The sequence below is a fragment of the Streptomyces sp. IMTB 2501 genome (genome assembly GCF_001953885.1).
In the GTDB taxonomy this organism is placed as follows: Bacteria; Actinomycetota; Actinomycetes; order Streptomycetales; family Streptomycetaceae; genus Streptomyces.
Map to the genome: position 1 here is coordinate 1 of NZ_MQUS01000038.1, position 56328 is coordinate 56328.

General features: G+C 72.1%; 51 protein-coding genes and 4 pseudogenes (1 of these 55 only partly in view). 29 read left to right on the plus strand and 26 right to left on the minus strand.

Going from position 1 to position 56328, the window contains the following annotated elements:
* The 12 genes and pseudogenes from AV521_RS50175 to AV521_RS40050 all read left to right on the plus strand — a co-directional run.
* A pseudogene (locus AV521_RS50175) lies at positions 1–286 on the plus strand (hypothetical protein); the annotation flags it as partial.
* A 368-nt stretch (positions 287–654) separates the two neighbouring features.
* Complete coding sequence (locus AV521_RS40000) at positions 655–1182, plus strand: hypothetical protein (RefSeq protein WP_076096085.1); 528 nt, start codon at positions 655–657, stop codon at positions 1180–1182.
* Positions 1183–1580: 398 nt separating this feature from the next.
* Positions 1581–3710 carry a hypothetical protein gene (locus tag AV521_RS40005; protein ID WP_076096087.1) on the plus strand — a complete coding sequence of 710 codons (2130 nt, stop codon included), beginning with the start codon at positions 1581–1583 and terminating at the stop codon, positions 3708–3710.
* Positions 3711–3824: 114 nt separating this feature from the next.
* Positions 3825–5321 carry a GT4 family glycosyltransferase PelF gene (gene pelF, locus AV521_RS40010; RefSeq protein WP_076096089.1) on the plus strand — a complete coding sequence of 499 codons (1497 nt, stop codon included), beginning with the start codon at positions 3825–3827 and terminating at the stop codon, positions 5319–5321.
* Entirely contained in the window at positions 5318–6688 is a 1371-nt protein-coding gene (locus AV521_RS40015) for a hypothetical protein (protein WP_076096091.1), read from the plus strand. The genes pelF and AV521_RS40015 overlap by 4 nt, the downstream gene beginning before the upstream one ends.
* 30 nt (positions 6689–6718) lie before the next feature.
* A complete protein-coding gene (locus AV521_RS40020; protein WP_076096093.1) occupies positions 6719–7720 on the plus strand; it encodes a GDP-mannose 4,6-dehydratase in 1002 nt (333 codons plus the stop codon).
* A gap of 39 nt (positions 7721–7759) precedes the next feature.
* The gene (locus AV521_RS40025) at positions 7760–8473 is read left to right on the plus strand and encodes a sugar phosphate nucleotidyltransferase (protein WP_076096095.1); all 714 of its coding nucleotides are present in this window, start codon (positions 7760–7762) and stop codon (positions 8471–8473) included.
* Between the two features lie 7 nt (positions 8474–8480).
* The gene (locus tag AV521_RS40030) at positions 8481–9380 is read left to right on the plus strand and encodes an NAD(P)-dependent oxidoreductase (protein ID WP_076096097.1); all 900 of its coding nucleotides are present in this window, start codon (positions 8481–8483) and stop codon (positions 9378–9380) included.
* Entirely contained in the window at positions 9377–10039 is a 663-nt protein-coding gene (locus AV521_RS40035; protein WP_076096198.1) for a spherulation-specific family 4 protein, read from the plus strand. Before AV521_RS40030 ends, AV521_RS40035 begins: the two co-directional genes overlap by 4 nt.
* Before the next feature lie 64 nt (positions 10040–10103).
* Positions 10104–10760, plus strand: a complete 657-nt coding sequence (locus AV521_RS40040) for a 1,4-alpha-glucan branching protein (RefSeq protein ID WP_076096099.1) — start codon at positions 10104–10106, stop codon at positions 10758–10760.
* Between the two features lie 261 nt (positions 10761–11021).
* The gene (locus tag AV521_RS40045) at positions 11022–12878 is read left to right on the plus strand and encodes a M1 family aminopeptidase (protein ID WP_076096101.1); all 1857 of its coding nucleotides are present in this window, start codon (positions 11022–11024) and stop codon (positions 12876–12878) included.
* Positions 12879–13034: 156 nt separating this feature from the next.
* Complete coding sequence (locus AV521_RS40050) at positions 13035–13871, plus strand: lysozyme (RefSeq protein WP_076096103.1); 837 nt, start codon at positions 13035–13037, stop codon at positions 13869–13871.
* Positions 13872–13892: 21 nt separating this feature from the next.
* On the opposite strand, the gene AV521_RS40055 is transcribed toward AV521_RS40050, so the two are convergent.
* Both AV521_RS40055 and AV521_RS40060 read right to left on the minus strand, forming a co-directional pair.
* Positions 13893–14321, minus strand: a complete 429-nt coding sequence (locus tag AV521_RS40055; RefSeq protein WP_076096104.1) for a DUF6234 family protein — start codon at positions 14319–14321, stop codon at positions 13893–13895.
* A 137-nt stretch (positions 14322–14458) separates the two neighbouring features.
* Entirely contained in the window at positions 14459–15718 is a 1260-nt protein-coding gene (locus AV521_RS40060) for an MFS transporter (protein WP_076096106.1), read from the minus strand.
* A 204-nt stretch (positions 15719–15922) separates the two neighbouring features.
* On the opposite strand from AV521_RS40060, the gene AV521_RS40065 reads away from it, so the two are divergent.
* Complete coding sequence (locus AV521_RS40065) at positions 15923–16924, plus strand: LacI family DNA-binding transcriptional regulator (RefSeq protein ID WP_076096201.1); 1002 nt, start codon at positions 15923–15925, stop codon at positions 16922–16924.
* A 28-nt stretch (positions 16925–16952) separates the two neighbouring features.
* Here AV521_RS40065 and AV521_RS40070 read toward each other — a convergent pair whose 3' ends face one another.
* Positions 16953–17888: an alpha/beta hydrolase gene (locus tag AV521_RS40070; protein ID WP_076096109.1), complete on the minus strand. Its 936-nt coding sequence runs from the start codon at positions 17886–17888 to the stop codon at positions 16953–16955.
* 165 nt (positions 17889–18053) lie between these two features.
* Here AV521_RS40070 and AV521_RS40075 point away from each other — a divergent pair.
* Positions 18054–18371, plus strand: a pseudogene (locus AV521_RS40075) (membrane-associated oxidoreductase); the annotation flags it as partial.
* Positions 18372–18423: 52 nt separating this feature from the next.
* Here AV521_RS40075 and AV521_RS48890 read toward each other — a convergent pair.
* The 7 genes and pseudogenes from AV521_RS48890 to AV521_RS52420 all read right to left on the minus strand — a co-directional run.
* Positions 18424–18684 carry a hypothetical protein gene (locus AV521_RS48890; protein WP_143658732.1) on the minus strand — a complete coding sequence of 87 codons (261 nt, stop codon included), beginning with the start codon at positions 18682–18684 and terminating at the stop codon, positions 18424–18426.
* A 69-nt stretch (positions 18685–18753) separates the two neighbouring features.
* Positions 18754–19866 (minus strand): glycosyltransferase family 2 protein, encoded by a 1113-nt coding sequence (locus AV521_RS40080; RefSeq protein ID WP_079249641.1) that lies wholly within the window; start codon positions 19864–19866, stop codon positions 18754–18756.
* 128 nt (positions 19867–19994) lie between these two features.
* The gene (locus tag AV521_RS40085; protein WP_076096111.1) at positions 19995–21347 is read right to left on the minus strand and encodes a hypothetical protein; all 1353 of its coding nucleotides are present in this window, start codon (positions 21345–21347) and stop codon (positions 19995–19997) included.
* Positions 21348–21435: 88 nt separating this feature from the next.
* Positions 21436–23739, minus strand: a complete 2304-nt coding sequence (locus tag AV521_RS40090) for an NHL repeat-containing protein (protein WP_256725887.1) — start codon at positions 23737–23739, stop codon at positions 21436–21438.
* A 648-nt stretch (positions 23740–24387) separates the two neighbouring features.
* Entirely contained in the window at positions 24388–25128 is a 741-nt protein-coding gene (locus AV521_RS40115) for an SDR family NAD(P)-dependent oxidoreductase (protein WP_076096208.1), read from the minus strand.
* 159 nt (positions 25129–25287) lie between these two features.
* A pseudogene (locus AV521_RS51735) lies at positions 25288–25464 on the minus strand (LysE family transporter); the annotation flags it as partial.
* A 109-nt stretch (positions 25465–25573) separates the two neighbouring features.
* Positions 25574–25939, minus strand: a pseudogene (locus AV521_RS52420) (LysE family translocator); the annotation flags it as partial.
* Between AV521_RS52420 and AV521_RS40125 the strand changes: the two are divergent.
* The 3 genes from AV521_RS40125 to AV521_RS40135 all read left to right on the plus strand — a co-directional run bounded on the left by AV521_RS40125 (position 25890) and on the right by AV521_RS40135 (position 28796).
* Positions 25890–26420, plus strand: a complete 531-nt coding sequence (locus AV521_RS40125) for a PadR family transcriptional regulator (RefSeq protein WP_076096113.1) — start codon at positions 25890–25892, stop codon at positions 26418–26420. The pseudogene AV521_RS52420 and the gene AV521_RS40125 sit on opposite strands and share 50 nt — an antisense overlap.
* A 94-nt stretch (positions 26421–26514) precedes the next feature.
* The gene (locus AV521_RS40130; RefSeq protein WP_076096115.1) at positions 26515–27693 is read left to right on the plus strand and encodes a DUF2306 domain-containing protein; all 1179 of its coding nucleotides are present in this window, start codon (positions 26515–26517) and stop codon (positions 27691–27693) included.
* Between the two features lie 131 nt (positions 27694–27824).
* Positions 27825–28796 carry a hypothetical protein gene (locus tag AV521_RS40135; RefSeq protein WP_143658733.1) on the plus strand — a complete coding sequence of 324 codons (972 nt, stop codon included), beginning with the start codon at positions 27825–27827 and terminating at the stop codon, positions 28794–28796.
* A 15-nt stretch (positions 28797–28811) separates the two neighbouring features.
* Here AV521_RS40135 and AV521_RS49780 read toward each other — a convergent pair whose 3' ends face one another.
* Positions 28812–28955 carry a hypothetical protein gene (locus AV521_RS49780; protein WP_179023748.1) on the minus strand — a complete coding sequence of 48 codons (144 nt, stop codon included), beginning with the start codon at positions 28953–28955 and terminating at the stop codon, positions 28812–28814.
* A gap of 836 nt (positions 28956–29791) precedes the next feature.
* Positions 29792–30949, minus strand: a complete 1158-nt coding sequence (locus tag AV521_RS40145) for an FAD-dependent monooxygenase (RefSeq protein WP_076096121.1) — start codon at positions 30947–30949, stop codon at positions 29792–29794.
* Positions 30950–31082: 133 nt separating this feature from the next.
* Between AV521_RS40145 and AV521_RS40150 the strand changes: the two genes are divergently transcribed.
* Complete coding sequence (locus tag AV521_RS40150; protein WP_076096124.1) at positions 31083–31640, plus strand: TetR/AcrR family transcriptional regulator; 558 nt, start codon at positions 31083–31085, stop codon at positions 31638–31640.
* 364 nt (positions 31641–32004) lie between these two features.
* Here the strand turns inward: AV521_RS40150 and AV521_RS40155 are convergent, their stop codons facing one another.
* The 3 genes from AV521_RS40155 to AV521_RS40165 form a co-directional block, all read right to left on the minus strand.
* Positions 32005–33171: an AI-2E family transporter gene (locus AV521_RS40155; protein ID WP_371917103.1), complete on the minus strand. Its 1167-nt coding sequence runs from the start codon at positions 33169–33171 to the stop codon at positions 32005–32007.
* A gap of 138 nt (positions 33172–33309) precedes the next feature.
* The gene (locus AV521_RS40160; protein WP_076096210.1) at positions 33310–34011 is read right to left on the minus strand and encodes a nitroreductase; all 702 of its coding nucleotides are present in this window, start codon (positions 34009–34011) and stop codon (positions 33310–33312) included.
* A 243-nt stretch (positions 34012–34254) separates the two neighbouring features.
* Complete coding sequence (locus tag AV521_RS40165; RefSeq protein ID WP_076096128.1) at positions 34255–34623, minus strand: ANTAR domain-containing protein; 369 nt, start codon at positions 34621–34623, stop codon at positions 34255–34257.
* A 184-nt stretch (positions 34624–34807) separates the two neighbouring features.
* Here AV521_RS40165 and AV521_RS40170 point away from each other — a divergent pair, with 184 nt between their 5' ends.
* The 8 genes from AV521_RS40170 (at position 34808) to hypE (ending at position 43718) form a co-directional block, all read left to right on the plus strand.
* Complete coding sequence (locus AV521_RS40170; RefSeq protein WP_076096130.1) at positions 34808–35545, plus strand: MgtC/SapB family protein; 738 nt, start codon at positions 34808–34810, stop codon at positions 35543–35545.
* Between the two features lie 66 nt (positions 35546–35611).
* The gene (locus AV521_RS40175) at positions 35612–37321 is read left to right on the plus strand and encodes a hydrogenase maturation protein (protein ID WP_076096132.1); all 1710 of its coding nucleotides are present in this window, start codon (positions 35612–35614) and stop codon (positions 37319–37321) included.
* Positions 37318–37884 (plus strand): hydrogenase maturation protease, encoded by a 567-nt coding sequence (locus tag AV521_RS40180; RefSeq protein ID WP_076096135.1) that lies wholly within the window; start codon positions 37318–37320, stop codon positions 37882–37884. The genes AV521_RS40175 and AV521_RS40180 overlap by 4 nt, the downstream gene beginning before the upstream one ends.
* Before the next feature lie 270 nt (positions 37885–38154).
* Positions 38155–38877, plus strand: coding sequence for a hydrogenase nickel incorporation protein HypB (hypB, locus tag AV521_RS40185; RefSeq protein WP_076096137.1), 723 nt, complete (start codon positions 38155–38157; stop codon positions 38875–38877).
* A complete protein-coding gene (gene hypF, locus AV521_RS40190; RefSeq protein ID WP_076096139.1) occupies positions 38874–41216 on the plus strand; it encodes a carbamoyltransferase HypF in 2343 nt (780 codons plus the stop codon). The genes hypB and hypF overlap by 4 nt, the downstream gene beginning before the upstream one ends.
* A gap of 3 nt (positions 41217–41219) precedes the next feature.
* Positions 41220–41510, plus strand: coding sequence for a HypC/HybG/HupF family hydrogenase formation chaperone (locus AV521_RS40195; RefSeq protein WP_076096141.1), 291 nt, complete (start codon positions 41220–41222; stop codon positions 41508–41510).
* Entirely contained in the window at positions 41507–42652 is a 1146-nt protein-coding gene (gene hypD / locus AV521_RS40200) for a hydrogenase formation protein HypD (RefSeq protein WP_076096143.1), read from the plus strand. Before AV521_RS40195 ends, hypD begins: the two co-directional genes overlap by 4 nt.
* On the plus strand, positions 42645–43718 hold the full coding sequence (gene hypE / locus AV521_RS40205) for a hydrogenase expression/formation protein HypE (RefSeq protein WP_076096145.1): 1074 nt from the start codon (positions 42645–42647) through the stop codon (positions 43716–43718). The genes hypD and hypE overlap by 8 nt, the downstream gene beginning before the upstream one ends.
* 41 nt (positions 43719–43759) lie before the next feature.
* Here hypE and hypA read toward each other — a convergent pair whose 3' ends face one another.
* The 8 genes from hypA to AV521_RS40245 all read right to left on the minus strand — a co-directional run bounded on the left by hypA (position 43760) and on the right by AV521_RS40245 (position 50096).
* On the minus strand, positions 43760–44101 hold the full coding sequence (gene hypA / locus AV521_RS40210; protein ID WP_076096147.1) for a hydrogenase maturation nickel metallochaperone HypA: 342 nt from the start codon (positions 44099–44101) through the stop codon (positions 43760–43762).
* Between the two features lie 7 nt (positions 44102–44108).
* Complete coding sequence (locus AV521_RS40215; protein ID WP_256725888.1) at positions 44109–44258, minus strand: hypothetical protein; 150 nt, start codon at positions 44256–44258, stop codon at positions 44109–44111.
* Positions 44259–44317: 59 nt separating this feature from the next.
* Positions 44318–44524 (minus strand): hypothetical protein, encoded by a 207-nt coding sequence (locus tag AV521_RS40220; protein WP_076096148.1) that lies wholly within the window; start codon positions 44522–44524, stop codon positions 44318–44320.
* A 20-nt stretch (positions 44525–44544) separates the two neighbouring features.
* Complete coding sequence (locus AV521_RS40225; protein WP_076096150.1) at positions 44545–45135, minus strand: DUF5947 family protein; 591 nt, start codon at positions 45133–45135, stop codon at positions 44545–44547.
* Positions 45132–45683, minus strand: a complete 552-nt coding sequence (locus AV521_RS40230) for a NifU family protein (protein WP_076096151.1) — start codon at positions 45681–45683, stop codon at positions 45132–45134. The genes AV521_RS40225 and AV521_RS40230 overlap by 4 nt, the downstream gene beginning before the upstream one ends.
* Positions 45676–47469 (minus strand): nickel-dependent hydrogenase large subunit, encoded by a 1794-nt coding sequence (locus AV521_RS40235; protein WP_076096152.1) that lies wholly within the window; start codon positions 47467–47469, stop codon positions 45676–45678. The genes AV521_RS40230 and AV521_RS40235 overlap by 8 nt, the downstream gene beginning before the upstream one ends.
* Positions 47470–47532: 63 nt before the next feature.
* Positions 47533–48600: a hydrogenase expression protein HypE gene (locus tag AV521_RS40240; RefSeq protein ID WP_076096153.1), complete on the minus strand. Its 1068-nt coding sequence runs from the start codon at positions 48598–48600 to the stop codon at positions 47533–47535.
* Complete coding sequence (locus AV521_RS40245; protein WP_256725889.1) at positions 48597–50096, minus strand: hypothetical protein; 1500 nt, start codon at positions 50094–50096, stop codon at positions 48597–48599. The genes AV521_RS40240 and AV521_RS40245 overlap by 4 nt, the downstream gene beginning before the upstream one ends.
* A 239-nt stretch (positions 50097–50335) precedes the next feature.
* Here AV521_RS40245 and AV521_RS40250 point away from each other — a divergent pair, with 239 nt between their 5' ends.
* Positions 50336–50539: an antitoxin gene (locus tag AV521_RS40250; protein ID WP_076096154.1), complete on the plus strand. Its 204-nt coding sequence runs from the start codon at positions 50336–50338 to the stop codon at positions 50537–50539.
* A 19-nt stretch (positions 50540–50558) separates the two neighbouring features.
* On the opposite strand, the gene AV521_RS40255 is transcribed toward AV521_RS40250, so the two are convergent.
* A complete protein-coding gene (locus AV521_RS40255; RefSeq protein WP_076096156.1) occupies positions 50559–51458 on the minus strand; it encodes a LysR family transcriptional regulator in 900 nt (299 codons plus the stop codon).
* Between the two features lie 112 nt (positions 51459–51570).
* Between AV521_RS40255 and AV521_RS40260 the strand changes: the two genes are divergently transcribed.
* Positions 51571–51921, plus strand: a complete 351-nt coding sequence (locus tag AV521_RS40260) for a DoxX family protein (protein WP_076096158.1) — start codon at positions 51571–51573, stop codon at positions 51919–51921.
* An 83-nt stretch (positions 51922–52004) separates the two neighbouring features.
* Here the strand turns inward: AV521_RS40260 and AV521_RS40265 are convergent, their stop codons facing one another.
* Both AV521_RS40265 and AV521_RS40270 read right to left on the minus strand, forming a co-directional pair.
* On the minus strand, positions 52005–53210 hold the full coding sequence (locus AV521_RS40265; RefSeq protein WP_079249643.1) for a PP2C family protein-serine/threonine phosphatase: 1206 nt from the start codon (positions 53208–53210) through the stop codon (positions 52005–52007).
* Positions 53207–54307, minus strand: a complete 1101-nt coding sequence (locus tag AV521_RS40270; protein WP_076096160.1) for an aromatic acid exporter family protein — start codon at positions 54305–54307, stop codon at positions 53207–53209. Before AV521_RS40270 ends, AV521_RS40265 begins: the two co-directional genes overlap by 4 nt.
* 375 nt (positions 54308–54682) lie before the next feature.
* Between AV521_RS40270 and AV521_RS40275 the strand changes: the two genes are divergently transcribed.
* Positions 54683–56328, plus strand: partial view of an alkaline phosphatase family protein gene (locus AV521_RS40275; RefSeq protein ID WP_076096162.1) — the 5' portion only. 160 nt of this gene lie beyond the right edge of the window; 1646 of the gene's 1806 nt are visible here — the first part of the coding sequence; the start codon lies at positions 54683–54685; its stop codon lies off the right edge, out of view.

Below are 56328 nucleotides of genomic sequence, written 5' to 3' on the forward strand. Positions count from 1 at the left end.
TATGCCGGTGAAGCCGGAGTATCCGCAGCGTCCGGTGAAGCCGGAGTATCCGCAGCAGCCCGTGAAGCCGGAGTATCCGCAGCATCCGGTCAAGCCCGAGTATCCGCAGCGTCCGGTGAAGCCCGTGAAGCCGGAGTATCCGCAGCGTCCGGTGAAGCCCGTGAAGCCGGAGTACCCGCAGCACCCGGTCAAGCCCTCGAAGCCGCATGTGGAGCACCACGAGGAGCACCACGAGGAGCACCACGACGAGCACCACGAGGGTGGCGGGGAGGAGGGCGGCGACTGAAGGAAGCCGGAAGATCCGTGAGAGATGGCCAGGCCGCCCCGTACAGGGCGGCCTGGCCGCGTTACCGTCGCCCGGCCGGAAAACGGCAGTTGGCCGAGAAGTAGCCCCGTACACAATCGGTAGGCCGCGTTCCGCCAAAGGCGAGACGTCTCGTACCCGCCAATACCCCGACCGTCGCACCGCCCGCCCGACGCGCCCGCTCCGGTTCTCCCGGCACCCGCCCGCGGGGTGCGGGGATGCGGCCCGCGAGCCTTCGTCACGTATCCCTCACGGGACCTTCACGATACGAACGCTTTCGGCCGACCCGTGTGCGGATGCTCTCCCGCGGGGCAGACGGCGTGCCGATCGCGTGCCTAGCCTCCCGGGCCATGCGATCACCCCTGATGAGACGTCTCGGTCTCACCGCCGTCCTCGCTTTCGTCCTGGCCGTCTTCGGATTCGCCCCCGGCGCCGGTGCGGCCGAACCCGCGCCGGCCGCCCTGACCTTCGCCACCGACAGCGCCACCACCACCCCCGGTGGCACCGTGAAGCTGTCGATGACGATCACCAACAACAAGACCTACGACGTCTGGTTCGTGTACCAGACCATCGACCCGACCTGGCTGACCACGCAGCGCCCGGACCTGAAGTACAGCTTCACCGGCTGCAGTCTGGCCACCGCCGCCGGTGCCACGCCCTGTACCGGCACCGGCCCGAGCAACCTCGGCGGCAACTATGGCGCCACCATCCCGCCCGGCCAGAGCCGCACCGTCACGCTGACCCTGCGGATCGCCCCCGACTCCGGCTGCAACGGCAACATCGGCTTCTACTCGTACTACTACGCCGAGTTCAGTGACAGCACCAACACCAGCGGCGGGCCTGTCTATACACCCGAGACGCGTGTGCTCTGCACCTGACGGACGCCCCGGTTCCGCGGCCCGGGGGACGGAATCCGGCCTCCCTGCCCAACGTCTCGTCCGGCGCGGACCATCCCTGCCTCGCCCGGCGGACCGTCATGGTCCGCCGGTGCGTCGTACTGCGGCCATGTCCGCGGAACGGATCCGTCCGCCAGTGGCGCCCCCTCGTGCGGGCGACGGGAAAAGTGCCAACCGGGTTGCTCCCATGGGTCGTTGGATACCTGTGATTTTCCGTCAGGTTTCGTAACACCACCACAAAAGCTACACAGGGACATCACCATGTGACGCGACACATGCGTCGACGACCGGCTTCTGAGGGGGATGCCGGCGTCACGCAAGGGGGTGGGTCCGCTCTGCGGAGCCGTGCTCACCCCTGCCCGGGGAGGGGACTTCACCGCATGAAGCGGACCATCCGTACCACCGCGCTGGCCTTGGGGGCGCTGACCACCGCGCTCGGCCTGCAGGCCGGCCCGGCCCAGGCCGACACCACCGCGCCGCGCATCGACCTCAGAGTCCTGGTGGTGAGCGACGGCGGTCCGGCCACCGACGCCATCGCCGCCGAACTCGACGCCGCCGGAACGCCGTACACCAAGGTCGACCTCACCAGCTCCACGCGGCCCACCATCGACGCCGGCTTTCTCGCCGACACCGTCGACGGCCGGCCGCGGGCCAGGTTCCAGGCCGTCGTCCTGCCCAACGACAACCCGTTCGCCGCCGGCAGCGCCGAGATGGCCGCGCTGGCGTCCTACGAGCAGACGTACGCCATCCCACAGGTCGACGCCTACACCTACGCCCGGCCCCAGGCCGGCCTGCAGGTCCCGACCTCCGGCGGCTACTCCGGCAGCATCGACGGTGTACAGGCCCAGGTCACCGACGCCGGCAAGGCGGGACCCTTCGGCTACCTCAAGGGCACGGTGCCGTTCGAGGACAACTCGCCTTCCGTGGGAGAGAGTTACGCCTACCTGTCCACACCCGCTCCCGGCGCCGACTTCACCCCGTACGTCCAGGCCCCCATCCCCGGCAGCTCCCGGCAGGGCTCGCTGGTCGGCGAATACCGGCACGACGGGCGGCGCGAGCTGGTCGTCACCTTCGTCTACAACCAGTACCAGGAACAGTTCCGGCTGCTGTCCCGCGGCATCGTGGAGTGGATGACCGGCGGGGTGCACCTCGGCGCCTCCCGCAACTACTTCGCCGTGCACGTGGACGACGTGTTCGCCGCCGACGACCGCTGGGACACCGTGCTCAACTGCACGCCCGGCGACGTCGACTGCACCAACAGCTCGGTCACGCCCAGCCCGATCCGGATGACCCCGGACGACGTCGACTACGCCACCGCCTGGCAGAACGGCCATCACTTCACCCTCGACCTCCTCTACAACGGCGCGGGCAGCGTCGACCAGCGCGAGGACAACAACGGCGTCGACCAGCTCGCCGACAAGCTCATCGCCGACCGGAACCAGTTCCGCTGGGTCAACCACACCTACACGCACGCCTTCCTCGGCTGCGAGCAGGACACCACGGTCGTGCCCTGGAAGTGCCAGACGAACGCCGACGGCAGCACCAAGTGGGTCGGCCGCGCCACCATCGACTACGAGATCGCCGCCAACCGCGCCTGGGGCCAGGTCGCCGGACTCCCGCTGGATACAAGCGAGTTGGTCACCGGTGAGCACTCCGGACTGCGGATCCTGCCCCAGCAGCCCGACGACAACCCCAACCTGGCGCCCGCGCTCTCCGACAACGGCATCAAGTGGCTTGGCTCGGACAACTCCCGCGACCCCGAGCAGCGCCAGGTCGGACCGGCGGCCACCGTCTCCCGCTACCCGATGAACGTCTTCTACAACGCGGGCAGGGCGAGCGAGGAGACCGACGAGTACAACTGGCTCTACACCAGCCGCGCCCAGGGCGGCAGCGGCATCTGCGAGGACAACCCCGCGACGACCACCTGCCTCGCGGCGCCGCTGGACACCGCCACCGGGTACCAGGACTACATCGTCCCGCTGGAGACCCGTATCGCCCTCGGCCATGTGCTCTCGGGCGACCCCAAGCCGCACTTCATCCACCAGTCCAACCTCGCCGAGGACCGCATCGCCTACCCGGTCCTGAACGGCGTGATCGACGGCTACGACGCCCTGTTCGCGGCCAGCACCCCGCTGGTCAACCTGCGGATGAAGGACATCGGCGCCGAACTGCAGCGCCGCGCCGCCTGGACGAGCGCCGTGCACGCCGGTCAGATCACCGCCTACCGCATCGGCGACACCGTCACCGTGCAGGCGCCGGGCGGCACCTACGTCACCGCGACCCTTCCCGCCGGCACCACCCTCGACGGCAGTGCCTTCGGCACCGCCTACGCGGGCCGGACGTCCGGCTGGACGTCCTCCTCCGGTACGGCGCTCACCTTCACCCTTCCGTCGTCCGCCGCCGCCCCGGCCGTGACCGCGCACACCGGCACGGCGGCCACCGCTCCGGCTCCGCGCACCAAGGTTCCGGCCGGCGTGAGTCGGCAGGTCCCGTACACCCCGAAGAGCTGAACGGCACACCGCACCGGGGGCCGGTCCGGCTTCAGCCGCCCGACCGGCCCCGGGTCCCGGCCGCCCGCAGGGACCCGCACGACCACCCCACACCGAGGCCGTGGAGCCCCATCGATGCACGTTCAGCACGGCGTGCGCCGCCCCGGCGCGGCGCACGTCACCCTGCTCACCGAAGGCACCTACCCGCACAGCCACGGCGGCGTCAGCGTCTGGTGCGACCAACTCGTCCAGGGCATGCCCGACCTCGACTTCGAGATCGTCGCCGTCACCGGCACCGGACTCGAACCCGTCGTATGGGACCTGCCCGCCCATGTCCAGCACGTGCTCTCCGTGCCCATGTGGGGAGCGCCGCCGGAAGGCCGCCCGCCCAGGGGCCGCGCACTGCGCCGGCTCGCCGCCGCCTACGAACGCTTCCTGACCGCCCTGCTCGACCCGGACGCCGAGGACCAGTTCGCCCCCGGGCTGTACGCCCTGGCCGGGGCGGCGGCCGAGGGCACGCTGAGCCCGTTCCTGCGCGGGGACCGGGCCATCGCCGTCCTGGCCGCGATGTGGAACCGCCCCGGTCTCGCCGTCCGCGAGGCCCGGCCCACCCTGCACGACGCGGTCACCGCCACCGCCCTGCTGGAACACGCCCTGCGCCCGCTCTCCGCGCCACCGCCCCGGCACGGCGTGGCCCACGCGGTCAGCGGCGGCGTCGCCGTCCTGCCCGGACTCGCCGGCCTGGCCCGCCATGACGTCCCGCTGCTGCTCACCGAGCACGGCGTCTATCTGCGCGAGCGCTACCTCGGCTACCGCACCGCCCCCTACCGCTGGCCGGTGAAGGCCGTCGTCCTCGGCTTCTTCCGGCTGCTCGCCGAGGAGAGCTACCGCCGGGCCGCCCTGATCACCCCGGGCAACCGCTACAACCGGCTCTGGGAGGAGCAGGGCGGCGCCGACCCGCAGGCCATCCGCACGGTCTACAACGGGGTCGATCCCGCCGCCTTCCCACCGGCCGGCCCCGAACCCGACGTGCCGACCCTCAGCTGGGCGGGCCGGGTGGACCCCATCAAGGACCTGGAGACCCTGATCCGTGCCTTCGCCCTGGTCCGGGCCGAGATACCCGAGGCCCGGCTGCGGCTGTTCGGCGGCACACCGCGCGGCGGAGAGGCCTACCGGGAGCGCTGCGAGGCACTGGCGGCCGAGCTGGGGCACGCGGACGCCGTCACCTTCGAGGGCCGGGTCGAGGACATCAAGGACGCCTACGCGGCCGGAAACGTCGTGATGCTCTCCAGCATCAGCGAAGGCTTCCCGTTCACCCTCATCGAGGCCATGTCCTGCGGCCGGGCCACCGTCTCCACGGACGTCGGCGGCGTACGCGAGGCCGTCGGTGACACCGGGCTCGTCGTCCCGCCGCGCGACCCCGCCGGCATGGCGGCGGCGGCGATCCAGCTCCTGGGCGACCCCGAGCGCCGCAGGACGATGGGGGAGGCGGCCCGGCTGCGCGTGATCGACCAGTTCACCCTGCGCCAGACCATCGACACCTTCCGCTCCATCTACCTCGAACTACCCACGCTGGCAACGCCGTTGACCACGATGTCGCAGCCCGCCGGTGCGGGGAGCCTGGCCGGATGAGCGGACCCATGGCCCTCGAACCGGGCAGCGCCGAACGGGACACCCTCGCCCTGCGGCTCGCCGTCCCGCCCGCCCGCGCCCACGACGACCACGCGCCCGTGCGGAAGGCCGTCAGCCGGCTCGCCGCCGAACTCGCCGACCACATCGGCCCCGCCGTCCACCCCTACGAGGTGGCCGCCCTGCTGGAGGCCCAGGGCCTGACCGCGGACCAGATCGAGGAACGGTACGGCCATCCGGACCTCTTCTCTCTCGCCACCGCCCTCTACGCACAGGTGCCCCGGACCTTCCCGGAACCCGCACCGGCCGCCGACCCCTGGCGCCCCGACCACGTCCGCTCCCTGCTGCGCGGCGTGCTGTTCGCCCTGCCGGGGCTGGCCTACCCGCTCACCGCACCCCTGTGGCGACCGGGTCGGCACGCCGCCGCGCTGATCGTCGCCGGACTGCTCTCCTGGGCGTGGGGCCAGGCCCTCGGCCACCGCGCGCACGTACGGATGGCGACCGGCCGCCACGAGGCGGCCCGCACCCTCCTGACCGGCGCACCGCTGGGCGCCGCGCTCGCCACGGCCGCCGCCGCCCCGTTCGCCGGCAGCGCCCCGGTGATCGCGGCGGCGGCAGCACAGTCGCTGTACCTCGCGGCGGCGGGCGTCCTGCTGGTCCTGGCCCGGGAACGGCTGCTGCTCGCCGCGCTCACCCCGCTGATCGCGGGCGCCGCCGCCCTGCCCTGGCGGGATCCCGGCCCCCCGCTGCGCCTCGCCCTGCCGCTGCTGGCGCTACTGGCTACGCTCGCCGTCACCGCCCACACCCTGCGCGGCGCCCTCGCCGCCCCCGCCGCGGTCGACAGCAGGCGGCCGCCGCTGCCGGCGTCCCTGCCGTACGGCCTGTTCGGGCTGGCGGCGGGCCTGCTCGTACTGCTGGAAGGCAGGCGCGCACCGTACGCAGTGATCGTGCTGACCGTCAGCATGGGCCCCGCCGAATGGCTGCTGTACCGCTACCGGGGCCTGTCCGTCGCCGCTCTGCGCGCCACCGCCACACCCACCGGATTCCGGCTGCGCTCGGCCGCCGTCCTCGGCCTGTGTCTGCTCGGCTACCTCCTCCCGCTGCTGCCCGCCGCCTTCCTCGCCGGCGCCGCACCGGCCTGCCTGCTGCTGCTCGCGGCCACGCTGTGGACCGCACTGCTGCTCCAGGCGTTCGGCGATGCCTGGCCGCCGGCCGTGATCTGTCTGGCCGCGGCGGCCTTCGCCGGCGCGGCCACGCCGCTGCGCCTGCCACCGGGCCCGGTCGCGCTGCCCCTGTCCTGCGGCGCCGCGGCCCTGTGTCTCGTGGCCCGCGCACTCCGGCTGCTCGGCCGGCCCGCCCGGCACGCCTGAATCGACCAACCCATCGGAAGGACCGACCAGTTGACCCCCGCACCGCTCGCTGCCGTCACCGGAGCCGAGGGATTCATCGGCTCCCACCTCACCGAGGCCCTCGTGGCCTGCGGACACCGGGTCAGAGCCATGGCCCAGTACAACTCCTTCTCCTCCTACGGCTGGCTGGAGACCCTCGCCCCGGACGTCCTCGACCACGTGGAGATCGTGCTCGGTGACGTCCGCGACCCCGGCTCGGTCCGCGGACTGCTCGAAGGCGCCGACGTGGCCTACCACTTGGCGGCCCTCATCGCGATCCCGTACTCCTACCAGGCCCCGCACAGCTACGTGGAGACCAACGTCACCGGCACCCTCAACGTCCTGGAAGCCGTACGCGCGCTCGGCACACCCCGCCTCGTGCACACCTCCACCAGCGAGACCTACGGCACCGCACAGACCGTGCCGATCACCGAGGACCACCCCATCAACACCCAGTCCCCGTACGCCGCTTCGAAGGCCGGCGGGGACCGGCTGGCCGACAGCTACCACGCGAGCTTCGGCACCCCGGTGGTAACGCTCAGGCCGTTCAACACCTTCGGCCCGCGTCAGTCGATGCGCGCGGTCATCCCGACCGTCATCGGCCAGGTCGCGGCGGGGGAGCGCACCCTCACCCTGGGCGATCTGCGGCCCACGCGCGACTTCACCTTCGTCAAGGACACCGCGCAGGCGTTCCTCGCGGCCGGCACCGCGCCCGCCGAGCAGGTCGTCGGACGCACCTTCAACGCCGGTACGGGCGGCGAGATCTCGGTCGGTGACCTCGTGGCGCTGATCGGCAAGGTCATGGACACCGCCCTCGACGTCCGCGCGGACCCGGCCCGCATCCGGCCCGCGAACTCCGAGGTGATGCGGCTCGTCGCCGACGCCACCCGGCTGCACCGGGCCACCGGCTGGCAGCCCGCCCACACCCTGGAGCAGGGCCTCGCGCACACCGTGGAGTTCTTCCGCGACCCGGCCAACCTGGCCCGCTACAAGACCGGCATCTACAACATCTGACCCGTCCGGCACGTCACGTCTTCTTCGAAGGAGAAGCCCATGCACGCAGTGATCCTGGCGGGAGGCAAGGGCGTCCGGCTGCGGCCCTACACCACCGCGCTGCCCAAGCCGCTCGTCCCCATCGGTGACCAGCACGCCATCCTGGAGATAGTGCTGCGCCAGTTGTCGGCGGCCGGCTTCACCCGCTGCACCCTCGCGATAGGCCACCTCGGCGAGATCATCCGCGCGTATGTCGGCGACGGCTCCCAGTGGGGCATGGCGGTCGACTACGCCACCGAGGACAGCCCGCTCGGCACCATGGGTCCGCTGCTGGGCCTCAGAGACCGGCTGCCCGAGACGTTCCTCGTGATGAACGGCGACATCCTCACCGACCTCGACTACGCCGACGTGCTGCGCCGCCACCAGGCGTCGGGCGCGCCGCTGACCATCTGCACCTACGCCCGCAAGGTGCACATAGACTTCGGCGTCCTCACCACGGACGCGAGCAAGGTCGTCGCCTTCACCGAGAAGCCCAGCATGGACTACCGGGTCTCCATGGGGGTCTACGGCCTCGACCGCGCCACCCTCGACGGCTACACGCCGGGCCTGCCGCTCGGCTTCGACGAACTCGTCCTCGACCTGCTGAGGGCCCAGAACCCGCCGTACGCCTACGAGTTCGACGGCTACTGGCTGGACATCGGCCGCCCCGACGACTACGACCGGGCCAACGCCGAGTTCACCAGCCGCAAGTCCCTGCTGCTCAAGGGAGCCTGAGGACCGAATGCGCATTCTCGTCCTGGGCGGCACCGGATATCTGGGCCGCCATGTGGCCGCGCGGCTGCGCGCCCTGCCGGGCGCGCGGATCCTCGCCGCGGGCCGTTCCTCCACCGCCGAGTTCGGCGTCGACCTCGCCGCCGATCCGGTCGAGCGGCTCGCGAAGACCCTGGCGGCGGCCGCGCCCGACGCCGTGGTCAACTGCGCGGGCGCGACCGGCGGCGACCCGGTGACGCTGGCCGAGGCCAACGCCCGCGGCCCCGCCGTGCTCTGCGCCGCGCTCCGCGAGGCGGCTCCCACCGCGCGCCTGGTGCACCTGGGCTCGGCCGCAGAGTACGGCCCCGGAGTACCCGGCAACCCGGTCACCGAGTCGGCGCCCGCCTGCCCGGTCACCCTCTACGGCGCGACCAAGCTCGCCGGCACGGTCGCCATCACCACCTCCGCACTGGACGCGGTGGTGCTCCGCGTCGGCAACCCGGTGGGTCCCGGCGCGCCCGTGGCGAGCCTGCCCGGCCGGGTGGCCTCGCTGCTCCGCTCGGCCGGGCGGAACCCCGAGGCGGTCCTGCGGCTCGGGGGCCTGTCCGCGCACCGCGACTTCGTCGACGTACGCGATGTCGCCCAGGCGGTGGCTCTCGCCGTCACGACGCCCGGACATCTGCCTCCCGTTCTCAACATAGGCAGTGGAACGGTCGTGGCCGTGGGGGAGTTGGTGCAAGGACTGGCCCGACGGGCCGGATTCGGCGGGCGGTTGGAGGAGGGCGCGGGCGGCCCGGCGCGCTCCGCCCCGGTGTCGTGGCAGTGCTCGGACATCTCCGCCGCGGCCCGGGCCCTCGGATGGCGGCCGGCCCACACCCTCGACGACGCGCTCACCGCCCTGTGGTCGGCCACGACGGAGACCGTGCCGTGAACCTGCTCATCCCGCTGTATGTGCACCCGGCTGAGGACCCCGGCGCCTGGCACCGGCTGATCGCGGCGGCCGCCCGCACCCACGCGGTCGTCCTCAACCCGGCGAGCGGGCCCGGCACCGCCCCGGACCCCGCGTTCACCGCGGCCGCCCGGGCCCTGCGCAGTGCCGGGGCCCGGCTGCTCGCCTACGTCGACACGGACTACGGCGTCCGGGACCGGGCCGACATCACCGACGACCTGCGCCGGTACCAGGCCTGGTACCGGACCGACGGCTGCTTCCTGGACCGCGTGACCGCCACCCCGCAGGGCCTGCCGGCCTGCCGGCGGCTGGTCCGGGAGATACGGCGGCTGGGCGCGGCCACGGTCGTGCTCAACCCGGGCGTCCACCCGGCGCCTGGGTACGCCCGACTCGCCGACCTGACCGTCACCTTCGAGGGCCACTGGTCCACCTACGTCTCCGCGTTCACCCGGCCCGCCTGGACGGGCCGCCATCCGCCCGACCGGTTCTGCCATCTCGTCTACGGCGTCCCCGAGGTCCTCGTCCCGCTCGCCGTGCGGACCGCGCACGAGCGCGGCGCGGCGGTGTGCGGCCCGGTGACGGGCGAACCGCCCAATCCCTGGGCCGCGTTGACCCCGGCGCTGGCCGAGGCGGTCGGGTGACCTGCGGGAACGGTGTGCGAAGCTGCGGGGGTCAGCAACCGTGCACCGCAGGGGAACCCTCTCCATGGCCATCATCCATCACACCTGGGTCAAGCCCACGAAGCTGGAACTGCTCACCGACTGGCTGCCCACCCGCCCCTGGTACCGCGGGGGGCCCGCAGCCCCGGTGCTGACCAAGTCCGGCGGCTTCCGGCTGGACGACCCCGAGGGCGAGGTCGGCATCGAGATCATGGTGGTCACCGACACCTCCACCCCCGAACCGACCGCCTACCTCGTCCCGTTGACGTACCGAAGTGCCCCGCTGGAGGGCGCCGAGCACGCGCTCGTCGGCGCCATGGAGCACGGCGTGCTCGGCAAGCGCTGGGCCTACGACGGCTGCCACGACCCGGTGCTGGCCGCCGAGCTGCTGTCGCTGATCGAGGGCCGGGCCCGGGCACAGGCCCAGAGCATCGACGACACCCCCGACCACGAGGTGATCCGCTCCTACACCGGTTGCCCCTTCACCCTGGACGGCTTCACCCCCGAGCCGGCCGACGACCGGGAGGGCACCCGCCTGCCCACGCCCGGCGGCACGATCCTCCAGGTGCACCGGGTCCTGCACCCCGTCCCCGAGCACCCCCCGCTGCGCCCCGAGGGGGCGCTCGGCCATGTGGCCCGCGGCTGGCAGGACCCGCGGGGCAACCCGCTGGCGGCTGTCTTCGCGACACTGCGCACAGCCTGACCGCCACCAGCACCCGCAACCCGCGCCGCCTGACCGGCGCCTGAGGCGGCGTGCCTCGCCCAGCGCGTCATCTGGCATGACCTCGACAAATCTGGCACTCTCTCGAAAGTCCGGCAGTCCGCGCCGTCACCCCGTGAGGGCGCGGCGCACCTCTCGGCGCAGCGATCGCGCAAGCCCCGCCCCGGCCGCCCCGGCGTACCCCAGTCGGCCCCACGGCCATCGAGCAGGCCGGGAATCCCGGCCGCCGCAAAGGAGAAGCGTGTGAGATCGACCCCCCACAAGGCCCTCGGCGCCGGTGCCCTCACCGCCGCCACGGTGGCCGCCCTCGTGCTCCCCGGCACGCCCGCCGCTGCCCGCCCGGCCACGGCACCCGCCGCCTGCACCCCGGCGCAGATCGTCGGCAACGGCGGCTTCGAGAGCGGGACATCGCCCTGGTCGACGTCCTCCGCCGGCGTCATCACCAGCCGCTCGGGACAGACCGCCCACGGCGGCAGCTCCTACGCCTGGCTGGACGGAACCGGCCACACCCACACCGACACCCTGAGCCAGCGCGTCACGATCCCGGCCGGGTGCGACTCGGCCACCCTCACCTTCTGGCTGCACATCGACACCGCGGAGACGACCTCGTCCACCGCGTACGACAAGCTCACGGCCAAGATCGGCAGCACCACGCTGGCCACGTACTCGAACCTCGACAAGAACACCGGGTACGTCCGGAAGTCCCTCGACGTGTCGGCGTACGCGGGCCAGACCGTCAGTCTCTCCTTCACCGGTACCGAGGACTCCAGCCTGCAGACGAGCTTCGTGCTCGACGACATCGCCCTCGACACCTCCGGCGGCACCGCACCACCGCCGGACGACACGACCCGCACCCCGGCCGCGCCCTCGTACACCGTGAACCTCAGCAGCGACACCAGCGGCACCGAGTGGACCGGCAACGAGAGCGTGACCTTCACCAACGCCTCCGCCACCGCGCTGAACGAGGTCTATCTGCGGCTGTGGGACAACTACCACGGCACCTGCGACGCGATGCCGATCCGGGTCGGCAACGTCACCGGCGGTACGGCCGAGGCGCCGACCGTCGACTGCACCGCGCTCAAGGTCGACCTGCCGGCCCCGCTCGCCCAGGGCCAGAGCGCCACCATCGGCTTCGACCTCGGCATCACCGTGCCCGACGGCGCCGACCGCTTCGGCCACGACCGTGCCTACAGCTTCATCGGCAACGCCCTGCCGGTCCTCGCCATCCGAGACAGCTCCGGCTGGCATCTGGACCCCTACACCAACAACGGCGAGGCGTTCTATTCCCTGGCCGCCGACTTCAAGGTGACCCTCGACCACCCCAGCGGCCTGCTGGTGCCGGCCACCGGCACCTCCACCGACACCCCCGGCTCCAGCGGCCGTACGGTGACGACGGCGACGGCGTCCAAGGTCCGTGACTTCGCCTGGGCCGCCGGACCCTTCGCCAAGATCTCCGGCACCTCCTCCACCGGTGTCGCGGTGAACGTCTACTCCGTCTCGGGGATCAGCTCCTCCAGCGCCCAGTCCATGCTCGCCACCGCCAAGACCGCCGTGGACGCCCACGCGTCCCGCTTCGGCGCCTATCCCTACGGCGAGCTGGACGCGGTGATCGACGACAACTACTGGTTCGGCGGCATGGAGTATCCCGGCTTCGTCCTGGACGTGGTCAGCACCACCGCCCTCACCCATGAGACCGGCCACCAGTGGTGGTACGGCATCGTCGGCGACGACGAGTACAACAGCCCCTGGCTGGACGAGGCGTTCACCGACTACGCCACCGACCTCGCCCTCGGCAAGACCGGCGCCAACTGCTGGAACAGCGTCTCCTGGGCCGCGGCCGACGAGAAGATCACCAACTCCATGGCCTACTGGGACGCGAACCCCTCCCGCTACTCCACCGTCGTCTACGGCTACGGCAAGTGCGCCCTGCACGACCTGCGCCGCGTCCTCGGTGACACCGCCATGGCCAAGCTGCTGAAGGACTACGCGACCGCCCACTGGTACGGCGTGTCGACCACGGCCGAGTTCAAGGCCGCCGCCCAGGCTGCCACGAGCACCGATCTCACCTCCTTCTGGACCCAGCACCGCATCGACGGCTGACCTGCCCGGCCGGTCGTGGCAGACGCCTCCCGGGCTCTCCCACGGCCGGCCCGTACGCCGTTCGGGGCCACCCATACGGACCAAGCGCCGCCCGGAATGGATCAGTTGGGCGTTGCCCGGAGTGCGGTACCGCCCGACGACGTGTCAGATGGTCTTGTGCGAAGCTCCCTATGCCCCCAGCGCGGCCGCGCACGCCTGGCTCTCACGGGCGTCCTGACCGGCCTTCTCCTCACCCTGTCCATCCCGGTGGCCCAGTCCGCGCCGACCCCGCCCGTACCCCGGCGCGGCAGCGCCTACATGGGGATGGGCGTGCTCGCCCACGACGGTCGCGCCGTCGGGGCCGACACGGCACCCCCCACCCGTGCGAACCAGACCGAAGGCGTCGACGTCGCCAGCCACCAAGCCAGCGTCAGCTGGTCGACATTGTGGGGTGACGCCACCAAGTGGGCGTACACGAAGGCCACCGAGGGGACGTCCTACACCAACCCCTACTTCACCCAGCAGTACGACGGCCCGTACAAGGCGGGCATGCTCCGCGGCGCGTATCACTTCGCGACCCCGGACGCGTCCGGCGGCAGCGCTCAGGCCGACTACTTCCTGTCGCACGGCGGCGGCTGGACCAAGGACGGCAAGACCCTGCCCGGCGTGCTCGACATCGAGTGGAACCCGTACGGCGACACCTGCTACGGCAAGTCCAAGAGCGGCATGGTCGACTGGGTCCGCGACTTCCTGAACCGCTACAAGTCCCGCACCGGCCGCGACGCGGTCATCTACACGGCGACCAGCTGGTGGACCCAGTGCACCGGCAACTACTCCGGTTTCGGCAAGACCAATCCGTTGTGGATCGCCCGCTTCGCCGCGACCGCCGGGACGCTGCCGGCGGGCTGGTCGCTGTACTCGATGTGGCAGTACACCTCGTCCGGCAAGACCGTCGGGGACCACGACCGCTTCAACGGCAACCAGGACCGGCTGAAGGCCCTGGCGACCGGCTGACCGGCCGCAGGGCGGCCCGCTTCAGTCGCAGCGCGACCCGGCCGGTACGGCGTGGCAGGAGTGCCCGCCGTAGCCGGCCGAGCCGTCCTCGTGGGCCTGGCCCAGGGCAGCGGCCGAGACCACGAGGGTGATCACGACGGCCATGACGATCTGGCTGACGACGGTCACGATCGCCCGGGCGCGGGCCGCGACCAGGGCCGCCACCAGGGCGAAGGCGGCGACTCCGGCCGCGGCGGTCAGATAGCCCCACGGCGAGTCGGCCTGCACGGTCCTGGCGGTGTCCAGAGTGACTCCGGACAGAAACCAGATCCCGAAGTCGGCGACCAGCACCGTCAGTTCCAGGAACACCAGGCCGCACCCGGCTCCGATGTCCGCACCGGTGTCGGCGCGGTCGTGCCGCCGGGGGCCGTTGGTGGCGTCGAACGCCGGTGGGGCCACGGGGAGGTTCATGGCCGCCACCCTGCCGGGCCGGCGGGACGGGCGCATGAGTACGAGTACTCAGCTCCCGCCCCGCCGGTCCCCGGACCCCGGTGGCGTGACAACGCACCCATGCACGGCGGCACGGCTGGCAGGGCTGCGCCCCTGGCTCAGCGCACACCGCGGATGGGCAGGATGGCGAGCGCGCCGAGCAGCGACAGCGCCCCGCCGAACAGGAACAGCGGGGTGTAGCCGCCGAGCGCGGTGACCACGGCCGAGGCGACGAACGGCGCCACGATCTGCGGGCCCGCGTTGGCGATGTTCAGCACGCCCAGATCGCGTGCGGCGTCCTCCGTGCGGGGGAGGACGAGCGTGACGACGGCGGTGTCCACAGCCATGAAGCAGCCGAACGCCAGCCCGTTGAGCGCGCTGAAGACGAGCATGCCCGGCCAGGTCGGCGACACCACGGGCACCACCATGACGGCACCCGCCAGCGCCGCCGAGACACCGACGAACACCTTGCGCCGGTTCCAGCGGTCCGACAGCAGGCCGCCGACCAGCGTGGACACGGCCATCGCCGCCATCGACACGGGGGTGAGGACGGCCATCGCATCCGCCGCGCGCAGCCCCTTCGGCAGGGAGATGTGGTCGTCGAGAATGTAGAGCTGATAGCCGACGACCGAGAAGTAGCCCAGCACCATCAGGGCGCGGCCGATGAAGGCCCAGCGGAAGTCACGGCTGCTCAGCGCGGACAGGAAGGCCGCCGCACGTTGGCGCCAGGGCAGCGCCGGTGTCGGCGCTGCGCCCTGCCCGTCGCGCGGAACATCCCGGCACAGCGCAGTCAGCAGGACGGCCGCCGCCGCGGTCAGCAGCCCCAACGCCAGGTATCCCGCGGGAAGACGGCCGGCGGATCTGGAGGCGATGAGGACGCCCAGCGTGCCGCCCGCCGGCAGGGCGAGACCCACCAGGGCGGAGGCCGTGCCACGGCGGGCCGGCGGGATCCGGTCGGGCACGATGGCGGTGACGGCCGCCTGGTAGACGTTCATGGTCGCCTGCACCAGACACCAGGAGATGCCCACCAGCAGGGCCGTGCGGACACTACCCAGGAGGGCGAGACCGGCCAGTGAGGCCAGCGCTCCGCCGAGCACCCAGGGATTGCGGCGCCCCGAACGGTCGGACAGCGCGCCGGCGACCGGATTGCAGGCGGTCGCGAACACGGCGCTGACACCGCCGATCAGGCCCAGCAGCACCACCTTGCGGTGCGCGTCGATCGCCTCGACCTGAGTGGGCAGCAGGACGGACCCGACCCCCATGTACACCGCGTACATCGACGCGTTGGCGACGAGCAGCAGCGTCATCAGCCCCCGCTGCCGGGACTCGGGTACGGCCTTCGCGGCGTCGGGCCTGAGGTTTTCGGTCGGCAGAGGCATGGCGACTCCTGGGAGAAAGGGACGGGGGAGGAAGGAGGAGAGAGGGAGGAGAAGGGAGCCAAGCACGAGCTACTTACACGAGTAACCCAGTGGCGGACCTTGTGTAGCACTTGGCAGCCAGCGATGAACAGAGGCGTGCATCGGCGAGCTGGTGACGCGTGTAACGTGAGAGCTGCGGAAGGGCCCGGCGAGCGGATGGGAATCATGGCGAGGAAAGCGGCCGTGGCCGTCACCAGTGCCGATGTCGCACGGCTGGCCGGCGTCTCGCGGGCCACCGTTTCCTTCGTGCTCAACAACACCCAGGCGCACCGGGTGAGCGAGGCGACCCGTGCGAAGGTCCTCGCCGCCGCGGACACCCTCGGCTATGTGCCGCACGCGGCGGCCCGCTCCCTGCGGGCGGGCCGCAACAACCTGGTGCTGATCCCGGCCGCCGTGTCCGCCATCGGCCGCCTGGTAAGCGGCTGGATCGACGATCTGCACACAGAACTGGAGCGGTACGGCTACACGGCCGTCCTGCACGCCGGCCGGTTCACCGACCCCGGCGCCGCGGCCCGCGCCTGGGCCGAGCTGCGCCCCGGCGCGGTCCTGGCACTGGACGGTGCGAGTCTCGGCGCGGCCGGCGCGGAGGTGTTGCGGCGGGCCGGGGTGCAGGCCCTGATGGCCTTCGCGCGGCAGCCCGTCGAGGGTGTGTACACGGTCGTCTTCGACGACCGGCGCGTGGGCGTGCTCGCGGCCGAACACCTCGTCGCGCGGGGACGGCGGCGCCTCGGTGTCGTCATGCCCCGCGAGCGCGGCCTGTCCGCCTTCGCCGAACCCCGTCTCGCCGGCGCGCGGAGCGTGGCCGCCCGGACGACGGCGACGGTGACCCCGCTGGAGATGGAGTACACGCACGCGTCCGCCGCCGAACTGGTCGGCGGCTGGGCGGAACACGGTCTGGACGGCGTCTTCGCCTACAACGACGAGTACGCGGCGCTGCTGCTGCACGTGCTGCGGGACGCGGGCGTCGATGTTCCCGGCGAGGTCGCCGTCGTAGGCTGCGACGACCTCGTGACGGCGGCCCTGCAGCGGCCCGCGCTCACGACGATCCGGCTGGACGTGCCCTCCGCCGCGCAGGTCGCCGCCGCGCTGCACGACCTGATCGAGACCGGCACCGCCGCGCCGCTGCCGGCGGTCGAGCCCGTCCTCGTCCGCCGCGAGTCCGCCTGACGAACGCCGCGTTCTGCCGTGCCTCCGGTCAGGCAGTCAGGTGCCCCCGCAGGAACTCCACACTGTGGGCGACGATGTCCGGCACCTCGGAGGAGCCGAGGAAGATGTGATCGGCCCCCTCGACGGGCCGCAGCGTGACATCACCGCCCGCGTCCTTCAGTACCCGCGCCAGTGCCTCGCTCTGGCTGTAGGGGACCACCTGGTCCTCGCGGCCGTGGACCAGCAGGAAAGGAGGCGCGCCGCCGTCCGCCGCATAGGTCACGGGGCTGGCGACCCGCGCCCGCTCCCGGCGTTCGCTCTCCGGCCCGCCGAGCAGGGCCTCGAACGGATTCGGGTACGGCGCCCCGTCCGGCAGCGACGGCAGGCGCTGATCGAGGATCGCCTCGATGTCGGACACGCCGTACCAGTCGACGACGGCCCGCACCCCGCTGCCCGCCTCCCGTACGCCCTCCACCCCTTCGAGGCCGCCGCCGTGCGTGTCGGCGCGGACCAGCCCGGCCAGTGCGGCGAGGTGGCCGCCGGCCGACTCGCCCCAGGTGCCGATCCGTTCGGCGTCGATACCGAGGTCCGCTGCGTGGTGCCGTACATACCGGAGGGCGGCCTTCACGTCGTGCAGCTGGGCGGGGAACGGTGCCTCAAGGCTGTGCCGGTAGTCCACGCCGACCAGCGCCAGTCCGGCGCCGAGGACGGCTCCGTGCAGCAGTTCCACCGGCACGGTCGGCGGCGGATAACGCCGGTCGCCCTCCAGCCAGCCGCCGCCGTGAATCCACACGACGGCCGGCACGGGTCCGTCCGCGGGCGGGACGTGGACGTCCAGCAGACGCGGCCGATAGCCGGGCGAGGTGGCGTAGGTCGGCCCGTTGAAGTGGCGTACGCCGTCGATGCCGGTCGTGGCGGGGGAGGGGGTACGGAACGGGGGCGGCGGCCAGCCCGACTCGGACTGGGCGGCTGCGGGTGAGGGCATGGCGGGGCCTTCCGTCGTCGGCCAAGGCGGTGGTCCGACGGCGCGGAGCCGTCGGCGCAGCGCGATGTTACACGTGTAACCATCTGCTGGCGAGGGTCCTGGGTTACGGGTCGCCGACATACGCCTCCGACTCCGGGGGCCGAACCTCAGTGGCTCTGTGCGGAAGGTGACTTCCAGGACGCCACCATCGGCTACGGCTTCCGTCCGCTGCGCGCCTGCGGCTGGCTCCTGTCCCTGGCGGCCGTCGGCTCGATCGCGTACGCCCTGCACCACCCCTGTCCGCTCAAGGCGTCCGAGGCCCCGCGCTTCAACCCGGTCTTCTGCACCCTCGACCTGCTGCTGCCCGTGATCTCCTTCGGCCAGGAGGCAGCCTTCGCGCCGGACGGCTGGTACCAGGCGCTGTCCTACGCCCTCATCATCGTCGGCTGGATCCTGGCCACGACAGTCGTCACCGGCGTGACCAGAAACGTCAGCCGCCAGTGAGCCGGTCCGCCATGTGCGGCGCGGCCACTGCGGTTGGCCGCCCGTCGCCTCGTCAGGGGACCGCGGCCCAGACCACGTCGCCCTGCGGCAGACTCTCGCCGTGGAGGTCCCATCGGGGTGGCTGCGCGGTGGTGAGAGCCTGGACGACGCGGCGCCGGGGTGGCAGAAGCTTGCAGAGGGAAGCCCCCGCCATGACGAGCGTTGTCGCCGCGACCACGGTGGCCAGCGCCTGAAAGCCGGATCCGGGCCGGGCGAGACCCTTCGCCGAGAGCGCGGACGCCCCGCCGACGCCCAGCGCTCCGGCTGGTGGCAATCCTCCGTACACGCGATCTCTGCCCCTCGACGACGGTGCCGAACGATGAACGGTGAGCCACGACGAGGCTCAGGTGGCGCGCCAGTGTTCCTCCCTGCGGCGGGCCATGTCCCACAGGGAACGGATGTAGACGGCGTGCTGGAACACGTCGTAGGCCAGCTCGACGGCGAGCGTGCCGGCCAGCAGCTGGTACTTCCATCCGGCGCCGCGTGCGGTGACCACCTTCTCCGCGACGAAGACGAGGCCGACGGCGATCCAGAAGGGGGTGAACTCCGGCTTTCCCCGGGCCAGCATCCAGCTGGTGAAGACGAGGTAGAGGGCGAGGAAGAGGACGGACAGGCCCATGAAGGCCTGCCGGAGGATGTACGGCGCGGTGACCTTCGTCCAGCCGTAGTCGCGCAGGTTCTCCAGGGCGCCGCGCTGCCAGCGCAGCCGCTGGTGCCAGAGCTTCGGCAGGCTGGTCATGACCTCGGTGACGACCCCGCAGCCGGGCGGGGAGAGGGTGCGGTAGCCCAAAGTCCTTACGGCTTTGGTGATTTCGTCGTCCTCGGTGAGGGAGGCCAGGGAGTAGTAGGAGGTACCGCCACCGATGAGTCCGTCGAGGCGGGCCTGTCTCACTTCGCGCAGGGTCGCGACGCGAAAGAGGGTCGCGGTGCCAGTGAGCACATCGGCCCGGAACTCCCGCCGGGCTATTTCGCGGGCGTAACGGTGGAATTCGATGCGCTGCAGCGCGCCGAGCAGGCCGCCGCCCTTCTCGCCGTAGAAGATGCCGCCGACGGCTCCGACGGTGCCGTCCAGGGCGGCGACGGCGCTGGCGAGGAAGGACGGCTGGAGCATGGTGTCGGCGTCCTGGACGAGGACCATGTCGGTGTCGTCGAGGTGGGCCATGAGCCGGCCGAGGGCCTGGTTGAGGGCGCCGGCCTTCTTGTGCCGGTTGTCCCGCGATTCGATGACGGTGGCCCCGTTGGCCCGGGCGATCTCCACGGTGTCGTCCGTGCAGTTGTCGGCCACGACCACGACCCGGTGCGGCGGTTGCTCCTGGCGGTACAGCGCCGCGATGGAGGCGGCGATGCGCTCGGCCTCGTCGTGGGCGGGGATCAGGGCGAGGATGTGGGGGACCGCGGCCGGCCGGTCGTGGCGGACTCGGGGGGCGGGGCGTCGTCCTGGGCGAGGCCATCGCATGCGGATGCTCCTGGGGCGGTGTGGTCCGGGTACGCGGGGCGTCTGGTCCGGGTACGTGGGACGGTGTGGTCCGGGTACGCGGGGGGAGCGGGGTGCCGCGCCGGGCGCGCGGCACCCCGTCGCCCGGGTCAGCTACCGGGGCGGATCTCGATGGTGTCCTGTGCGGTGGCGAAGGCCGGTTCGCCCAGCTGGATGCCGACTTGGGCCCGTCCGGCCGGGGCCGTCGCCTCGACCTCCATCGCCGGGTAGACCGACACCCAGGCGTCCCTTCCGGGACCGCTCGGCACCAGGTCCAGCGGCACGGCCGGGCAGGTGAGGGTGCGGTGGTCGGCCGACAGCACGCCCAGGGCGACGACCTCGTGGTCCTCGTTCTCCCAGCGGGTGAACGCCACCCGGTCCTCGGTGAACCGCAGCCCCTCGGGGGCGGTGAAGACCGCCTTGACGGTGCCGATGGTGCGCTGGCCGGTGTTGCGGATGACGAACGCCGGATAGATCCAGCGGTCCTGGCCTGCGGTCGCCCTCAGTGTCTGCGTCTTGATGGTGGCTCGCAGCCCTGTGTCGATGCTGCTCGGCGCCTTGTACCGGTAATAGACGCTGCCGAGTTGGAAGGCGTCCTCCGGCTTGGCCTCGTCCCAGCGCAGACTGCTGCGAGAGCCGTCGGGGTTGACGGACTGCGGCCAGACCAGGAAGCGGTAGTAGCCCGGTTTGTCACCCAGCTGCCGAAGGTCGATCGCGGGCAGGGTGACCTTGCGGCCGGTGCCGCTGTCCTTGTGCCCTTCGGCCTTCTGCAGTTGGGGAGTCGGGGTGTAGTGGGAGGGCGTGCCGTCCTCGTGCACGAGCTGGTAGTAGACGTGGTCGCTGTTGTTGCTCGGCACCCCCTGCTCCCCCTGGCGCAGGTTGACCAGGTCGATGATGAACTTGTCCCCGGGGATACGGCCGCTGTCCGCGACATGGCCGAAACCGGCCTGGCTGTTGGGCGCGCCACCCCAGTTGTTGTCGTAGGGCAGCCGGACGAAGGGCCGGCCGACCATCTCCGGGTCGCTCTGCTGCCAGGCGCCCGCGAGCACTTCGATCTCCGGGTTCGCGGTGCGGACGTCCCCGTTGTCGAGGGTGACATCGACACGGATCCGGTACTTGCGGCTGTACGCGGGCCGGGGATCGGCGTCGACGTTGAGGTCGCCGCGCAGGGTGAAGGTGATGAGGTCGGCGTCGTCGAGGAAGGTGAGGTCGATGACCTCGTACTCCTGGTCGATGCCGCCCCGGCCGCGCTTGACCTCGGCCGCAGCGAGGTCCGCCTGCCCGTTGCCCGTGTACGAGTACTTGACCTCCTTGATCTTCACCCCCATGGGGACGCGGATACGGCCGTCGTAGCGGAACTCGCTGTCCCAGACGGCGAACCGGTTGGCGTGACCCAGGGTCCGGATGCCGGTGCCCTCGGGGTCGAGCGGCGTGGAGTCCTGGGGAGCTGCGGGAGTGGTCATGAGTGATGTCTCCGCTTCCTGCCGGGAGTGGGTGGACTGGCGATGCGGCGCGGGGGTCACCGTCGCCGGGGCGACCCCCGCGCTTGTGCTACGGCGACTCGATGAGGATCGAGGCCTGGCCCGCGGCGAAGGGCGGGTTGCCGACCTGCAGGGTCACGCTGACCGTGCCGGGGGTCGCGAAGGAGTCGGCCTCCATCTCCGGGTAGAGCAGGACCCACTTGCCGGGGGCGATGTCCAGTCGCGCCTGACGGCAGGTGAGTTGGCGGCCGTCGGCCGACCGCTGGGCCGCGTTGACGACCTCCTGACCGGTGTCCTCGTGCCACAGCACCAGCCGGTCCTCCGTGAACCGCATGCCGTCCGGAGCGGTCAGGACGATCTGCTGGGTGCCGATGGCCCGTTGGCCGGTGTTGGTGATCTGGAGGACCGCCGGGTACACCCACTGGTCGCCCGGCCGTACGCGCGCGTTCTGCTGTCGCGTCTGCGCGACCCGGGCGGTGAGGTCCGATCCGGCGCCGGTGATCCGGCCGGAGATCTGGACCGGGGCGAGGCGTCCGATGCTCGCCGAGCCGTTGTGGTAGTGGCCGGGCAGGGCGTCCGTCCGGGCCTGTACCGGAATGGTGTAGATGAGTGAACCGGTGTCGCTGGTGGTGGTGTTGAGGTGCGGGTTCGCCTTGATGATCAGGGTCTGCCCGGAGTCCTCGATGGTGTGGTCGAGACTGCCGGTGATGATGCCGTGGATGGTGTCGGGGTACGCGTACGTGGGCTGACCCCTGAAGGTGAAGCCCTCCGGCGCGGTGAAGCGCTGGACGATGTTCCCCGGGTTCACCGGTTGGCCGGTGCCGGAGGTGAACTTCATGGTGAAGACGGCCGGCTGCCCGGGGGCGGCGGTGGGGATCGTGTCCTGGATGACGGTGAGGGCGCTCTCGTCACCGATCGGTGCGGGTACGACGATGGTCACGGGCAGACGCTCGACGTTGTCCTTGAGATTGAGGTCGCCGCTGTACTGGATCTCCAGCGTGGACTGGTAGACGCCCGGAGGCGTGTCGTCGGGGGCGCTGACGCGGAAGACGCCGTCCAGGGAGCCCTGGTGGGGCAGCAACTGCTGACCGGTGAAGGTGCGGCTGAGCCGCCGGTCGCCGTTGCCCGGGCCGCCCACCAGACCGTCGGCGAGGCTGAGCACGACGGTCACGAACCGCCCGTCGACCGGGCTGGGCCCCCGGCTCTTCACCCGGACGCCGAGGTCGAACGCCTGGCCGCGCTGGACCGCGTGCGGAGAGACGCTCTCGCCGTACAGATCCGCGGGGGGCGGGAGCGGAGGCGTCATGTCGGCGACGGCCGTCACACCGCGGACCCGGTGGTTGTGGTGATCGGCGATGTACAGGTTTCCCGCGGCGTCCAGTGCGACCCCGACAGGGCTGTAGAGCCGGGTGGAGACGGCCGGCCCGCCGTCGTCGACGTAGCCCGCGATCCCGTTGCCCGCGACGGTGGTGATGATGCCGTTGGTGGACACCCTGCGCACGCGGTGGTTGTCGCAGTCGGCGATGTACAGGTTTTCCGCGGCGTCCAGTGCCACGTCGTGAGGATGATAGAGGCTGGTGGCGGTGGCGGGCCCGCCGTCGGAGACGTAGGCGGCGGTGCCGTTGCCCGCGACGGTGGTGATGATGCCGTTGCGGGACACCTTGCGGACCCGGTGGTTGACGCAGTCGGCGATATACAGGTTCCCCTCGCGATCCACGGCTACCCCTGACGGGTGGTAGAGCCGGGTGGCGATGGCCGGTCCGCCGTCGGAGACGTAGCCGGCGGTGCCGTTGCCCGCGACGGTGGTGATGATCCCGCTGGGAGAAACCTTGCGGACGCGATGGTTGTTCCACTCGCTGAAGTACAGGTTCCCCTCGCGGTCCACTGCGATGCCATGGGGGTAGTTGAGCCGGGTGGCGATGGCCGGTCCGCCGTCGGAGATGTATCCCGCTTCGCCGTTACCGGCCACGGTGGTGATGATGCCGGTGGGGGTCACCTTGCGGATCCGGTGATTGCCGCCGTCGGCGATGTAGACGTTTCCGGCGTCGTCGACGGCCACGTCGATGGGGTCGTTGAGCCTGGTCGCGACGGCGGGCCCGCCGTCGGAGATGTATCCCGCCCGGCCGTCGCCGGCGATGGTGGTGATGATCCCGTCGGGGGTCACCTTGCGGATCCGGTGATTGCCGCGGTCGGCGATGTAGAGATTGCCCCGCTTGTCGACGGCGAGGCCCAGGGGGAAGCAGAGCCTGGTCAGCGGTGCGGGGCCGCCGTCTGAGAGATACCCGGCGGCACCGGTGCCCGCGACCGTGGCGATGGCGCCGTCGGGTAAGCCGATGGGCTGTGGTCCGGTGCCGGTGCTTAATTCGCCTGCCATCAGTGTTTCTCCCGTCTGCGGGCACGGCACATCGGGCGCGGGTGTGCCGCGCCGATGAGGGTGGTTGGGGTGATCCGGAGCAATCCGGAGCCTAGTCGCTGCACTCCGGTGACCTTCCATGCTTTTTCCGGACAAGCCGTCCAAGGCGGGAATCGTGGCCTTGTGCCGTACAACGGTTGCTCGCCGAATCTCTGGCCCCCGGTCCGCGCCGGGCCCTGTGCGCCCGTGGCGCTCCGCATGTGTCAGAGGCCCAGACCGGTGGAATGGTGGCCGTCCGCCCTGCCCGGCCGGTGCGAAAGCAGCACTCCGGCGCATCGGAATGCGCCGAGGGCGGAGGGGTGTCGGCTGATGGGCCGTCCTGCCCGATGTCCGGAATCGGTTTCGCCCGGTCCATGCCAGCCGCATTCGCGGAGGGGGACAACCGGGCAGCGCTCACCGGGACTTCCGGAAGCGCATGTGCGGGCCGATGCCGCCGGTATCCCGCATCACACCAGGCCGCCACGAACAGACAGGCGGTGGGCCACCGGCCGGGCGCCGCCGCACTCGCTCCGCTCGGACGAAGTGGGTGAGACGACGCGGATCAGATGACGCGGGCCGGGGTCGCGGGTCGGATGGCGCGAGCCGGGGTCGCGGGGCGGATCGCTCAGGTCAGACGACGTGCCGTCCGCCGTCCACCGTCAGCACATCGCCGGTCGTGTATGCCGCCCGGGTCAGATAGGCCACGGCCTCGGCGACGTCCTGCGGCGAACCGACGCTCCGCAGCGGTGTGTTGGCAGTGATCCATGCGTGGGAGTCGGCCCACACCTCCTCGGCCTCGTCGTACCAGGGCGTCTCGATGAGGCCCGGGGCGACCGCGTTCACCCGGATCTCCGGGCCGAGTTGAGTGGCGAGCAGCCGGGTCAGGTGGTTGAGGGCGGCCTTGCTCACGGCGTACGGGATGGAGCTGCCGAGGGCGCGGGTGGCCGAGACCGAGGAGATGTTGACGATCGCGGCGGACTCCGACTTCCTGAGGTACGGGACGGCGGCCGTGGTCAGCTGCCAGACGCCGAACACATTGACGTCGAAGATGTCCCGCCAGGCGTCCGCGTCGGCCGCGTCCAGGTCGTCGAGCGGGATGAAGCGGGTGGTGCCGGCGTTGTTGACCAGGACGTCGAGCCGGCCGTACGCCTCGATCGCGGCCGCCACGATCCGCCTGGCGTCCGCCGGGTCGGCGACATCGCCCCGCACATAGACGGCGTCGGGCAACTCGTCCGCGAGGGCCTTGCCCGCGGCCGTGCTCCGCGCCGAGTTCACGACGATCCGCATCCCGTCCGCCGCCAGCCGCCGGGCCACCGCCGAGCCGATCCCGGACGACGATCCGGTGACCAGTGCCACGCGACTGCCGCTCATGTCCCACCCCGTTGTCGTCGGTGCCGTGTTGAAGCGCAGGCAGCGTAACTTATCGTTATGTGGAATGTGAATTTCGTATAGCGGAAGAGATGTCGACCTCAGGGCTCGCCAGGCCGGTCGTCGTAGTACGCCGCCCGCGCGCCCGGCGAGCCGGACCAGTGGCAGGTACCAGAGGAGGCCGACCGCCACCCAGATCACCGCGAAGGCGAGCAGTGCCGGCAGGACCGGGGCTCCCCGCGGTACGAACTGCGGCAGGAAAGAGACGGCGAACACGCCCGCCTTGGGATTGGCGAAGTTGGTGACCAGCCCCTGCCCGTACGCCCGCCGCAGCGACACCTCGGCCGTCTCGGCCGGCTCCTCGTCCGCCCCGCGGATACGCCTGGCCTGCCACGGCGCGCGCTCCCATCCACGCCAGCACCGCCGCGCCCGTCAACCGTGTGACGTCGTAGGCGAACCGCGAGGCGAGCAGCAGGGCCGAGAGGCCGAAGGGGGTGGCGAGTCCCCACAGCAGGACGCCGCACTCGTTCCCGAGGACGGTGGCCAGGCCGGTTCTCCGGCCGTTCAGCACCGCCCTGCGCAGGATGACGACGGTGCTCGGTCCCGGCACCATGGCGATCAGAAAGGCCGCGCCGATGAACGCGACGAAGGAAGTCGGCATCGAGGCGGCATCGCCAAGCGGGTGGGGCGGCACAAGAAGCCGTACGGGGCCGGGTGTTCGGCGGGGCGGCCGAGCGCGGGTCGTTTCAGGGTACGGTCGGCCCATGGCTGACGCTCGGCTGACCACCTCCTCCTTCCTCGTCCTCGGCATCATCGACAAGCTCGGCGAAGCCAGCGCCTACGACGTCAAGGTGGAGGCGGGCCGCACGGTCGCCCCGTTCTGGTCGGTCCCGCACGCGCAGGTGTACGCGCAGTGCGACCGGCTGCTCGCCGCCGGTCTGCTCGCCCAGGTACGGCAGGAGAGCGGGCGGGGCCGCCGGGTGCTGGCACTGACCGACCGGGGCCGGCGAGCGTTGCGCGACTGGCTCGCCGACCCCGGGTTCGTCCCGGTCGAGGCACGCGAACGCGGCATCCTGAAGCTCTGGTTCGGCGCCCGCCCGGACGAGATCGCCCCCGTCCAGCTCGCCGAACACCGGCGCACCTTGGACACGTACGAGGAACTGGCCGACAGCGTCGGCGAGTTGCTCACCCCCGGTCAGCGGGAGGCGCTGGAGTTCGGTATCCGCTACGAGCGCATGATGGCCGACTTCTGGGACTGGGTGGGGCGCCGGGACGAACGCACTCCGGACCGTTGACCTCACCGCCGCCCCGCTCTACCGTCGGTAACCCGCGATAGTCCAGAAGAGACTATCGGAGCTGTGGCCGAGCCGGTGAGAGACGGGGGGCGCCATGCGTCCATGGACGAGCAGCACCTGGCGCCGTGCCGCCGCGGTGAGCGTCACGGCCGTGTGCCTCTGGTACGCGCCCATCGCGATGACCGAACTGTGGTCCTACGCCCGGCCCGGCGCCCCGTCGCCCGGGACGTGGCTGCTGGCCCACACGGTCTCACCCCGGTACGTCGCCGACGCACTGGCGACCAGGGTCGCCCCGTACCGGCACAGCCTGATCCCGATGATCGCGCACTCCGTACTCGGCGGACTGCTCATGCTGCTCGGCCCCGCGCAGCTGCTGACGGCCACGCGGCGGCGCCGACGCCCGCACCGCGCGCTGGGCGTCCTGTTCGCCGTCACCGTGTACGCCTCGATGGCGGGCGCCGGTCTCTATCTCGCCCGCACCGCGCCACGGGACGCGTTCAGCGGGGCGGCCTTCTGGATCGTCCTCGCCACGATCCTCGTCGGTACCGTCCTCAGCGTCACCTTCGGCATCCTCGCCGCCGTCGGCGGCTTCCCCGACCTGCACCAGCGCTGGATGCTGCTGTGCTACGGATACCTGCTGACCGCGCCGCTGCTGCGGCTGGAGTGGGGTGCCCTGCCAGCGATGCTGCCCGGCCTGCCGATGACGGAGATCAACCGGGTGGCGATCATGCATCTGGGCTCCCTCGTCGTGTTCGGCGCCCTGCTCGCCTCCCGCGCCAGGGATCCCCGGGACACCGTCGAGGGTCTCGGCCGGTCCTGGGCCCCGCTGCCCGTGACCGCCGCGGCCCACCTGGCCGGAGCGGCCGCCCTGGTCTGGATCGTGCCTGCCCTCACCGCGTACGGCACGGCCGGGAACCGCCTGCTGGCCGCCTATCTCCTGCCCTACGCCGTGGCATACGCGGTGATGGCGAGAGGTGCCCGGCGAGCCGCCCGGGCGGGCCGGTTCTGGGCGCGGGAGGAATGGCGGATCCACCTCATCGGCCTCTGCCTGGCACCAGCGCTCTCGGCCGGCGCGGTCGCCGTCTTCCAGCACAGCGTGGGGCTCGGCCGGTTCACCGCGCTCACCGCCGGCGTCGCCATCGGCTGCGGGATCACCTCCTTCGGCGCCACGCTCGCGGTGAGCCTGCGGCTGATGTACGCCCGCGAGGTACGCCGACGCTCCCTGCCGGCGGCCCCACTGTCCACGCCCCGGACGACCGCCGCGGTGCCGTAACCCCGCCTCGGGGCTGGTCCCTTACACACCTGCGCGGCGCCCGCACTCCGCTCTCCCCGATCACGGGACTGCCCCTGGCACCAGGGCCCGCGCCGACCCGCCCGTCGCCTCCCCGGAACGGAACCCCAGCCATGACCCAACCGACCGACCCGGCCGCACCGGACACGGCGTCTGCGACCTCTGCGCCATCTGGAACGTCTGCGGCATCCGGGACTTCCGCGGTACGACAGCCCCGCACCCCGCCCCCGCCCGGCCGTCCGCTCTCGCCCGGAGTGGCGCTGCTGGCCGTCGCGGTCGCGGTGATCAATCTGCTTGTCGGCGCTGTCCTCACGGTCGTCGCCCTGACCGGACACGTCCTCGGGGCCTGGCCGTCACCGGATCCGCTCAGCCCCGGACTGCTCGGCGCCGCGATGCTGGGCACCGCGCCGGCGCTGTTCTCCCTCGGCCGCGCCAGGACCTGGCAGGAAGTGCGCACCCTCGTCCTGCCGGTCGCCGTGGTCCTGACCGGTCTCTTCGCGGTCAGTCTGCTCAACGCGAGCCGGCTGTACATCGCCCGCGGCGGCCCGATCGTCTCCGTGCTGTTCAGCCTCGGCTGGCTGTTCACCCTGGGCATGCTGTGCGTGGCGGTGGCGATCTGCCTCACGGTACAGGCGTTCACCAGGTCCGGACCGCCCGCAGAGCGCACCACGCCCCTGCCGCCCTGGGCCAAGCCGCTGCTCGCCGTGCTCGGTTCCTCCTGGCTGGGCATCGGCACGGGACTGCTGGTACGGCCCGGCTTCTGGGCCGAGTTCGTGCCCTGGCACACCAACCGCGTGGACGCTCAGGCGCTCGGCGTCTGGGCGCTGGCCCTCGGCGTGGGCGTCCTCGGATCCCTCGCGGAAGACGACTTGGACCGTACTCGCGCCGCCCTGCTGTCCCTGCCCGGCACGGCCCTTGCCCTGACGGTCGTCCTGGCCGTCCGCGCCTCCCACGTCCACTGGGCCTCTGGACCTGGCCTGGGCCTGATCGCCATGGTGGCCGGACTGCTGGCGGCCGGGACGAGCGGACGGCTGCTGCTCAGGGGGAACGCGGGGCGGGGCGAGGCGATGCGCAGCGCGGGCTGAGCAGTTGTCACCCCGCTACAGCAAGCCGACGTTGGTGAGCGGGATGTTCCAGTCGTCGCTCCCCATGGCGCCATGGCCGTCCCGGCACGCGGCCGGTACCGCGGACAGCAACAGCCCGGCGAGGGCAACGGCCAAGGCGGCGACGACACGACGCTTCACGATTCCTCCTCGACGGCGACACCCCGACCACCCTGCTCCGAGCCGACCGCTCCGACTGCCCGGACACACCGTTCGGCCCGCCGATTCAGCCGCTCGGTGGCAGCGCCCCGAGACGCCGCACACCCACCCGTGAGCCCGTCGGACGAGCAGATCCCGGAGCCAGTCGCAGGCCATGCGCCACATCCGGCTCATGCGGTCCAGCACATCGAAGTGATGCGTCGCGCGCACCCGACCTGGCGCGCGTCCCCGCCTCGCGCCGCCGAGGCCCGGGCGTACGCCCGGCTGCAGGAGGGTGCCACGCGTTCATCGTCGGCTCCGTGGAGCACCAGTACGAGCACGTCGGTGGACGGCGGTTCAGCGGGGGGCCTTTGCGGCAGCCGGGCCGCCCGGCAGCACGCGAACGCGGAGCCCGGCTCGGCGGTGTCCGCGGCGACCGGATCGCACCCGGCCGACGAGACAGCACCGATCGCCTCGCCCCGGTCGCAAGGTGGCCGCACCGCCGAATGACCGACGACGACCAACCTCTGTTCCACACCGCATGTCGGCCACCAGGTCGTCCGCGAAACGGACGACCTGCCGGCGGTCGAACATGGCAACTCGGAGGCCACCGTGCATCAGCACGACGACCGGGAAGGGGCCTTCTCCTCCGGGCAGGTCTCCTCGCCGGCCCGTACGGGATCTCCCACACCAGGATCTCTGCCGGTTCGGTGGCGCTCACCCGGTGGCCGCCCGTGGCGGTGAACCGCACGGCGTCACCCTGGCCGAGTCCGCCGGTGCCTTCCGGGTCCACCGCGCCACGCGCGACGAAGAGGTGCGGTTACGGTGCCTTGGGCAGGTCAACCCAGGCTGGGCGGTGTCCAGTCGGCATGTCGCAGGATCGCTCGCATCGCCACCCGGGACGGGGTGAGGCGCAGCGCGGTGTTGCGCAGAGCGACGGCCGCCGGATGGGAGAGCTGCTGGCCCATCCGGCCCGCCTGCCGTGCGGCGCGGGCGACCGCCTGGGAGCGTGGGCGGCGCTCGGCGTCGTAACGGGTCAGTGCCGAGGCGACCGAGGGCTCATGTGCCAGCGCGGCTGCCAGCGTTGCCGCGTCCTCCAGTGCCTGGCAGGCGCCCTGGCCGAGATTCGGGGTCATGGCGTGCGCCGCGTCGCCGAGGAGGGCCACCCGCCCGTCCGTGAACGACCGCAAGGGGGTGACCAGTTCATGGATGTCGTGGTGGAGCACGGCCTCCGGCCGGGTGGCGTCCAGGAGTTCGGGGATCGGGTCGTGCCAGCCGCCGAAGCGCCGGCGCAGCATGTCGAGCGGGTCGGCGTGGCGGACGCCGGCCGGTGCGGTGAGCACCGCATGCCACTCGGCCCGGCCATCGGTGAAGGCGATGTGCCCGAACTCCGCACCCTCGCCCCAGGTCAGCTCGAAGTCCCCGCGCAACCGCAACGGCCGTTCGGTGATGGCCCGCAGCACCGTAGAGCCGGAGTGGACCGGGCCGGGATGGCCGGGGAAGAGCAGGCCGCGCAGCCGGCTGCCCACTCCGTCCGCCGCGACGACCAGGTCCGCCTCCAGCACCTCGTCCCCGACCGGCACCCGCACCCGGTCCGGGGCCGTGCGGTCCAGTCCGGACACCGTGACGCCGATGCGCAGACACTCGGTCGGCAGGGCCTCGCGCAGCAGTCGGTGCAGGACCGCGCGTCGGATGCCGACGATCGGCGTGCCCAGCGCGCGTTCGAGGGCCGCGCCGTCCATCCGGCTCAGCCAGTCGCCCTTGGGAGTGCGGGTGCCACCGCTGTACTGCGGGCGGGCCGCCGCGCGCACCGCCGCTCCGACCCCGAGCGCGTCCAGGGCGCGCAGCCCGTTGGCGTGCAGCGAGATGCCCGCGCCCGCGTCGGCCAGGGTGCCGGCCCGCTCCACCACCCGTACGTCCCAGCCGATCCGGTGCAGCCCGAGCGCGGCCGCGAGACCGCCGATGCCACCCCCGACCACCACCGCCGTACCGCCCATTTCGGTCCCCCTTCGACCTCGGTCCTCGTCGGTCCAGCCGCAGCCGGAGTCCAGCCGCAGCGGTCTTCTACAGATGTAGAAGACCCTACCGTGAGTGCTCTACAGATGTAGAAGCGGGGTGTAGAAAGAGGGGGTGTCCACAGATCGACGTACTCTCCTCGCCGACGCGGCCATCGCCGTGCTCGCCGACGCCGGAATGCGGGGGCTGACGCATCGCGCGGTGGACCGGGCGGCGCAACTGCCTCCCGGGACCACCTCGGCCTACTTCCGCACCCGCCAGGCCCTGCTCACCGCTCTGGTCCGGCGTCTGGTGGCGCGCGACCAGGCCGAGCTGCAGGAGATCGGGGTCAGAGTGCCCGTACCGCGGACGGTCGGTGAACTGGTCGCGGGAATCGTGGAGTTGGCGGGTGTGCGGCTCGCCGGGGACGGCCGGACGCGCTCGTTGGCGCGCTACGCGTGTGCCGTCGAGAGTGTGCGCCATCCGGAGCTCCGCGAGATTTTGGTGCCGCGCGAGAACCTGGGGCGGCAGCTGGTCTGCGACTTCCTCGCCGGGCAGGGCGTCGCCGACGCGGCGGACCGTACGGTGACGCTGCTGACCTGTGTGGACGGCTTGGTCTTCGACCGGCTGGTGAACGGCGGAGACGTTCGGGAGGAGGAGGTCCGGGGACTTGTGGCGGCGGCCTTGCGCTGAGCGGTACGACGACCACTGCGGCGCCGCCTCCCTGGGACGAGGAGGCGGCGCCGCGCTTCTTCACACGCCCCGCGGCGTCAGACCAGCCACCCGATGAAGTGGATGAGTCCGGCGAGGATGTTGGTGACGAGGTTCATGGTCGTGCTGCTCCTTGCGGTGTAACTGTGAGTGGGACCTGTGCGTCGACCACGGTCTGCAGCCCGCCGTTCGCACACCGTAAGTATGATTCCGTCGCTCCCGCCCGGGCGCTCTTCTGAACGACGATCACCTGTTCCAGGGAACAACTGGTCCCGTGTTCGGATCTTCATGAAATCCCTTGTCCGGTACGGCAGTTCATGGCGCCGGGCGTCGGGTCCGCCGGCCCTCACGGCGGCACCGCACGCAAGGCCCGCAGCACCGCCCAGACGACCGAGACCAGCGGCACGGCCACCACGGCACCGATCACCCCCGCGATGATGCTGCCCGCGATCACCGACACGGCGACGACGAGCGGGTGCAGCCGTACCGCCCAGCTCATCACCAGCGGATGCAGCACGTGGCCCTCCAGCTGGCCGATCACGACGATCAGCGCCAGTACGGCCAACGCCGTGATCGGCCCGCGCCCGGCCAGCGCGACGACTGTGGCGACGCCGAGCGCGACCGGCGAGCCCACCAGCGGGACGAACGCGGCGAAGAACTCCAGCAGCGTCAGCGGCAGCGCGAGCGGCACCCGCAGCACGAGGAGGGCGATGCCGACGAGCACGGCGTTGGTGGCGGCCACGATGATGATGCCGCGCGTGTATCCGGCGAAGGCCCGCCACGCAGCCCGCCCCGCCCGGTCCCACGCCGGACGGGCGCCGCTCGGCAACAGGTTGTCGCGGATCCAGCCCCACAGGCGCTCGCCGGAATGGATGAAGAACACCGAGGAGAACAGCGCGAGCGCGACTCCGGTGACCACTTCGACGACCCTGCTCAGCCCGCTGACGGCGCGGCTGAGCAGGCTGGCCCGGTGCGCCGAGAGATAGTGTGTCACCTGGTTCTCCAGCTCGGTCAGCCGGCTCGGGCTCAGCCGGAACGGCGGCCGTTGCAACCACTCCTCGATACGGTGCACCCCGCCGCGGAACTCGCCCGCCAGCCGGGCCGACTCCCCGGCCACCGCGTTGCCCACCAGGGCGAGCAGCGCCAGCAGGAACAGCAGGCTGCCCACCAGTGCCACGGCGACGGAGAGCGGTCGCGGCAGAACGCTGTCGAGCAGGTCCGTCAGCGGCCGCAGTACGGTGGTGACGACCAGCGCGAGGAACAGGGCGACGGCGATGAGCTGGAAGCTGCCGAGGACGCTGAAGACGCCGTAGACGACGATCCCGATGAGGATGAGCCGCCAGGCGTAGGCCGCCCCGACGCGCAGCCAGGGCACCACCCGCTCGGCCGCCGGCACCGGTCCGGGATGCGGGGCGGCCGCGCGCCGCAGGGTGTACGCCGGCCGGCTGCCCGGCACCCGCCCCCTGCGGCCTCCGCCGCCCGGCCCGGACACCCGCCGACGCGCATCACCCACCACCGCTTTCGGCTCCTCTCCGTCACCCCTGATGACGGTCGGTCACATGAGAGAACCGTAAGCGCCCGTCGCGCGAGGGGCGCGCGGAAGGCGCCCGGCCACGGTTTCCCCCGGATGGCGACGTTTCGGCGCGTAGGCCTACGACGAGGCGGGCTGCCCCGGCCCGCCGCCTACGCTGTCGCCGAGGAACGTGACCGTCTCCGCGAGCGGTGCCCGGTCGGTGCGGGCGAACGGCGCCGACCGGTCCTCGAAGCCGATCGACAGACCCGCGAACAGGACCAGTTCCTCCGGAGGGTCCACCACCTCCGCGACCGTGCGGTGGTACACCGACCACGCCATCTGCGCACAGCTGTGCAGCCCCTCGGTCCGGAGCAGCAGCATCACCGTCTGGAGATACATCCCGAGGTCGGCCCACTGCGCCGCGCCCATGTCGCGGTCGATGTAGCACAGCAGGAGACACGGGGCGCCGAAACACCGCCAGTTCGCGGCGACGGCGGCCCGGCGGGCCTCCGTGTCCTCGCGCCGGATCCCGAGCGCCGCGAAACGCCGGGTGGCCGCCGCCGACCGCCGTTGCCGGTACGGGGACTTCGGCTCCGGCGGATACATCCGGTAGTGCCGCTCGTCCCCGGGATCACCGGCCTCGGCGCGCTCGGAGGCGCGCTTCTTCAGCTCGGCCAGCGGGGTGCCGCTGAGTACATAGACGTGCCACGGCTGGAGGTTGCCGGCCGAAGGGGAGCGCGTGGCGGCGGCCAGAACCCGCTCCAGCGCCGCACGCGGGACGGGTTCGTCCGTGAAGGACCGCACCGCCCGCCGGCTCGCAACCGCCTCGTACACATCCACCCGCATGACCTCCTGGCCGACTCGGTCTTCCGCCGTACAGGCGGACTTCCGCAGTACTGACGGAGGCCGGCCCGAGGATGTGACGACGGCTTCCGAACTCCCGTCGTCCGCCCGAAGGGCGGGCCGCGCGGCGTCAGGTGCGGGGAACCGGCGAGCATGGCGTCGCGCGGCTGGAGGCACCTCCCACGCCCTTGAGGCAGTGGGGGAGGGAGTTTGACGACAGGCCCTGGGGCGGACGGATCGTCACCGTTCCGTAGTCGGGGGCTCGCCCACGTCGGCGTACCGGCGGTAGCGCGCGATCGCCTTGCGCAGTTCGGTCCGCTGCGGTTCCGGGAGCGTCCCGCCCTGGGCGTGGTCCAGGATGTGCTCGGCGACGGTCCGCAGTTTGACGTTGGTGCGCTGGGAGACGTCCCGCAGTGCCCGCCAGGCATCCTCGGGGGCGATCCGCCCGAGGACGACCAGGGCTCCGATGGCCTGGTCGATCACCGCGTGCGAGGACACGGCGCGCCGCAACTGCTGGTTCTCGTTCACCAGCCGGTCGTGGGCCGAGACCAGCTCGCTGACGGAGAGCAGGGTCAGTGGCTGGTGCCGGGAGAGGGCGAAGAAGGCCATGGGGGACCTCTGCGGGGGTTGAGGGCGTCGCTGTGGCGCCTGCACCGGGCGGGCGCCCGCACGCGGAGGGGACACCCGGATTGAACCACCCGGACCCGAGGAATCGCGGTCCCGTCGCGGGGTAGGCGCGCGCAGCGGACCATCGAATAGCCCTGACAGGGGCGGATCGACATGAGAGGTGTGCATGACAGGAGCGGGGCTCGCGGCACCGTTGTGGGACGTGCACAACGGCCAGGGGGTGCGGCAGCTGGCCGAGCTGGGGCTGGCACTGCTGCTGTCCAGCCTGATCGGCTGGGAGCGGGCGGCTCAGCAGAAGAGCGCCGGACTGCGCACGCACACGCTGGTCGGCATCGCGAGCGCGCTGATGATGGAGGTGTCCCAGCACGGGTTCACGGCGGTGCTCGGGCTGCAGCACGTCTCCTTCGACCCCTCCCGGGTCGCCGCGCAGATCGTGTCCGGCATCGGCTTCATCGGCGGCGGTCTGATCTTCGTACGACGGGACGCCGTACGGGGTCTGACGACCGCCGCCACCATCTGGCTGACGGCCGCGGTCGGCATGGCCTGCGGCGGCGGGCTGCCCATCCTGGCGCTGGCGGTGACCGCCCTGCACTTCCTCGTGGTGCGCGGCTATCCGCTGTTCACGTCCCGGCTGATCCCCGAGACGGCCATCACCGGCTTCGAGGCACGGCTGACCTACCGGACCGGGGCGGCCCTGCTCCCGCGCCTGATGGAGACGTGCACCCGGCGCGGCTTCCGGATCGTGCAGGTCAGGGTCGAACGGCTGCCCGGCCGCACGGACGACGCGGCCCGGGTACTGCTGGGGCTCGAAGGCACCGAGGACCCGACGGCGCTGGCATCGGAGCTGTTCCATGAGGAGGGAGTGCTCGACGTCGAGGTGAGTGCCGCGGCGGACGACGAATAGCGTAGATGGACGATTCGGCGCGGCGGTGCTTCACGCCACCCCGGCCAGGCGCCACGATGCCGTGTCATGGACATTTTGCTCGTCGCCAGTGCGTTCAACAGCCTCTCCCAGCGTGTGTACGCCGAACTGTCGGATCTCGGCCACCGCGTGGACGTCGTCCTCGCCTCGCAGGGCGTCGACCGGGTCCGGGCCGCCGTACACGAACTGCGGCCGGAGCTGGTCATCGCGCCGATGCTGAAGACCGCCCTGCCCGAGGACGTGTGGCGCGAACACACCTGTCTGATCGTGCATCCGGGGCCGCCCGGAGACCGCGGCCCGTCCTCGCTGGACTGGGCCGTGGCCGAGCGGGCGCACCGGTGGGGCGTGACGGTCCTGCAAGCGGAAGCGGCGATGGACGCGGGCGCCATCTGGGCGGCGGAGCCTTTCCCCGTGGCACCGGTCGGCAAGAGCGACCTGTACCGCAACGAGGTCTCCGACGCCGCCGTCACCGCCGTCCGCACCGCCGTACGGCGCTACGCCGAAGGCTCCTACAAGCCCCGGCCGCAGACCGACGAGTCGATCGGCGTGGTCTGGCGCGACGTCTTCCGGCAGGAGCGCCGGCATATCGACTGGGCGGGGGACGACACCGAGACGGTCCTGCGTAAACTCCGTGGCGCCGACTCGCAGCCGGGCGTCCGCGACGAAGTTCTCGGCCGGGAGGTGTTCCTGCACGGCGGTCACCCCGAGGACCAGCTGCGCGGCCACCCCGGCGAACTGCTCGCCCGGCGGGCGGGCGCCGTCTGCCGGGCCACCCGCGACGGCGCCGTCTGGATCCCGGAACTGCGCCCCCGCAAGAACTCCGGCGACCCCGCACCCTTCCGCCGGCCGGCCGCCTCCGTGCTGGCCGCCTGGGAGCCCTCCCTCGAACTCCCCGAAGCGCCCGTCCCGCTGAACCTGCCCGCCGACCGGCGCACCTGGACCGACATCCGCTACCGGCAGCGCGGTGACGTCGGCTTCCTCGGCTTCTCCTTCCCGGGCGGCGCGATGAGCACCGACCAGTGCCAACGGCTGCTCGCCGCCTACCGGCACGCGCTCTCGCACCCCACCCGCGTCCTCGTACTCGGCGGGGACCGCGACTTCTTCTCCAACGGCATCCATCTGAACGTCATCGAGGCGGCCCCCGACCCGGCCCAGGAGTCGTGGGCCAACCTCAACGCCATGGACGACCTGGTCGAGGCGGTCCTGCGCACCACCGACCGGCTGGTCGTGTCCGCACTGGCCGGCAACGCGGCGGCCGGCGGCGCCATGCTCGCCCTCGCCGCCGACGAGGTGTGGTGCCGCACCGGCGTCGTCCTCAACCCGCACTACCGGCGCATGGGTCTGTACGGCTCGGAGTTCTGGACGTACACCCTGCCCCGCCGCGTCGGACCGGAGCAGGCCCACCGGCTGACCACCGAGGCCCTGCCCGTCAGCGCCGCGTCCGCCGAGCGGCTGGGCCTCGTGGACCGGCTCGTACCGGCCGCGCCCGGCGACTTCCCGGACGAGGTCCGGCAGCTGGCGGCCGAACTCGCCTCCTCGCCCTTCCTGGACGCGCGGGTCGCCGCCAAGTCCGCGGCCCGCGCCGCGGGCGAGGGTGAACGCCCGCTCGCCGCGTACCGCGAGGCCGAACTGGCCCGCATGCACACCCTCTTCTTCGACCCGGAGGCCCCCTACCACGCCCTGCGCTCCGCCTTCGTCCGCAAGACCCCGTCCGGTTCACCCCGGCCCCTGACCCCGCCCTCGGGAGACCTCCGTTGACGCCGCGTCTGCTGGTGGCCGGCGTCGGCAACATCTTCCTCGCCGACGACGCCTTCGGCCCCGAAGTGATCCGTGCCCTCGACCGGCGCCCGCTGCCGCCCGTGGTACACGTGCACGACTACGGCATCCGGGGCATGGACCTCGCCTACGACCTGCTCGACGGATACGACACCGTCGTCCTGGTCGACACCGCGCGCCGCGGCCACCGTCCAGGCACCCTCTCCCTGATCGAGGCCGGACCGCCGGACGGCACCGTCGTACCCGAGGCCCACGGCATGGACCCGGCGAAGGTGCTGGCCCTGGCCACCCACCTCGGCGACGAGCCCCTGCCCCGCGTCCTCGTCCTGGCCTGCGAGCCCGAGGTGCTGCCCGTCGGCGACGCGGACCTCCTCCCGGGGCTCAGCGCACCGGTCCGGGCAGCCGTCGGCCGGGCTGTGGACGCCCTGCACACACTGATCCCGGCCCTGCTCGCCGACCCCGCCGCGCCCGCACCCCCGTTGGGCCACCCGATGGAATCCGCGCCCGCACACCCGGCTGCGCTGCCCGGCACGGCGGCCGGCTGAGCGGAAGATCGATGAGGCCGGGGCCTTGAGGCCCTGTCGTCACGTTCCCGCCCGCACCGCGACGCCTGGCACGCACTCCCCCGGAGGGGGCACCCCCAGCCGCGTTGCCGAATCGCCCACGTGGCTCCGCCACGAGGGCGCTCCGGCGCCTTGCGATCGCATGCACCAGACGCCGCGGTGCCCGCCCTCCGGGCGGACGACGGGGATGTGACGACAGGGCCCAGGCAGTGCCCCGGGCCCCACCGCCCCCGCATCCGAGGAGCAGCGCCCATGTGCCGGTCCGACGTCAAGCAGGCCGTCCTGGCCAAGAACGACGACCTGGCCGCGGAGCTGCGCGGCGACCTCGCCCGGCAGGGCGTGACCGTCGTCAACCTGCTGTCCAGCCCCGGCAGCGGCAAGACCGAACTCCTCGCCCGGGTCCTGGCCCGCGCCGTGGAACAGGGCGTCCCCGTGGCCGCCCTGACCGCCGACCTGGCCACCGAGAACGACGCCGTACGGCTGGCCCGTTCCGGCGCACCCGTCCAGCAGCTGCTCACCGACGGGCTGTGCCACCTGGAGGCCCGTCAGGTCCGGGCCCGGCTGACAGGATGGCTGCCGGCGGACACCTCGGTGCTCTTCGTCGAGAACGTCGGCAATCTCGTCTGCCCGGCCGCGTACGACCTCGGCGAGACCCTGCGGGTCGTGCTCATGGCGGTCACCGAGGGCGAGGACAAACCGCTGAAATACCCGACCGCGTTCGGTTCCGCCCATCTGGTCGTGATCACCAAGACCGACCTCGCCGAACCGGCCGGCTTCGACGAGACCGCCTTCCGGACCAACGTCCACCGGGTCAACCCGGGCGTGCGGATCGTACGGTCCTGCGCCCGCACCGGCTCCGGAGTCGCCACCCTCCTGGACCGCGCCCTCGCCGCCCGGGACGGCACCCCGCACCGGCCGCCCCTCGCGCCGCATTCGCACGGCCACCACCACGCCGCCGACGCTCCCACCGTATGACCGCGCCCGCCACCGGCCTCGTGCGCCGTCGGCTCACCGTGCGCGGAACCGTGCAGGGGGTGGGCTTCCGGCCGTACGTGCACCGGCTCGCCGCAGGGCTCGGCCTGTCCGGGTTCGTCGGCAACACCGGTGACGGCGTGCTCGTCGAGGTCGAGGGCCCGGCGGACGAGGTCGACCGGTTCTGCCTCACGCTGGCCGAACAGCCGCCGCCGCTGGCCGCCGTGAGCGGCATCGCCGGTGAGGACCTGCCCACCACCGGCGGCACCGGACCCTTCGCGATCCGCTCCACCGAACGGGCCGGGGGCCGCACCCAGCTTCCGCCGGACACCGCGACCTGCGCCGACTGCCTGCGCGATCTGGCCGATCGGGCCGACCGCCGGCACCGGCACCCGTTCGTCACCTGCACCCACTGCGGTCCGCGCTTCACCGTCGCCACCGGGATGCCGTACGACCGCGCGGCCACCACCATGGCCGGCTTCCCGATGTGTCCGGCCTGTTCCCGCGAGTACGGCGACCCCGCCGACCGGCGCTTCCACGCCCAGCCGGTCGCCTGCCCCGGCTGCGGGCCGCGGCTCACCCTGATCCCGGCCCTGAGCGGCCTCCGCGCGGCAAGGGACGCGAACGCCCTCGCCACGGCGCGGGCGCTGCTGGCCGCTGGCCGGATCGTCGCCGTCAAGGGACTCGGCGGCTACCACCTGGCGTGCGACGCCACCGACGACCGGGCCGTGGCCACCCTGCGCCGCCGCAAGGAACGGGGCGGCAAGGCCTTCGCGGTGATGTGCGCGGACCTCGCCACCGCGGAGCGGCTCGCGGTGCTCTCCGCAGCAGAGCGGGCCGCGCTGACCAGTGCCCGCCGCCCCATCGTGCTGCTGCGCCGCCGCACCACGCAGGACGGCCCCCGCCTCGCCGGCCAGGTCTGTCCGGGCAGCCCGCAGGTGGGCCTGATGCTGCCCTACACCCCGGTCCACACCCTGCTGTTCGGGCTGCCCGGCGATCCCCCCGGCCCGCGCGCGCTGGTGATGACGAGCGGCAACCGCTCCGGCGAGCCCATCGTCACCGACGACGCCGAGGCGCTGACCCGGCTCGCCGGACTGGCCGACGCCTGGCTCACCCACGACCGGCCCATCGCCTCGCCGTGCGACGACTCCCTGCTGCGGGTACGCCCGGACGGCACCGAACAGGTCCTCAGACGCTCCCGTGGCTATGTCCCCCGCCCGCTGCGCCTCCCGGTCCCGGTCCGTCCCACCCTCGCCGTCGGCGGCGACCTGAAGAACGTCCCGTGCCTCGGCGAGGGCGACCACGCCTGGTTCGGGCCGCACATCGGCGACATGGGCGCCCTCGCCACCCTGGAGGCCGCCGAGCGCGCCGAACGGCACCTGAGCCTGTTGACAGGAGTCGCCCCGGCCCTCGTCGCCGCCGACCGGCACCCCGGCTACCACTCGACGCGCTGGGCCCGGCGCCGCGCCGCGAAGATGCCCTTGCGGCTGGTCCAGCACCACCACGCCCACATCGCCTCCGCGATGGCCGAGCACGGCCTGGACGGCACCACCCCGGTGATCGGCGTCGCCTTCGACGGCACCGGATACGGCGACGACGCCACCGTGTGGGGCGGTGAGGTCCTGCTCGCCGACTACACCGGCTACCGGCGCTTCGCCCACCTCACCCCCGCCCCGCTGCCCGGCGGAGACGCCGGCGTGGCCAACCCCTGCCGGCTGGCCCTGGCCCGGCTGTGGGCGGCCGATATGCCCTGGGATCCGGATCTGCCGAGCGTCCAGGCCTGTACGGACGGCGAACGCGCCGTACTGCGACGGCAGTTGGAGCGGCAGGTGGCGTGTGTGCCGACGACCAGCATGGGCCGCCTGTTCGACGCGGTGTCGTCCCTGGCCGGTGTGTGTCACCGTGCGGGATACGAGGCGCAGGCCGCGCTGGAACTGGAGGCGGCGGCGCTGGAGGCCCGGGACGCGGACAGCGTGTCGTACCCCTTCGGGCTCACCGGTACGGGTGTCCTCGCCTGCGACCCCGCACCGATGCTGAGGACCCTGCTCGTGGACCGGCGCCATGGCATCCCCGCACCGGTCCTGGCGGCCCGCTTCCACCGAGGCGTCGCCGGAGCGGTCGCCGAGATCTGCCGGCGCGCCCGCGCGGAGACCGGCCTGACCACCGTCGCCCTCACCGGAGGCGTATTCGCCAACGCCCTGCTGGAGGAGGAGACCGCCTCGCTGCTCGCCGGGGCGGGATTCGCGGTCCTCCGGCACTGTGAAGTCCCCCCGAACGACGGAGGGTTGGCGCTCGGTCAGCTCATGGTCGCGGGAACAGCAAACCACCACGAGACGGAGTGACCCATGTGTCTGGCAGTGCCCGGCAAGGTCGTGTCCATCGACCATCGCGCCGACCCCCTGACCGGGCTGATCGACTTCGGCGGAGTGCGAAAACAGGCGTGCCTTGAGTATCTGCCCGACGTGCGGGTGGGGGAGTACGTCATCGTCCACGTCGGCTTCGCGCTGCAGCGCCTGGACGAGGAGTCGGCCCGGGCGTCCCTGGAGCTGTTCGAGCAACTGGGGCTGCTGGAAGAGGAGTTCGGGGACGCCTGGGAGCAGGCGGCCCGGCAGGAGAGCGGGAGTGAGGCCCGGTGAAGTACATCGACGAGTTCAACGACCCGGACCTGGCGCGGCGGTTGCTCGACGAGATCCGTGCCACGGTCACCCGGCCCTGGGCGCTGATGGAGGTGTGCGGTGGCCAGACCCACTCCATCATCCGTCACGGCATCGACCAACTGCTCCCGGACGAGGTCGAGTTGATCCACGGCCCGGGCTGCCCGGTGTGTGTCACGCCGCTCGACGTCATCGACAAGGCCCTGGAGATCGCCGCCCGCCCCGAGGTGATCTTCTGTTCCTTCGGGGACATGCTGCGCGTGCCCGGCACCGACCGCGACCTGTTCCGGGTCAAGGGCGAGGGCGGTGACGTACGCGTGGTGTACTCACCGCTGGACGCGCTCGACGTCGCTCGCAGGAACCCGGACCGCCAGGTCGTGTTCTTCGCCATCGGCTTCGAGACGACCGCTCCCGCCAACGCCATGGCCGTCCACCAGGCCCGTCGGCTGGGCCTCGGCAACTTCAGCCTGCTGGTCTCCCATGTCCGGGTCCCGCCCGCGATCGAGGCCATCATGACGGCACCGGAGTGCAGGGTGCAGGCTTTCCTCGCAGCCGGGCACGTGTGCAGCGTGATGGGCGTAGCCGAATACCCCGAGCTGGCCGACCGGCACCGCGTGCCCGTCGTCGTGACCGGCTTCGAGCCGCTGGACATCCTTGAGGGCATCCGCCGCGCCGTCCACCAACTGGAGCGCGGCGAGCACCGCGTGGAGAACGCCTACCCGCGCGCCGTACGCGAGCGCGGCAACCCGGCGGCTCTGAGCATGCTGGAGGAGGTCTTCGAGGTGACCGACCGCAACTGGCGTGGCATCGGCCCCATCCCCGCCAGCGGCTGGCGGCTGTCCGAGACCTACCGGGCCTACGACGCCGAGCACCGCTTCGATGTCACCGGGATCCGCACCGAGGAGCCCGCCGTGTGCCGCGCCGGCGAGGTGCTGCAGGGGCTGATCAAGCCGACCGAGTGCGAGGCCTTCGGTACCGCCTGCACCCCGCGCACCCCGCTCGGCGCCACCATGGTCTCCAGCGAGGGCGCCTGCGCGGCCTACCACCTCTACCGTCGGATGACCGACGGCCCGGCACAGCGGGGATCCCGCATCCCACGGGAGGAGCTGAACACCGTTGGCTGACACGGCTACCGAAGCGGCCGTAGACCCCGCGAACCGGACCTGTCCCGCACCCCTGCACGACCACCCGGTCGTCGTCATGGGCCACGGCGGGGGCGGCGCCCTGTCAGCGGAACTGATCGAGCAGGTCTTCGCCCCCGCCTACGGCAACCCCACCCTGGCCGCCCTCACCGACTCCGCCGTCCTCGACCTCGGCGGCGCCCGGCTGGCCTTCTCCACCGACTCCTACGTCGTACGGCCGCTGTTCTTCCCCGGCGGCAGCCTCGGCGACCTCGCCGTCAACGGCACCGTGAACGACCTGGCGATGAGCGGCGCCCGGCCCGCCTACCTGTCCACCGCCTTCGTCCTGGAAGAGGGCGTGGCCCTGGACGTCGTCGGCCGGGTCGCCCAGGCCATCGGCGCGGCGGCCGAGGCCGCGGACGTCACCATCGCCACCGGTGACACCAAGGTGGTCGAGTCCGGGCACGGCGACGGCGTCTACGTCACCACCGCGGGCGTCGGCCTGGTACCGGACGGAGTCGACATCCGCCCGCAGCGCGCCCGGCCGGGTGACGCCGTCATCGTCAGCGGACCCATCGGGCTGCACGGCGTGGCCGTCATGAGCGTCCGCGAGGGCCTGGAGTTCGGCGTCGAGATCGTCTCCGACACCGCGCCCCTGGCCGGCCTCGTGGCGGCGATGCTGGCGGTCACGCAGGACATCCATGTCCTGCGCGACCCGACCCGGGGCGGGCTCGGCGCGTCCCTGAACGAGATCGCCCGTGCCTCCGGCACCGGAGTCCGGCTGCGCGAGCGGGCCGTTCCGGTGCCGGACGAGGTCGCGAACGCCTGCGGTTTCCTCGGTCTGGACCCGTTGTACGTCGCCAACGAGGGCCGGCTCGTCGCCTTCGTACCCCCGCGGCGGGCCGAGGCCGTCCTCGCGGCGATGCGCGCCCATCCGCAGGGCGGCGGCGCGGCGATCATCGGGGAGTGCGTCGAGGACCACCCGGGCATGGTGGTGGTCGCCACCGGCCTCGGCGGCACCCGCGTGCTGGACCTGCCGCTCGGGGAGCAGCTGCCCCGCATCTGCTGAGCGGCTGCCCCGGCCCCGCCCTCAGGTCGGGGCCGGGGCAGTCACCCTTCGAGGCCCGAGATCTCCAGCTCCCGGCCGCTGCGCAGCTCCTGCGAGGGCCGGTCGCAGGTCGGGCACCAGAAGAACGGGGGCATGCCGACCGCGAACTCCTCGGCACACCCGCCGCACCAGGCCCGCGCGGCCACCTGCTCCACGACCAGCCGGGCCCCGGCGAGCGCCGTCCCGTCGCGGGCCACCTCGAACGCGAAACGCAGCGCGTCCGGCACGACACCGGCCAGCTCCCCGACGCGGACGGTCACCGCGGTCACACGGTCCGTCCCGTCCGCGCGGGCGATCTCCTCGGCCTGTTCCACGATCGCGGTCGCGATCGACAACTCGTGCACCGGCGGCTCACGGGTAGCGGCGGTTGGCGCGCAGCCCACCGGTCATCCGGTAGATGCGCAACTCCCGCATGATGCTGGGGAGTTCCCTGAGGAACACGGCGGCGCACAGGCTGCCGACGAGCGCGACCTGCGCCACGAGCAGCTGCCGCCCCGACATCCCCGCTCGCGCGGACCTGTGTCTCCTGCCAAGGTTCATGACGGTCACTTCCTGCTCTCTCATCCCGGGGAGATGTTCGGCATGTCCTGCACCAGGGCGTCATGCCGTTCGGAGTGGATACCGGTGGAGCGGCGCGCCTCGGACGTGCCGTCCGTGTGGTGTCCGGGCTGATGCTGGTACGGGCCCTGGTTGCCCTGGTGAATTCCGCGCACGTGGGACGGCGTGTCGGGCTTCGCCTGGGGGCGGCCCACTCGGATGCTGCCCATGTCGGTTCTCCTTCCGGGTCTCACGACCGCTCGGTCAGCTCCTTGAAGAACTGTTCTACGGCCGGCCAGACCCGTCCGCCACCGGACAGCCCGCGCCACTCGCGGCGGACCAGGGCGATCATCCGGTAGCAGTCGTCGACCGGCACGATCCAGTGTTCGTCGAGGCCGCGCACGGTGTTCACCAGCAACGCCTCCACGTCGGGCGCCATGGACGCGAGCTGCGGGACCGTGCCGGCCAGCCGCCGCCAGGCCGCCGCGTCCACCTCCCAGCGCATGGCCCCGGCCGGGCTCGGTCCCTGTGCGGTGACCGTGCCGTCGGACCGTGGAACGAAGAACACCAGGCCCACCGGGACGCCCAGCACCCCAGTGTCGACCGGCGGCAGCCGCAGCCGCCGTCGGGGCACCAACCGGTAGCGGCCCGCCCCGTCGTCGGCGAACAGCACCGAGCAGGGCCCGCACACGCACCGCACCCGCGCGGCACCGATGTCGTACAGGTGGGCGTGTTCCCCGGCCACCCGGGCGGCACACAGCTCACAGACCTCCGTCTCGGCCGTCGCCGTTCTCCGGCCCGCGGAGCGGATGACCCGGGCGAGCGCTCCGTCCACGGTCACCGCGCCTTCTGCGGCACGGCCCGGCGCCCGATCGTGCTCAGCGGTACGAACGCCGGAGCCGCCCGGCGTTCGTTCGGCACCGTCTCCACCGAGGTCAGCTCGGGAGCGACCGCCAGCACCGCCGCCCGGACCGCCTCGCTCATGCCGGAAGAGTCTGCGCCGCACCCGGAACGGCACCCGCCGCCGGAGCTCAGCCGCACCCGCGCCACCTGCCCCTCGACCCCGGCCCACTCCAGGTCACCGCCGGTCTCACGCACCGCGGGCCGCAGCTTCTCGACCGCACGAGCGGCCCGCCGCTCCGGGGACTCCGGGTGGATCCCGTGCAGGACGAGCAGATGCCCGGCCAGCTCGTCGTCGGCCAGCCGCTCGCGCAGCCGCTCGTCCGCGTGGTCCAGCACCCGGGCGAGCGCCTCGCCGTACACCTCGGTCAGCAGCCGTACCGCCTCCAGGGCCGGGCCGGGCGTGGCCTCCAGCGCGGCCAGCACCTCGTCCAGCCGGGCGAGCCGCGCCTCCACCGCAGGGTCGGACAGCCGTCCGGCGTCAGCCATGGTTCGCCCCGTACGTGGGCGAGTGCACCGTGGTCAGGGTCTTGCCCTTGCCCATGTACATGTGGACCCCGCACGGCAGACAGGGGTCGAAGCTGCGCACGGTGCGCATGATGTCGACGCCCTTGAAGTCGTCCGGCCCGTTCTCCTCGAAGATCGGCTGGCCCTGCACGGCGTCCTCGTACGGGCCCGGGGTGCCGTGGATGTCCCGGGGGCTGGCGTTCCACGGGGTCGGCGGGTACGGGTGGTAGTTGGCGATCTTCTTGTCCCGGATCACCAGGTGGTGGGAGAGGACCCCGCGCACCGCCTCGTGGAAGCCGCAGCCGATCGACTCGTCCGGCACCTCGAAGTTCTCGTACACCTTCGTGTCGCCGCTCTTGAGCATCCCCATCGCCTCCTCCAGGAACTGCAGGGCCATGGCGGCGGCGTAGGCGATGAAGTACGGCCGGGCGCGGTCCCGTTCGAGGGTGTTGCTCCACTTCGGGATGCGCCACTGCAGGGTCGTCTCCGGCAGCTTCTCGCCCTTGGGCAGCGTGATCCGGATGCCGCCGTCGGTGGCCTTGACATACGGCGTGTCGACCAGGCCGCTCAGCGCCGTCGACCACAGCCGGGCGAGCGGCCCGCCGCCCGTGTCCAGGGCGAGGTGCTCGCCGGTCTGCGGGTGGTACCAGCGCGGGCTCATCACCCAGCTGTAGTTGCCGTCGAAGTCCCGCTTCTGCGGCACCGGCACCGTGGTCTGGTTCCACGGGTGGCGCATGTCGACGGGGTTGCCGAGCGGGTCGTGGGTGACGAACGGCTCCTCGTTCACCCAGTCCTCGTAGAACGAGCTGCCCAGCATGATGCGCAGCCCCAGGTTGATGTCGATCAGGTTGTTGGTGACCAGCTCGCCGTCCACGACGACGCCCGGGGTGACATACATCGCCCGGCCCCACTCGTTCATGGTGGCGTAGCGGTAGTCGACCACGTCCGGGTTCTGGAACGCGCCCCAGCAGCCCAGCAGGACACGGCGCTTGCCGACCTCCTCGTAGCCCGGCAGCGCCTCGTAGAAGAAGTCGAAGACGTCGTCGTTCATCGCCACCGCCTTCTTGATGAAGTCGATGACGCGCATCAGGCGGCTGAGGTAGTCGGTGAAGGTGTTCGGCTGCGGCATCGTGCCGACCCCGCCCGGATACATCGTGGACGGGTGCACGTGCCGCCCCTCCATCAGGCAGAACATCTCCCGGGTGATCCGGCTGACCTTCAGCGCCTCCTTGTAGACCTCGCCCTCGAAGGGGTTGAAGGCCTTCATGATGTCGGCGACGGTGCGGTAGCCGTGCACGTCTCCGCGGGGCGCGTCGGTGCGCTCGGCGCGGGCCAGCACACCGGGGTTGGTGGCCTTGACCATCGCCTCGCAGAAGTCCACGAAGACCAGGTTGTCCTGGAAGATGGTGTGGTCGAAGATGTACTCCGCCGCCTCGCCGAGGTTGGTGATGTGCTCGGCCAGCTTCGGCGGCTTGACGCCGTAGGCCATCTGCTGGGCGTAGTTGGAGCAGGTGGTGTGGTTGTCGCCGCAGATACCGCAGATCCGCGAGGTGATGAACCCGGCGTCACGCGGGTCCTTGCCCTTCATGAACACCGAATAGCCGCGGAACAGCGACGAGGTGCTGTGGCACTCCACGACTTCCCGGTTGGCGAAGTCGATCTTCGTGTAGATGCCGAGATTGCCGATGATCCGGGTGATCGGATCCCAGGACATGTCGACGAGCTGGGCGGGTTTGCGTTTGGTGGACCGGGAGTCGGTGGTCGTCATCTGCGGTACTGTCCCTCGCTGTTCGGGTCGGGCGATTCGATGGCGGGACGGGGTGGACCGGCGTCAGGCACGCCAGTGCGGGTCGTAACCACTGGTGAGCCTGCGCTTGTTGTGGCGCCACTTGGGCTCGTGGTTCACCATGTCGTTGGTCAGGCCGCGCAGTCGGCGGACGACGGCTCCGTACGGCTTGACGAGCATGGTCGACAGCGTTCCGCCCGGGGGTTCGTCCATGAACGGCATGAAGGCGTCGGGGAAGCTCGGCATCGTGCAGCCGATGCAGATGCCGCCGACGTTCGGGCAGCCGCCGACGCCGGCCATCCAGCCGCGCTTGGGCACGTTGCAGTTGACGACCGGACCCCAGCAGCCCACCTTCACCTGGCACTTGGGGGAGTTGTAGTCCTTCGCGAAGTCGGCCTGCTCGTAGTACGCGGCCCGGTCGCAGCCCTCGTGGACGGTCTTCCCGAACAGCCACTGCGGACGCAGCATGTGGTCCAGCGGTGGCGGGGGAGCGGTACCGGCCGCGTGCTGCAGCACCCAGACCAGCGTCTCCATGAAGTTCTCCGGCTGGATGGGACACCCGGGCACGTTGACCACCGGCAGCCCCGAGCGTGCCTTGAACTCCCAGCCCAGGTAGTCCGCGAGGCCCATGCAGCCGGTCGGGTTGCCGGCCATGGCGTGGATGCCGCCGAACGTCGCACAGGTCCCGGCGGCCACCACCGCCCAGGCCCGGGGGGCGAGTTCGTCGATCCACGAGTTGAGGGTCTGTGGCTCGCCGGTCTCGGGGTCGTTGCCGAACGACGTCCAGTAGCCGTCGCCCTCGATGATGTTCTGGTTCGGGATCGACCCCTCGATCACCAGGATGAACGGCTCCAGCTCGCCGCGGGCCGCCGCCCGGTACGGGGCCAGGAAGTCCTCGCCGCCCAGGCTGGGCGAGAGCACCTTGTTGACGAGGTTCACCTTCGGCAGGCCCGGGATGAGGCCGAGGACCACGTCCTCGATGGACGGCTGTCCCGCGGCGGTCAGCGACACGGTGTCGCCGTCGCAGCTCATGCCCTCCGAGATCCAGAGGATGGTGATCTCGTCGAAGCCGTTCGATGCCTCGGCTTCGGTGGTACCGCTCTGTGTGGTCATGTCTGCGGCCTCCGTCGCAGTCGGTCATGGGCCTGGCCGGCGGGAGCCGGCGCGCCGGGGGGCGCGAGGGGTTCGACCTCATCGGGCCGGAAGTAGTGGAAACGGCCGTACCAGCCGTGCAGTTCGGCGGCGGGATCGTCGTCGACCGTGACGGCGAGCCGCACACTGCCGTCGACGTCGTGGAAGACCGCGGCGACCGTCGCGGTCCGCCCGTCGAGGAACATGTCCTGGGCGTCGGCGCCGCGCGGGTGCGGGCGAAGCCGCACCGGACTGCCGGCGCCGACGGACACCCCCGCCACGAGCACCGTGTCGTCCGTCGGCGACAGCCCCTCGTCGCCGCCCTCCTGCCACCAGGCGGGCCTGGCGCTCTCGCGTGGCGCGACAGGCGTCAGGGAACGGATCGCCCCGTGCAACCGCTCGAAGACCTCCCGGGGCATCGTGTCGACCCGGTCGACGATCCGCGCGGCCCGCGGGTCGGTGGCCCGGGCCTCGGCCTTCTCCTCGTCGGTCAGCAACATCGTGCGCAGCGTGAGGATCTCGTCGATCTCCGCCGCGTCATGCAGATCGCCCGGACTCTCCGGTGCCACCTGCGGCCGGTCCGGCAGGATGATCGGCGCGGAGAGCATGACGGAGCCCGTCGCGCGCTCCTCGGGCGCGCCGCAGAGAACGGGGAACGTGAACGCGTTCCGGCACCCCCGCGCGTGCCGCGCCAGTTCCCCGGGAGGGTCGATCAGGGACGCGAACTCCACGCCGTCCCCGCCGACGAGGGTGTGCGTGGCGATCAGCGCCTGCCGCAGCGCCTCGTCCCGCGGGGCCTGCGGGTCCGTCGCCTCGCCGGTGTTCTCGGTGCGCACCCGGAGCCGGTACAGGTCCGGTGCGAGCTGCTCCGCCGCGACCGTCGCAGTGGCCCGTACCGCCCGGCGTCGTCGGACCGTCCGCCCCGCGCCGTCCGGCAACGGCTCGGACTCGGCACCTGCGGCCGCGCCCACCGGGGCGGTACGACCGCCGCGCACCAGCTCCGCCAGCGACAGCACCAGCTCGGTCTCGCGCGGCACGGCCTCCTCGAACGAGAGATGCGCGGCGCCGTCGGCCGTCCGCAAGGACTCGACCGCGCGGAACCGACCGCCCTCGTCGACCGACTGGACCTGCTTGTCCTGCATCTGCAGATAGCGCACCCGCACCCGTACGACCGCATCCGCGCGCGAGGCCCGGAAGAGGCACTCGGTCCGCTGGTACCAGGAGTCCGCGGAGCCGGAGATCCCCGGCGTCACCGGCCCGTCCCGCTCCACCCAGTCGCGGGGCAGCAGCACACCGAACTGCCAGCGGACCCGGTTCTTCGGCGAGGACCGGCGGTACGGATACAGCAGGTACCCCTCGTAGAGCACCGCGTCCGCGACCGCGCCGACCTGCTCGAAGACGCCGTACGACACGCCGCCGCCGTCGTTGTCCAGCACGGCGGCCGGCGCCGCGCCGCCCTCGCCGGCTCCACCCGACATCCAGCCTCCTCGTCACCGGCCCCCGCGCAGACTCCTTCCACCACCGTCACACCCGTCACAGCTGCTCGCTCCTCCGGCGCACCCCGATTGCGCCGGGCAGGGGACGGCGAGCCCGTTTCGCGCGCTCCGGGTGCCACCCCCGGTGCTTCGAAGCACCGCCCGGAGCCGCCTTCCCCGCCACCGCGGGCGTGCGATCGTGGTCCGGGTCCGCGCGGGCAGCCGAAGGAGAGGAACCGGACATGTTCGACGCCCTGAAGAACCTGAAGGACAAGGCCGAGGACATCGCCGAGGAGCACGGGGACAAGATCGCCGACGGCCTGGAGGAGGTCGGCGACTTCATCGACGAGCGGACCGAGGGAAAGCACAGCGACACGATCGACACGGCCGTCGACAAGGCGCGGGACCTCGTCGAGAAGCTGGGCGAGAACGGCGCCGGGCACTGACCGCCGACCCCGGATCCGGTCAGGCGTCTCGCGCCAGGTCCAGACAGCAGCGGACGAAGTCCTGGACCACCGGATTGCCGTCGTCGGCCGGTGACCAGGCCACACCCACCCGTGTCGGGCTCACCCCCGTGACCGGGCGGTAGACCACGCCGGGGCGGGAGTAGAACCGCGCCGCGGACTCGGGCGCGAGGGCGATGCCGTATCCGTTGGCGATGGCGCTCAGCCAGTCGTCGGGCTGTTCGGTGACCGCGCCGACACGGACCGGGCGGCCCGAGGGCCTTTCGCCGGCGGCCAGCCAGTGGTCGCGCCAGGCGCCGGTCTCCTCGGGCGCGGCGACGAACGGCTCGTCCCACAGCTCGCTGAAGGCGATCTCGCCGCGTCCCGCGAGCGGATGCCCGCTCGGCAGCGCCACCCAGCGGGCCTCGCTGAACAGCACCTCCACTCGCAGTGCGGCCTGACCCGGGAAGGGCAGCCGCAGCAGCGCCGCGTCCACGTCACCGTCGGCCAGCCCCGCGCTCGGGTTCGACCAGGCCGCCTGGCGCAGTTCGGCACGCCACCCGGGACGCCGCCGGGCGAACTCGGCGACGATCTCCTGCGTCGCCTCGTTGGCCGCGCTCGCCACGAATCCCACGCGCAGCACCCGGGCGGCCTGCCGTCCGGTGGCCTTCGTGGTGCGCAGGGCGTCGTCCCAGGCGGCGAGGACCTTCGGGGCTCGGCGCGCGAGTTCACGGCCCGCGTCCGTCAGCGCCATGCCGGCGCGCGAGCGGTCGAAGAGCCGTACACCGAGCTGGGTCTCCAACTGCCGGATCTGCTTGGTCAGGGCGGGCTGGGACACGAACACGCGCTCGGCGGCGCGGGTGAGGCTGCCGTCCTCGGCGACGGCGAGGAAGGAACGCAGCAGACGCGTGTCGACATCCATTCCAACAGGTTATAGACGCTGGTATTGGACGTCGCGCCGGCCGTGCGCAGAGGCTGGAGGCACTCCGGAGTCACGGATGTGGAAACACACCTTTCGCGAAGGGTCTGCCGTCATGCAACTCGCCTATGTGACCGTCACCTGCGCCGCCGTCCTGGCCAACGCGGGCATCGCGGCGGCCGACCTCGTCAAGGCGCCGTTCGTGCTCGCCAACTCCGCCGAGGTCGGCGTTGCACCCACCTGGCTGCCCTCTCTGGCGCTGCTGAAGGCGGCCGGGGCGGCCGGGCTGCTCCTCGGCCTGTGCGGCGTACGGCCGCTGGGGATCGCGGCCGGTGCCGGGCTGGTGCTGTTCTACCTGGGGGCGATGGCCGCCCATGTGCGGGCGCGGGTGTTCCGCAACATCGCGTTCCCCGGCTTCTTCCTCGCACTGGCCGCGGGTGCCTCGGCGATGGCGGCGATCCAGTGACCGCGGCCGTTGCGGCGAGGGGGAGTGCCGGGCGTCGTGACGGGGCGAACGTCGCCTGATGGGGCGCTAGGTCCCGAGCCCGCTCATGGAAGGCGTTCCAGGGCGACCAGTGCCGCGTCGTCGTCGAGGTCGTGGCGCACGTGCCGCAGCAGGTCGCGGCGCAGGGCCGCCACCATCGCGTCCAGCGGGCGTCCGGCGTGCGCGCGCACCGGGGCGGCCAGGTCGTGGAAGCGGCCCCGGCGGTCCCGGGCCTCGATGAACCCGTCGGTGTAGAGGACGAGCCGGTCGCCCGGACCGAACGGCACGGTCTGGGCGACGGGCCGTGCGGCCAGCAGATCGCCCAGACCGAGCGGTGCGCCGGGCTGGTCCGGCTCGTACGCCCGCACCTCGCCCGCGTGGACGACGTACGGCTCGGGGTGGCCGCAGTGCACCATACGGGCCACGGCTTCGCCGGGCGGGAACTCCACCAGGAGTGCCGTGGCGAACCGCTCCGTGAACAGGGCGCCCGCGTCACGGCCGCCGGGGCTGTCCGTGTCCGGGTCGCTGTCGAGCGCGGCGATGTGCCGACGGGCCCGTTCGTCGAGTTGCTCCGCCACCCTCGTCAACGAGGGCTCCCGGTACGCCAGGTCGCGGAACGCGCCGAGCAGGGCCGCCGAGGCTCCGACGGCCTCGAGCCCCTTGCCGCGTACGTCGCCGATCACCATCCGCGTGCCGTACGGAGTGCGCACCGCCTCGTAGAAGTCACCGCCGATCCGCGCCTCCGACTCGGCCGGCAGATACACAGCGCTCAGGGCGAGCGAGCCGATCCGCTGGGGGAGGGGGTGCATCAGGGCGCACTGTGCGGTCTCGGCGACGGAGCGGACCCGGTGCAGCTGCCGTTCCCGGCGCTGTCGCAGGGAGCACGCGGCCAGCGAGGTGAGTCCGACCACGAACAGGCTGCCCAGGGCGACGTTCGTGTCCGGATGCCCCCAGGCGCCCGCGTCCCACTGGAGCAGCCCCGCGATCACCAGACCGGCGAGGGCGAGCACCGCCGTCGCCCACCACGGCAGCAGTACGGCGGCCAGCACCGGGACGGCGGCCAGCACCGGTGAGACATGCAGCCAGTGCGGGGTGATCAGGTCGGTGACGGCGACGACCACGACGAGCAGCGCGGGAGCCGCGGCCAGGAGCGCGCGGGAGCCGGTGCGGCGGTTCCAGGGCGCCGCAGGCCCGCCCAACGGCTTGCGACGCGCGGGTGCGGCGGCGTGTCCGGTGGTGGATTCCTGAAGATCAGTGGTGTGAGAGGTCATCGTCGTGGTGAGGTCCGTAGCGGGTCGAGGAGCCGGTGGGATCGCGTGGGCGCGGTGGGCACGGGCGCCGAGAGGCAGGTCAGGGCCGACTCCAGGGGGCGCAGCAGACGCTGGTCCGGGGCGGCCTTGTCCGGGGCGGTGCAGCCGGGGGCTTCGAGCCGGGCCAGGGCCTGCCGTGCGGCGGGCAGCGCCGGGTGCGGCCGGCCGCCGCGGCAGGAGTAGGCGCACAGGGCGGTCGTGCGCAACAGGCGGGCGTACGGCTGAGTGAACACGGAGCCGGGTCGGGAGGTCTCGGCCGCATCGGGGTGGCTGTCCAGGAGCCGGCCCGTCACGCTCACCTGCCCGGCGACGTCGCCCAGCGTGCGCAGCACCCGGTGGTCCAGGTGCGAGCGGCGGCGCCTGGCCGTCGGCCGGAGGTTCCAGCGCATGCTCTCGTGTGCTTCGTCCATGGCGGTTCTGGCGCGGGTCAGTGCCGTGCCGAGGTCGTCCTCCCAGGCCGGGCCGAGGATCTTCCGCGGACGCTCGTGCCGTAGGACCGCGTCGGCCAGGCCGTCGAGGTGCCGGGCGATCAGCAGCCGCAGGTCCTCCAGCGCCCGCTCGGCGGACCGCACCCGCACCGTGGGAAACAGCAGCATGCTGCACGCCAGCCCGAAGGCGATGCCCAGCACGATCTCCGCGAGATGCGTGGCCAGTTCATCGGGGTGGCGGCCACGGACCAGGGCGAAGGTGATCAGGGCGGTCGTCGGGACGTGCAGGCCGTAGTGGCCGAGGAATTTATGCCGGGCCAGCAGCACGGCGGCGAAGACGACGACGGCCAGTCCCACCATGCCGGGCTCGGCGAACAGCGCGCCGGGTATGGCGACGAGAACGCCGAGCAGACATCCGGCGGCGTACCGGGTGGCGGCGGAGACCGTGGCCACGACCGTCGTCTCGACGATCAGCACGGCCGCGATGGCGCCCGCGTAGGGGTCGCCGACGTGCAGCAGCAGCGCGCAGGTCTGCCAGGTCAGCCCGGCCGCCACCGTGGCGCGTGCGGCCTCGGCACCGCCGGCCTGTTTGATCCGTGCCAGGAGAGCGGGCAGTCGTGCGCCGTGCATGTCTCGTTCGTCCCCTTCCGCGGCAGGTCCCTCTGACGGGCAAGACCGCCAAGGATAAACGGACAAATAGGCCAAACGGCAAATAAGGAATATGTATGGACTGCCGCCGCTCGCGCTGACAGGCGGTCTGTTCAAGTGTCAACAAGTGGGCCGGCCGTCGAGCGCCGGCGACGCCCCGCCGCCGCTCGACGGCGTGCGGTCTGCGCGGAACGGCCCGGGAGGGCGTGCGCTCCCAACTTGTCTGGTCAAGTTTGGTCGTGGTTCTTCCGCGCGACAGCGTCGGCCACTACTCATGTCCCGTTCGTTGTGCACAGTCAGGCCGTGCGGCCCCCCGGCCCGGCACGGCATCCTCACCAACGGGACGAGGTACCACGTATGCGACTGCGCTGGAGATCCCTCGGCGGGCTGCTCGCCCTCCAGGGCGCACTGATCGTCGCCGCTCCCGCCCCCGCCCAGGCGGCCGGCGACAGCGGCAACCTCATCGTCAACGGCGATGCGGAGAGCGGCGGTTACTGCACCGGTGACTGGGCGGCCGCCACCACCGTGCCCGGCTGGACCACCGAAGCCGGCGGCCCGAACGTCATGTGCCACTCCGTCGCCTCCTTCGGACTGCCCAGCGACGGCAAGACGCCCGGCAAGGCCTTCTTCGCGCCCGGCAACTTCGGCGACGGTGCGATGACCCAGACCGTGGATGTCTCCTCCGCGGCCGCGGCCATCGACGGCGGCGGAGTGCACTACAGCCTCTCCGGCTGGCTCGGCGGTTGGACCACGTACAGCGGCCATGTCGCGGTGAGCCTGCACTTCCACGACGGCGGCGGCCACCCCGTCGGCGCCACCGCCGCACTGCCCACCGTGTCCGCGAGCGACCGGGGCCAGGCGACCAAGTTCCTCTCGCGCAGCGCGACCGGCGCGGTCCCCGCCGGGACCAGGTCCATACAGGTCGAGGTGCAGTTCCTGGCGACGAGCAGTGAGACCGGCTACCTCGACAACCTCTCCCTCACCCTGGACACCCCGGTCACCGCGCCCGCCCCGCTCACCCCGCCCGCCTCCAAGGTCCCGGGCTACGACCACGTGTTCATGGTCATGATGGAGAACACGGACTACTCCCAGGTCATGAACGACCCGGCGGACACACCGTACATACACAGCCTCATGGGCCAGGGCGCCACGCTCACCGACTTCCACGGCGTCTACCACCCGAGCGACGAGAACTACCTCGCCGTCGCGGGCGGCGACACCTACACCAAGGGCGCCACCTACTTCCCGAACATCAACTCCCCTGAGCGCAACCTCGGCGACACCATCGAGGAGGCCGGCAAGTCCTGGAAGGCGTACGAGCAGGGCATGGGCACGCCCTGCAACACCAAGAACAACAACGACAGTTACTACCAGCCCGACGACGCGCCCTTCATCAACTACACCGACATCAGCGGCAACGCCTCCCGCTGTGCGGCCCACCTGTTCGACACCACACAGCTGACCACCGACCTGAAGTCCGCGGCCACCACCCCGAACTTCTCCTGGATCGCCGCCGACGACTACTACGACGGCGAGGCCTCCGGCAACGGCAGCGCCACCAGCCTCAAGACGCAGGACGGCTGGCTGAAGCAGACCCTCGCCCCGGTCCTGTCCTCCCCGGCCTGGACCCAGCAGCGCTCGCTGCTGGTCCTCACCTGGGACGAGAGCTCCGGCGAGGCGTACAACCACATCGCCACCACGGTCGTCGGCTCCCAGGGCACCGTCCCGGCAGGCACCAGCAGCCCGGCCCACTACGACCACTACGGCATCGGCCGCACCGTCGAAGACGCCCTCGGCCTGCCGGGCCTCACGGCCAACGACACGTACGCGACCCCGCTCAACGACGCGTTCGCCCCGTCCACCGCGACCCAGCCGACGCTCACCGGTGACCTCGACGCGGTCGCGGACGGCGGCAACGTCACCTTCCGCTACTCGGTGCCGTCGGCGGCCCAGGTGAACGCCAAGAACTGGGTCGGCATCTACCCGGCGGGCGTCACCCCGGG

What these genes read in the sequence shown, in the direction of transcription:
- AV521_RS40000 (WP_076096085.1), top strand. Translation starts at nt 655, where the DNA reads ATGCGATCACCCCTGATGAGACGTCTCGGTCTCACCGCCGTCCTCGCT.
- AV521_RS40005 (WP_076096087.1), top strand. Translation starts at nt 1,581, where the DNA reads ATGAAGCGGACCATCCGTACCACCGCGCTGGCCTTGGGGGCGCTGACC.
- pelF (WP_076096089.1), top strand. Translation starts at nt 3,825, where the DNA reads ATGCACGTTCAGCACGGCGTGCGCCGCCCCGGCGCGGCGCACGTCACC.
- AV521_RS40015 (WP_076096091.1), top strand. Translation starts at nt 5,318, where the DNA reads ATGAGCGGACCCATGGCCCTCGAACCGGGCAGCGCCGAACGGGACACC.
- AV521_RS40025 (WP_076096095.1), top strand. Translation starts at nt 7,760, where the DNA reads ATGCACGCAGTGATCCTGGCGGGAGGCAAGGGCGTCCGGCTGCGGCCC.
- AV521_RS40030 (WP_076096097.1), top strand. Translation starts at nt 8,481, where the DNA reads ATGCGCATTCTCGTCCTGGGCGGCACCGGATATCTGGGCCGCCATGTG.
- AV521_RS40040 (WP_076096099.1), top strand. Translation starts at nt 10,104, where the DNA reads ATGGCCATCATCCATCACACCTGGGTCAAGCCCACGAAGCTGGAACTG.
- AV521_RS40055 (WP_076096104.1), bottom strand. Translation starts at nt 14,321, where the DNA reads ATGAACCTCCCCGTGGCCCCACCGGCGTTCGACGCCACCAACGGCCCC.
- AV521_RS40060 (WP_076096106.1), bottom strand. Translation starts at nt 15,718, where the DNA reads ATGCCTCTGCCGACCGAAAACCTCAGGCCCGACGCCGCGAAGGCCGTA.
- AV521_RS40065 (WP_076096201.1), top strand. Translation starts at nt 15,923, where the DNA reads ATGGCGAGGAAAGCGGCCGTGGCCGTCACCAGTGCCGATGTCGCACGG.
- AV521_RS40070 (WP_076096109.1), bottom strand. Translation starts at nt 17,888, where the DNA reads ATGCCCTCACCCGCAGCCGCCCAGTCCGAGTCGGGCTGGCCGCCGCCC.
- AV521_RS40080 (WP_079249641.1), bottom strand. Translation starts at nt 19,866, where the DNA reads ATGCGATGGCCTCGCCCAGGACGACGCCCCGCCCCCCGAGTCCGCCAC.
- AV521_RS40085 (WP_076096111.1), bottom strand. Translation starts at nt 21,347, where the DNA reads ATGACCACTCCCGCAGCTCCCCAGGACTCCACGCCGCTCGACCCCGAG.
- AV521_RS40090 (WP_256725887.1), bottom strand. Translation starts at nt 23,739, where the DNA reads ATGGCAGGCGAATTAAGCACCGGCACCGGACCACAGCCCATCGGCTTA.
- AV521_RS40115 (WP_076096208.1), bottom strand. Translation starts at nt 25,128, where the DNA reads ATGAGCGGCAGTCGCGTGGCACTGGTCACCGGATCGTCGTCCGGGATC.
- AV521_RS40125 (WP_076096113.1), top strand. Translation starts at nt 25,890, where the DNA reads ATGGCTGACGCTCGGCTGACCACCTCCTCCTTCCTCGTCCTCGGCATC.
- AV521_RS40130 (WP_076096115.1), top strand. Translation starts at nt 26,515, where the DNA reads ATGCGTCCATGGACGAGCAGCACCTGGCGCCGTGCCGCCGCGGTGAGC.
- AV521_RS40135 (WP_143658733.1), top strand. Translation starts at nt 27,825, where the DNA reads ATGACCCAACCGACCGACCCGGCCGCACCGGACACGGCGTCTGCGACC.
- AV521_RS40145 (WP_076096121.1), bottom strand. Translation starts at nt 30,949, where the DNA reads ATGGGCGGTACGGCGGTGGTGGTCGGGGGTGGCATCGGCGGTCTCGCG.
- AV521_RS40165 (WP_076096128.1), bottom strand. Translation starts at nt 34,623, where the DNA reads ATGGCCTTCTTCGCCCTCTCCCGGCACCAGCCACTGACCCTGCTCTCC.
- AV521_RS40170 (WP_076096130.1), top strand. Translation starts at nt 34,808, where the DNA reads ATGACAGGAGCGGGGCTCGCGGCACCGTTGTGGGACGTGCACAACGGC.
- AV521_RS40175 (WP_076096132.1), top strand. Translation starts at nt 35,612, where the DNA reads ATGGACATTTTGCTCGTCGCCAGTGCGTTCAACAGCCTCTCCCAGCGT.
- hypB (WP_076096137.1), top strand. Translation starts at nt 38,155, where the DNA reads ATGTGCCGGTCCGACGTCAAGCAGGCCGTCCTGGCCAAGAACGACGAC.
- hypF (WP_076096139.1), top strand. Translation starts at nt 38,874, where the DNA reads ATGACCGCGCCCGCCACCGGCCTCGTGCGCCGTCGGCTCACCGTGCGC.
- AV521_RS40195 (WP_076096141.1), top strand. Translation starts at nt 41,220, where the DNA reads ATGTGTCTGGCAGTGCCCGGCAAGGTCGTGTCCATCGACCATCGCGCC.
- AV521_RS40215 (WP_256725888.1), bottom strand. Translation starts at nt 44,258, where the DNA reads ATGTCGGGGCGGCAGCTGCTCGTGGCGCAGGTCGCGCTCGTCGGCAGC.
- AV521_RS40220 (WP_076096148.1), bottom strand. Translation starts at nt 44,524, where the DNA reads ATGGGCAGCATCCGAGTGGGCCGCCCCCAGGCGAAGCCCGACACGCCG.
- AV521_RS40230 (WP_076096151.1), bottom strand. Translation starts at nt 45,683, where the DNA reads ATGGCTGACGCCGGACGGCTGTCCGACCCTGCGGTGGAGGCGCGGCTC.
- AV521_RS40235 (WP_076096152.1), bottom strand. Translation starts at nt 47,469, where the DNA reads ATGACGACCACCGACTCCCGGTCCACCAAACGCAAACCCGCCCAGCTC.
- AV521_RS40240 (WP_076096153.1), bottom strand. Translation starts at nt 48,600, where the DNA reads ATGACCACACAGAGCGGTACCACCGAAGCCGAGGCATCGAACGGCTTC.
- AV521_RS40245 (WP_256725889.1), bottom strand. Translation starts at nt 50,096, where the DNA reads ATGTCGGGTGGAGCCGGCGAGGGCGGCGCGGCGCCGGCCGCCGTGCTG.
- AV521_RS40250 (WP_076096154.1), top strand. Translation starts at nt 50,336, where the DNA reads ATGTTCGACGCCCTGAAGAACCTGAAGGACAAGGCCGAGGACATCGCC.
- AV521_RS40255 (WP_076096156.1), bottom strand. Translation starts at nt 51,458, where the DNA reads ATGGATGTCGACACGCGTCTGCTGCGTTCCTTCCTCGCCGTCGCCGAG.
- AV521_RS40260 (WP_076096158.1), top strand. Translation starts at nt 51,571, where the DNA reads ATGCAACTCGCCTATGTGACCGTCACCTGCGCCGCCGTCCTGGCCAAC.
- AV521_RS40265 (WP_079249643.1), bottom strand. Translation starts at nt 53,210, where the DNA reads ATGACCTCTCACACCACTGATCTTCAGGAATCCACCACCGGACACGCC.
- AV521_RS40270 (WP_076096160.1), bottom strand. Translation starts at nt 54,307, where the DNA reads ATGCACGGCGCACGACTGCCCGCTCTCCTGGCACGGATCAAACAGGCC.